Below are 57671 nucleotides of genomic sequence, written 5' to 3'. Positions count from 1 at the left end.
AACTTGGACTGAAGCCTGCTGAGATTTTACTTGTTTCTGCATATAAAGGGACAGGAATGGAAGAGGCGCTCGCTGCCATCGAAGAAATCCGGGGTGGCAAGGATGTTTATGTCGTAGGCTGTACGAATGTCGGAAAATCCACTTTTATTAACAGGATCATCAAAAATGCAACCGGAATGGGTGATGTCATTACGACTTCTCATTTTCCGGGCACTACTTTGGACCTTGTCGAGATACCGTTGGACGACGGCAAAGCAATATACGATACACCGGGCATTATAAATGACCATCAGATGGCGCACTATCTAGGGCCGAATGATTTAAAGGCGATTACCCCGAAAAAGGAATTAAAACCGAAAGTCTTTCAATTAAATGCTGAGCAGACACTATATATTGGAGGATTGGCACGGTTCGATTTCATCCGTGGTGATCGTTCCTCCTTTACGATACACGTATCAAACAGTCTTCCTATTCACAGGACCAAACTTGAAAATGCCGATCAGTTATTTGCGGACCATCTCGGCGGACTGCTCTCACCTCCGACCGAGGAATCGATCGATGCGTTGCCGCCTCTAGTGCGACATGAGTTTTCCGTCAAGAAGCCGAAAACTGACATTGTCATTTCCGGCCTTGGTTGGATTACAGTTCCACATCCTGACGTGAAAATCGCAGTACATGCACCACGTGGTGTAAATGTTGAATTACGGCCTTCGCTCATATAGGAGGATGCTTATGAAAAAGTGGTTTGCGGTTATTGGAGATCCGATTGCCCAGTCCATGTCTCCCGAGATGCATGGACGATGGTTCTCTGACAACGGAATTAATGCAACCTATATTCCGGTCCATGTAACAAGTGAACGTTTAGGGTATGCGGTGGAAGGCTTGAAGGAACTTGGCTGCAGTGGTTGGAATGTAACAGTACCCCATAAGAGTGCAATTATCGAGTACCTAGATGAAATCGATCCTTTTGCCAGACAAATGAATGCTGTTAATACAGTAAGGGTGATGGAAGATGGTTCGCTGTTTGGGATGAACACGGACGGTATCGGTTTTGTCCGTTCCTTAGAGGAACAGTTCGGTGAATCAGGGAAAGAGAAAGAGGTCTTATTGATTGGGGCAGGAGGTGCAGCTAGAGGCATCGGCTATGCACTTGTATCCGAAGGATATGGACCGATTTCTTGTACCAACCGTACGCTTGATAAAGCGGAACGTCTGGCAGAGGAATTGCATGCTGCAGCCATTTCGATAGAAGAAGCAGAAAAGCAGCTGGCTCGGTTCGGTCTTGTTATTCAAACGACTTCCGTTGGAATGAACTTCTCGTCAGGCGGCACCCCGATTAATCCATCACAAATCGGAACTGGCACCATTGTCTGTGATATTATTTATAACCCGTTGGAAACGGAATTTTTGAAACTGGCCCGTGAGGCGGGCGCCCATACAATGAATGGCGTTGGCATGTTCGTTCACCAAGGAGCGCGTTCGTTTCAGTCATGGACTGGAGTTCAGCCTGATACGAAACAAATGATTGATATTATTACGAAAAAGCTCGGAGGAATATGATGTTAACTGGAAAACAAAAAAGCTATCTGCGCAGTGAGGCGCACCACTTACAGCCGATTTTTCAAATTGGAAAAGGTGGATTGACGGATGCAATTATTAAACAGATTGAAGAGGCACTGGAAGCAAGAGAGCTAATAAAAGTGAGTATTCTGCAAAATTGTGAAGAGGATAAGAACGAGGTTGCGGAAAAAATTGAGGCGGCTGGGATCGAGGTAGTACAGATCATCGGTAAAATCTTAGTTCTTTATAAAGAATCGAAAGTAAAGAAACGGATCAACCTTCCGTAAGGAGAAATTGCATGAAACGGATCGGAATTCTTGGAGGGACGTTCAATCCGCCCCATATTGGTCATCTTATCATTGCAAACGAAGTGAAGCATGCATTGGAGTTGGATGAAGTGCGCCTGATGCCTACTTCCATCCCTCCTCACAAGCTTAATCCTTCTGATGCATCACCTGAACAGCGACTGCAAATGGTCGAACTCGCGATTTATGGTGCGGCTGGTTTGACTGCCTCTTCGTTTGAAGTGGATCGTGGCGGGATTTCCTATACGTACGAAACGATAGAAGCTTTGCACAACCAAGAGCCGGAAGCCAAGTTCTATTTCATTATTGGCGGCGATATGATCGATATGCTGCCATCGTGGCATCGAATCGAGGAATTAGTAAAGATTGTAACGTTTGTCGGCGTTGGGAGACCGGGTACTATAGGAAAGACGACGTTCCCTGTCGAAATGGTGGAAATCCCCCAAATCGATCTCTCCTCTACTGTGATCCGTGATCGGATCCGTACGGGTAGAACAGTTGAATTCCTTCTCCAGAAACCTGTAGAAACGTATATCAGACAGGAGGGTTTGTATGTTGATTGAGGAACTGAAACGAGAAGTTGAAAAGAGGCTTCCCTCTATACGCGCCGCGCATGTATTCCGAGTGGCAGAAACTGCAACAGCTCTCGCAAGCCTTTACTCCGTCGATCAGGAAAAAGTGGAAATTGCGGCCCTCTGCCATGATATTGCAAAAGCGATGGAGCGGGACAAGCTACGGTCAATTATTGAAGACAACGGAATTGACAGGCGTTACCTTTCCTATCCACATGAGCTTTGGCACGCTCCGGCTGGAACTGTCATTGCCAAAAAGGAATTCGGAATTGCAGATGAGGATATTTTGAATGCGATCATGTATCATACGACTGGACGGAGAGGGATGTCAGACCTCGAAAAACTGATCTATATTGCAGATTTGATCGAGCCTGGCAGGGATTTTCCTGGTGTGGAGGATTTGCGCCTTATCGCGCAGCTGTCCTTGGATGATGCGATGAAAGCAAGTATTTCTCATTCGCTCCAATATCTTATTGCGCAGCAGGCGACGATTTATCCTGATTCGCTTGAGTGTTATAACGAGCACGTCCAAAAACAGGAGTAAACAACAAGAGCGGATGATCCGCCAAAAATTAGAGATCGTTAAGAAAAGAGGACAAACATTATGCCGACATTACTTGAAATAGCATATAAAGCAGTAGACGATAAGAAAGGCGAAGACATCGTCGTATTAAACATGGAAGGGATTTCTTTGATTGCCGACCAATTTATTATTACCCATGCCAATTCCGAGCGGCAAGTGCAAGCGATTGCCCGTGAAGTTTCGGAGAAAGCATCCGAGAACGGCCATGACGTGAAACGGGTGGAAGGTATGGACAATGGCCGTTGGGTTCTAGTGGATTTAGGTGACGTAGTTGTTCATGTATTCCACAGGGATGAGAGAGGTTATTATAACTTGGAAAAACTATGGGGAGATGCCCCAATGCTCGATATGGCCGATGAGCATGAATGACAGCTACAAACATTTTGCGTCCGTCTATGATGAATTGATGGATGTTATCCCGTATGACCAATATGTCGATTTGGCAGAGGAAGCAATGGGCCCTCTTCAAGGTAAACGGCTTCTTGATATCGGATGCGGCACAGGACTGTTATCGGTTAAATTTGCGAAAAAAGGCGCCGTTGTAACGGGGCTCGATCTTTCGGCCGATATGCTCGCAGTCGCGTCTGAGCGGGCGGGCTCTTTGAATCTTGAAATTTCTTTCTTCGAACAGCCCATGGAGAAAATGGATATACCAGGTACATTTGACGGGGCTGTTATCGCAATAGATTCATTGAATTATGTGAAGGAGCAAGAGGATGTCGCCCAAACTTTTCGCAAGATTTATGATTTGCTTGAAGTAGGCGGCGTCCTGCTATTTGATGTTCATTCGACATATAAGACGGATGACGTTTTCATGGAGGCTCCTTTTGTTTTCGATAACGGCAGAATTGCATACATATGGCAAACCGAAGAAGGGGACGAGGAGCATTCCGTCTATTCGGAGCTGGCATTTTTCGTCCGAAACGACAACGGCATGTATCGCCGATTTGATGAAGCTCATTACCAAAGGACGTTTGACACATACACCTATGTCGAAATGTTGAATGAAGCGGGATTTACAATCGAGCGGATTTTTGCAGATTGGGAAGACGAGCCGCCGCACGAAGAGAGTGAGCGCATCTTTTTTCAAGTAAGGAAATAGGGACTTCCGTTTTAAACAGGAATCCTTTATAGTAAAGATGACTCCATATGGATGCCGTGATGAAAGGGGAAGATTCCGTTTTTATCGATCGTATCCAGCAAATGGCGTAAACTTTTAACCCCCTTACTTGCTGTCGCAATTGTTACCGTTCTATTGTTCTTACCCCGAGGACAGGCTACTGATGATCAGTTGGCCAATGGTACACTCTTAATCTCTCAATTGATTGAAACGTACGAAATAGATGAAGTGAACGAAATGGAAACGATCGATGCTATGCAGCCGTCGCCTGTTATGGTGGATGTAAAAGGAGCGGTCAGATACCCGGGTGTCTACTCCTTGACGGATGAAAGCCGGCTGATTGATGCAATCGAAGCAGCTGGCGGATACTTGCAGGATGCAGATTCCCGGCTATTGAACCATGCGATGAAGCTGAAAGATGAACTGGTCATTTACGTTCCTGCAATAGGAGAAATGGTGGACAGTTTTTCAGCCGAGTTGCTTGTGATGGAAGCTGCAGGTTCTGAAGACTTTGGAACTGTCAATATCAATACAGCCACCGAACAGGAGTTGATGACCATTCCAGGCATCGGCCCATCTAAAGCTGCAGCTATTCTTCAATACCGAGAAGAGCAAGGTTCTTTTCCGACCAAGGATTCCTTAATGAAAGTGTCCGGCATAGGCCTGAAGACATTTGAAAAATTGGAATCGTTCATTTCAGTAAAATAATAATTGAAAAATGATCGGAGGCATACATATGGAGCGTATTACGTGGGATCAATTCTTCATGGCACAATGCCATTTACTTGCCGTTAGAAGCACTTGCACGCGATTAGCAGTTGGCGCAACCATTGTGCGTGACAACCGAATTATTGCAGGAGGCTATAACGGTTCTATTTCCGGAGGCGACCATTGCATTGACCATGGCTGTTATGTCGTAGGCAATCATTGTGTTCGTACAATCCATGCGGAAATGAATGCCCTGCTGCAATGTGCCAAATACGGCAGTCCGGTCGGCGGATCATCACTTTATGTGACGCATTTCCCTTGTTTGCAATGTTCCAAAGCCATTATCCAAGCTGGCATTAAGCATGTGTATTATGCCAAGGATTACAAAAATGATGAATATGCCATTCAGCTATTCAATCAGTCCGGCGTGTCAATCAAGCATATTCCTTTCGATGAACGTTCCATCGACTTCGCTTATGATGAGAAGAGAATGCTAATCGAAGAATTGTTGCAAAAGATGGATTCTTGCGGCATTGACCATGAAGAGCTTGTCCCTTTAAAGAAAAGGGCTGATGACTTATTTGGCGGAAGCTTTTAGAAGTTCGTCTTATTTATCTTGCCATCCCAGTGGCCGTTTCCGCATTTGCGGCATACGGCCAATCTCAACTGCTTTGGCTGAATGCCTGCCTGATACCCGCACTCCTCTTCGGGAAACGGCGCATTCTCACTTTGCTCCTCGCTTTTCTTGCAGCTATTTCCTCCTATTATTTCATTTCCATTTCCATTCCAAAGAAAGCTGAATATCGATCTGATACGATCTCTTTTGTTTGGTCGGATTCCGTTAAAATCGACGGTGGCAAAGTGAAAGGCTTTGCCAAAACAACTGCAGGTCAACGTGTTTATGTAACTTATACTTTTCAGAACGAGCAGGAAAAAGTGCGTTTTCTTCGTGCTCATATTCCCTTATATATCTTTACAGGCAGCGGGAGTTACACCGAACCAGCTCCTGCATCCCATCCCTATTCTTTCGATATGCAGCGGTATTTAAAAATGAACGGAGCTGCCGACATATTTGAAGTGGACCAGCTCATGGAGAGCCGTACGGCGAAAGGTCCACTGGTGAAATTGTCAGAATGGAGATACCTTGCCAAATTGCATATACAGACAGCTTTTCCTGCTTCACTTCAAACTGAGGCAGAAGCACTTCTGATTGGGGATCGCAGCGGTATGGATGACGAGTTATCTGCTGCTTATCGTACTTTGGGCATTACTCATCTATTCGCGATATCCGGCCTGCATGTAGGGTTAATGACTTTCTTGATACGTCATCTGCTGATTCGCCTCTCTGTTCGTGTGGAAACCGTCGATACCCTTTTACTTGTGCTGCTGCCTTGTTATGCTGTGCTGGCCGGAGGAGCCCCTTCTGTGTGGCGAGCTGTTTCTGTTACCGTACTATTGCTACTTACGGCAAACGGAAAACTGAAGATGCGGATGGACGATGCGCTGGCTGCAAGTGCGGCGTTGTTCATTTTGCTTGCTCCCCACGTTATCTTTCAGCCTGGTTTTCAATTAAGCTACGCGGCGGCTATTTCGCTTGTGTATTCATCAGGAATTCTTTTACAAGGGAAATCTGCATGGGTCACTTCCTTTTTAGTCACCTCTATTACACAAATCGCCTTGTATCCTATTTTGCTGTATCATTTCTATGAAATTTCTATTTCCTCCTTTCTTGTTAATCTCTTTTACGTGCCATTGTATTCTGTCGTTATTCTGCCAATGAATTTGCTACTCTTTATAACATCTTTGGCTGTGCCGCCTGTAGCGACATTTTTGTTTGCCTTTTATACACCAATCAGAATCGGTATTGGCTCCATTACGATGTTTGTAGCAGGTTTGCCTTTTCAGCTATGGACACCTGGCAGGCCGGACCCGCTTTTGGCATGCTTTGCAGTCGTTTGTACCTTGCTGTTTTTCATTGCCGCGGAGAAGAAATGGCACTGGAAGAAGAGCATAGTAGTATTCATTTTGCCGGTATTGCTGATTCAATGGAAACCTTATTTGAGTCCTGACAGTAAGATCACCTATCTCGACGTCGGACAAGGTGACAGCATCGTGCTCCAGCTTCCCCACAGAAGGTCGGTGTATGTTATTGACACAGGAGGAATTGTATCCTTTGGTGATCCATCATGGAAAACACCTGATAATTCTTTTGAAGTCGGCAGGAATATTGTAGTTCCTTTTTTGAAAGGGCAGGGGATAACGAAAGTAGATAAACTGATACTTACACATGCAGACAGCGACCATATTGAAGGAGCTGACGAATTGATCGAGGAACTGAAAGTTAAGGAAATCCATATACCTCCAGACAGTGAATGGGAACAGACAATGGCACCCATCCTCGGTATGGCGTTGGAGGGAGGTATTCCGATTGTTTCAGCTTCGGAAGGGACGGGGTGGACAAAGGGAAAGATACATTTTGAATACTTGAGTCCTGAAAAAGGTCGTTACAAGGGCAATGATAGCTCTCTCGTACTACTGTTAAAGATGGAAGAACTCGCTTTTCTCTTTACGGGAGATATGGAAGTAGAAGGGGAGGAGCAATTTATCCGGAAGTTCAGGAAAAGAAATTTTGGACGCGTTCTGCTGAAAGCGGGCCATCATGGGAGCCGGACATCCAGCACAGATGAATTTATCGCATTGCTGTCTCCAGAAGCGGCGATCATTTCAGCCGGCAGGAACAATCGATACGGGCATCCGCATCCAGAAGTGTTGGAGCAATTTCATAAATATGGGGTAGCTGTCCTGTCTACTGCGGAGAAGGGCACCATCACGGTTACTGTCCGGGGCGGCGACTACGTCATTTCAGCGATGCACTAAACAAAACGGACAACCGTGGCCCATTTGGGTCGCAGTTGTCCGTTTCTTTCGCATGTATTAGCGTGCGACGAAGTCGACGATTGTAGCAATAACGAAAATTGCGGAGAATCCTATGAAAGCTACGACGAATCCGACTCCTGAGTCAATTAAATCATTGCGTTTGGACTGAACGTCCTTTTCGAAATCATGCATTGCTACACCTCCTGATTCCTTTCTAGTATAGATGATAAGAATGGAAAAATCCATAACTATCCGTTTTATATGACTTGATTTGAACAAACGACACAAATTGTTCATAGAGGGACAGGTTTGCGTTATAATGAGGTACAGATGGAGGTGGGATCATGGCAAATGCACAATGGAAAAAAATCGAGTCAGGGCAGCTGGCATCTGTTTACTTGTTAACCGGAGTGGAGCAGCATATATTCGACTCGACGATTAAACGGATTGTGAAAGCGATGCCTGATATAGAGGAATCGTCCATTATCCGATACGATTTGGATGAGACCCCTGTGGAAATTGTTCTGGAAGAAGCGGATACGCTCCCTTTCCTGGAAGATCGAAAATTAATTATCGCGAATAACGCTTCCTTTTTGAAAGCGTCTGATAAATCAAAGGAAAAAGTGGTACATAATCTAGAATATCTACAAAGTTGGCTCTCGAATCCCTCGCCAACCGCAATCGTCGTGTTTGTCGCACCTTATGAGAAACTGGATGGGCGTCTGCGGGTGACGAAAACGATATTGCAGAAAGCTGAAGTAATTGAAGCGGCTCGGTTGACAGGACGCGACTTGACTACGTGGATACAGCAGGAAGCAGGAGCTAATGGGGTTCAAATTTCAGCAGAAACATCCCAGCTCTTAGTCGACTGGGCAGGTGATGACATGCTCATGCTGTCAAACGAACTATTAAAAATCGCTTTGTTTATGGGTAACCAAGGGGAAGTTACAGAGGATATTATTGAAAAGCTTGTGCCTCGGACGCCGGAAATGGATGTTTTTCGTTTGACGGATGCGTACCTGGCTGGAAAAGTGAAAGAGGCTATTTCGATCTATCATGATCTGTTGCGAAATGGGGAAGAACCGATTATGCTTACTTCGCTTTTGGCCGGCCAGATCAGATTAATGGTTCATGTTTCTTCTTTGCAGCGTAAAGGATATCATGGACAACAAATTGCGAAGACGTTGAATGTCCATCCGTATCGAGTTAAGCTGATGATGGAAAATCGACAAATGCCGACGATGGACAGGTTGCTGGAACTGTTATCGAAGCTGGCAGAAATTGACTACAAGCTCAAATCTTCAAGCGGCAAGCGTGAACGAATATTGGAATTGTTTTTTATGGAACCGGTGCGATTGTAGAACGGAGCCTGCTCAAAAGATCATAGAAAAAACAAGCTGTCTACAAAGCAATGATTGCGACGTAGACAGCTTGTCTTTCTGTTGTCCGGCACTTCCCCGGACTGGTTATTACAACGCTTTTTTCGTTAGTCGAGCTTTTTGACGAGCTGCAGTGTTCTTGTGGATAAGACCTTTGCGTGCAGCAGAGTCCAATTTTTTAACCGCGTCCTTCAAAAGTTCAGGAGCGTTCTCTTCTTTATTGATAAGCGCAGTATCAGCTTTACGTACTGCTGTACGCATTGCAGCTTTCACTTGAGAGTTTTGCTCATTCGCAGCAGCGCTTTGTTTTACGCGCTTGATAGCACCTTTAATGTTTGGCATTCCATTCACCTCCAATTTCAGGTAAGACAAGAGTGTTTCCAAGATGATCCGGATTCTCTTTACAACATTAACATTTTAGCAAACAGCCTGCAATAACGCAATAAAAATATGCAAAGAATATTTCCTTGACACGTCGTGCAAACTGAATCAGAGGTGATGACAAAATGGGAAAGTATGATTTTTATCGGACAGATTTAGTTGTAGAAGGCGATGAGATGGTTCGCCATCAGTCGAAGGAAGAAAAAGAGACGCTTGAAGAGACAAAAGATGTCTTGTTTGATGAAACGAGACAAGGCAGAATTATTGTAACGAAAGTGAAAATTTTGCCTGAAGCAGAAGAACGGATTGGAAAGAAGGCAGGATCCTACGTTACGCTTACTATGCCCACATTACGTTACGATGACCTTCAGGGCATAGAAGATATGACGAAGCTTTTGATGAAACAATTGGATGATATGCTCGAGGAGGTTCACCTTCCTGCTAATGGGAAAATTCTGTTTATCGGTTTAGGCAATCGGGAAGTGACGCCCGATGCGGTTGGGCCACTTACGATGGATCGGATGAAGGAAATTGTGCCGAAATATTTCTCAAATGATGGGGCGGAAGTGTATGTATACGCTCCTGGCGTCACCATCCAAACCGGCTTGGAGACAGCTGAATTTGTCGGAGCAGTCATTGATAAGATTCAGCCTGATTTGCTTATCGTTATCGATGCATTGGCCGCAAAGGACAGTTCAAGGCTTTGCAGGACCATCCAGATGACGGATACTGGCATCCATCCGGGTTCAGGTGTGGGGAACAGCCGCAAGGAAGTGTCTAAAGAGACGCTGGGGATTCCTGTTGTTGCTATCGGTATTCCCACTGTAGTGGATGGTCCTGTATTAATTGCGGATGCAATCGATACAATGTTCAGTTATATCGCTTCTAAGATTGAAGATGAATCTCGGCCATCTTCAAAATTGACCGTATCGAACTGGTTATACGAAGTGAACAAAGACGCGGACCGTTCCAAGCTCATTCCAATATTCGGTGATTGGTCGTCATGGCCGCATGAGGATCGAATTCATTTATTCGAAGAAGTATTATCGAACCGTGAATTGAATACCTTTATCTCACCGAAAGAAATAGATGCATGGGTTTATCTCTACGCCGATGCTTTATCTGGAGCGCTTTTCAATTGGATCGATAAATTGAAATCTAGTCATTGATAGATTCCCCCGGGCATATAGATGGAGCACGGGGGGATGCCAATTGAAAAAATCGATGCAAATCTGGATTGCCGCTATAGCCATTCTCTTCCTTTTCCCGATCGTCATGCAATTTCTTCCTGAAGGGACGTCCGTGACTTCGACAAAAATTATGAAAGACAATGCGTTCATCGTGTACGCGTCAAATGTCACGGAAGAAGTCGAACCGGAAAAAGAAGAAACAAAAGCAGCGAATGTATTACTATATTTTACACATTCCCATGAAGCATATGAACCGATGACGAAAGCGGCTGATGGGATCGTCTCCACTTCTCATCAGACCGAGAATGTCATGAAGCTGGGCGCAAAGCTGAAGAGCCAGTTAGCCATTAACGGGATCGAAGCAAACACAATTGATATTGATAACAGCAAGGAAATGCGAAAAAAAGGAATTCCTTATAGCAGGTCGTATGCTGAAATCAGACCTCATGTTAAAAAAGCGATAGAACAACAACCATACGATCTTGTTATCGATATTCACCGGGATTCGGTCGGTCAGGAAAAGACGACATTAGAATTTGAGGGGCAGCGATACGCAAAAGTGGCGTTTGTCCTCGGGACAGATCATCCGCAATATAAGCAGAACATGGAAAATGTCCTATTGGTCAAACGTGAAATGGATAAACTGGTGCCAGGAATTACGAAAGATCTTATTCCGAAGGGCGGCCCGGGAGTCGATGGAAAATACAATCAAGATCTAGATCCATCGATCATTCTCGTTGAATTGGGTGGAATCGGCAATACAGAGGATGAATTAAATCGAACCATCGCGGTCCTGGCGGAAGCAATCGGGCACGTCATGGATTCGGCACAGGCCGAATAGCAGGAAAGACGGAGAGGAATGCATCTTCTCCGTCTTTTTTGTCTTTAGGGGTACGCATCGCCACTTACATAGACGAGCTGATTTACTGCTGTCATTCCTGATTAAACCGCTTGGCGTGGAATAATAAATCAACTTCTATTGTGATTTGATAAGAATTTATAACATGTTGCGCAGTTATTTGCTATAATGCAAATAGCTAAAATAGGAGTGAACTGCACAATGAATCATGATGAGAGATTGGCACGTCAAAAGAATATAAGAAACTTTTCCATCATCGCTCACATAGATCACGGGAAATCGACGTTAGCCGATCGGATCTTAGAGAAGACGGAAACGCTTAGCTCCCGTGAATTGAAGTCACAGACGTTGGATTCGATGGATTTAGAGCGGGAACGCGGTATTACTATTAAACTGAATGCGGTTCAATTGACGTACACCGCAAAAAATGGTGAAGATTATACTTTCCATTTGATCGATACACCGGGACATGTGGATTTTACATATGAAGTATCCCGAAGCCTTGCAGCTTGTGAAGGGGCTATCCTAGTCGTTGACGCGGCGCAAGGCATTGAAGCACAGACGTTGGCTAATGTTTACTTAGCCCTGGATAACGATCTTGAAATATTGCCGGTTATCAATAAAATCGATTTGCCGGCAGCAGATCCGGAACGGGTAAAACAAGAAATTGAGGATGTTATCGGACTGGATGCTTCGGAAGCTGTGCTCGCCTCAGCAAAAGCGGGTATCGGAATCGAAGACATTCTAGAACAAATTGTCGAGAAAGTACCAGCGCCGTCCGGCGATCCAGAAGCGCCGCTCAAAGCGTTGATCTTTGATTCCCATTATGACCAGTACAAAGGAGTCATCGTCAATATTCGTATTGTCGAAGGAACTGTACGTCCTGGAGATAAAATCCGAATGATGGCAACGGGCAAAGAATTTGAAGTTATTGAGACAGGTGTTTTTACACCAAATATCTCGCTTCGCGATGAATTGACTGTTGGGGACGTAGGTTTCTTATCCGCATCGATTAAAAATGTCGGCGACACAAGAGTCGGGGATACAGTAACGAATGCCAAGAGACCGGCGAGCGAGCCGCTGCCAGGTTATCGAAAAATGAATCCGATGGTGTTCTGTGGTTTGTATCCAATTGACTCAAACCGTTACGTCGATTTGCGGGAAGCACTTGAAAAATTGGAGTTGAATGATTCCGCCCTCGAATTCGAAGCGGAAACATCGCAAGCGCTCGGTTTCGGCTACCGCTGTGGTTTCCTTGGACTTCTGCATATGGAGATCATCCAAGAGAGGATTGAACGGGAGTTTAAAATTGATTTGATTACCACTGCACCGAGCGTTATTTACAACGTCGTAATGACGGACGGTTCCGAAGTGAAAGTGGATAATCCGTCCATGATGCCGAATGCACAAAAGATTGATTACGTGGAAGAGCCGTATGTAAAAGCTTCCATCATGGTGCCGAATGATTACGTTGGGTCGGTCATGGAGCTTTGCCAAAACAAGCGGGGGAACTTCGTCACGATGAATTATTTGGACGCGTCCCGTGTCAATATCATTTATGAACTGCCGTTGGCTGAGATCGTCTATGACTTCTTCGATCAACTGAAATCAGGTACAAAAGGATACGCCTCCCTTGACTATGAATTAATTGGCTACAAGCAGTCATAGCTAGTAAAGATGGATATTCTGCTCAATGGAGAACAAGTCGATGCACTCAGTTTCATTGTGCATCGTGATTTCAGCTATGAACGAGGCAAAGCAATTGTCGAGAAGCTGAAGTCCCTGATTCCTCGCCAACAGTTTGAAGTGCCGGTGCAAGCCGCAGTCGGCCAAAAGATCGTTGCTCGATCTACCATCAAATCAATCGGGAAAAACGTCTTAGCAAAATGTTATGGCGGAGATATTTCCCGTAAACGAAAATTGTTGGAGAAGCAAAAAGAAGGTAAGAAACGGATGAAGCAAGTTGGTTCCGTGGAAGTTCCTCAAGAGGCATTTATGGCAGTCTTGAAAATGGATGAAGATTAAGGTTAACTGCTGTAGCGGGGTCCTTCGGGGCCTCGTTTTTCATTGTACGGAACAAGAGGAAGGACGGCTTTCCATGCCATTACCAAGTGCGTTTCCCTTTTCTTACATAGGATTTAAGTCTATAATATTGCAAATAAAAATAGACACTTTGTACTAAGGGGTATGACTAATGGACTTTCGGGAATTAATAAGAGTAATTAACGAGGCTACGGATAAACTGGATCTCGTATCAGCAAGAAAATATATTGAGGACAACATAGAGCTTTTGCTTCAGAATAAGCATTTATTACGGGGGAATTCGAGAGCATTGCTTGATATGCTTGCAGATAATGAAACTCAAGTGAAGCCTTTGAATCGGATAGAAATGAACATTATCCAGGCGATTAATGTCTATGCGTCAAAGTTTGATTTGCGTGGACTTCGTATTTCGGCTAAAAATAATACGGATCTTTTGATGAGACCGGACGTCAAATATTATCTCAATGAAGATGCGAAATTCCTATTAGAAGGCATGAAGGCCATTCACTGAGAAAGACAACCAGTACCGAATGCGGGATAGTATCCTTTCAGGGTAAGGTAATGATAAAATGAGGAGCGCAACAGCCGAAAGGCTTGCCATGAAAGGAGGCAGTTCGATGAGGGGGATTTATATTCATATTCCATTTTGTCATCAGATTTGCCATTACTGTGATTTTAATAAAGTCTTTTTTAACAACCAGCCGGTTGATGAATACATAGAATCGATTGGAAACGAGCTGTCGATTTTGAAACGGGAAGGTGCTTCTTTTAATCAGGCAGAAACGGTCTTCCTCGGCGGAGGGACTCCGACCGCATTATCCGAGAGGCAATTGAAACGTTTGCTGGATATTATCCGTATGTATATAGATGTAGAAACCTTAACTGAATTTTCGACTGAAGCAAACCCAGACGAATTGACAGAAGAAAAGTTAAGGGTGTTAAAGGAAGGCGGAGTGACACGTCTCAGCATCGGCGTTCAATCCTTTGATGATGAATTGCTTCGAAAAATAGGCCGGACTCATGGATCACATGATGCAGAGAAGGTGATTGAGAAGGCGAGAGCAGTCGGTTTTGAAAATATCAGCATTGACTTGATCTACGGACTGCCCGGACAAACAATTCAACAATGGGAACATACATTGGATCGCGCCCTTGCGATTGACCTTCCCCATTACTCTGGTTACTCGCTCATCATTGAACCGAAAACAGTATTTTATAATTTGATGAACAAGGGAAAACTGCCATTGCCAGGGGAAGACCTGGAAGCAGAAATGTTCGGCATGTTAATGGAACGCATGAAACAGGCTGGAAGAGAGCAATATGAAATAAGCAATTTTGCAATGCCTGGCCACGAATCCATCCATAATATGATTTATTGGCAAAATGATGAATATGCGGGAGTTGGGGCTGGTGCGCATGGTTTTTTAGCAGGCAGCCGTTATGCCAATCTTGGACCGTTGAAAAAATATATGGAAAAAGTTGATGCCGGACAACGGCCATTATTAGATTCCCATCAAGTAACCGTTCGCGAAGCGATGGAAGAAGAGATGTTTTTAGGTCTTCGGATGATGACCGGAGTTTCGGAAAGTGGTTTTCAGAAAAAATTTGGGGAGCGGCTGGAAGATGTGTACGGCACAGAACTTGGCAAGCTCATCGAGGAAGGTTTACTTACCCGCGAAAACAGTATTTATAAATTGTCACAGCTAGGAATTTATAGAGGTAACGAAGTGTTTCAGCGTTTTTTGAAATGAAGAAGCCAATTCGTTGACACGTTAGAAGAGATTTGTTAAATTATGAGTAGAATTAGCACTCACATTTAAAGAGTGCTAACAGGAGTGATGAACATGTTGACAAACAGGCAATTGCTAATCTTGCAACTGACGGTTAACGATTTCATCGAATCCGCACAACCTGTCGGATCAAGGCAGTTATCAAAAAAACCAGAGGCTCCTTTCAGTCCTGCTACAATACGAAATGATATGGCTGATTTAGAAGAGCTGGGGTATTTAGAAAAGACCCATACTTCATCCGGCCGGGTGCCATCTGAAAAGGGATATCGGTTTTACGTCGATCATCTGTTGCAGCCCGAAAAATTGAATGTGGAAGATAGCATGCAACTTAGATCTATCTTTCAAAATCGTGTGATGGAAACGGAGGAATTGATCCGTAATTCTGCGGTCATCTTATCTGAATTGACCAATTACACGGCTATTTTGCTCGGACCTGATGTGACGGCTCATTCAGTGAAACGGTTCTCTATTGTTCCATTGGATGAAACCAAAGCGGTTGCGATTATCGTCACAGACAGCGGTCATGTGGAAAACCGGGTATTCGACGTGCCGGAGGGATTGTCGGCATCCGACATTGAAAAGATGGTCAATATATTGAACGATCGGTTGACAGGAACTCCACTCATGCATTTACAGATAAAGCTCGCATCAGCGGCGAAATCCGTATTAGAACAGCATGTGAACAAAGCGGGCGAATTGTTTGCTTCTTTTCAGAAAGCAACAGCCATCAAGCCTGAAGAGCGACTGTTCTTTGGCGGTAAAATGAATATGCTGAAACAGCCTGAATTCCATGACATCGACAAGATGAAGATGTTCTTCGAACTGATGGAAAATGGAGCTCCTGCTCTTGCCTTTTTCCAAGACGAGACAAAAGGAATCCATGTCCGCATCGGTTCTGAGAATAATCATGATGCAATGGGCGATTGTAGTGTCATCACTGCCAATTATTCTGCAGGCGATAACATAGAAGGCGCCATTGCGATTGTAGGTCCTAAAAGGATGGATTATAGCAGGGTAATCACGTTGCTTGATATAGTGAGCGGTGATTTGTCTAGAGCGCTTGCAAATCTGATGATTGGCGGCGGAACGGATAGGAGGAATGTATGATGAACGAAGAAAAAAAGGAAGAGGTTCTGGCTGATGAGCAGGCCGCCGCTTCAATTGAAAACGAAATAGCTCAAGAAGCGCAAGTTGACCAAGATTCTGAGTCACCAGAGGTCAGCAAAGCACCAACGGAAGTAAAAGACGAAAAGGAAGCAATCATCGAAGAGTTGAAGTCCAAGCTGGAAGAGGAAGAAAATAAACAGCTTCGCTTGCTTGCAGACTTTGAAAACTTTAAGAGACGGGCTAATCTGGACAAAGAGTCTCTGCAAAAGTACCGGGCTCAAAGTTTGATGACAAATTTGCTGCCTGTTCTAGACAATTTTGAGCGAGCTCTCAATATCGAAGCGAAATCGGAAGAGACACAATCACTTATGACTGGAATGGACATGGTATATCGGAACCTGTTAGATGCTTTGAAGTCAGAAGGGTTGAAGGAAATCGAGGCTGCTGGCCAGGAATTTGATCCCAATTTCCATCAAGCTGTTATGACTGGAAACGATGGGGAGAAAGCTTCCGGAATCGTGCTTCAGGAACTCCAAAAAGGGTATAAGTTGAAAGATCGCGTTCTACGGCCCTCTATGGTCCAAGTGAACGAATAAGATATAAGACGTAGAGTTCATTACACTATTGCAATGTCGGATTATTTTAGGAGGAATTTGATTATGAGCAAAATCATTGGTATTGACTTAGGAACTACAAACTCTGTAGTAGCAGTATATGAGGGTGGAGAAGCAAAAGTTATCCCGAATCCGGAAGGAAACCGTACGACTCCATCGGTTGTTGCGTTCAAAAATGGTGAACGCCAAGTAGGGGAAGTGGCAAAGCGTCAATCGATCACGAACCCAAATACGATCATGTCCGTTAAGCGTCATATGGGAACTGATTATAAAGAGCATGCGGAAGGCAAAGATTATACACCTCAGGAAGTTTCTGCGATGATTCTTCAGTATCTGAAAGGGTATGCAGAAGATTATCTCGGCGAGAAAGTGACGAAGGCAGTTATTACTGTGCCTGCTTACTTCAATGATGCACAACGTCAAGCAACAAAAGACGCGGGTACAATCGCAGGTCTTGAAGTTGAACGAATCATAAACGAACCGACTGCTGCAGCCCTTGCATATGGTCTTGATAAAACTGAAGAAGATCAAACGATCCTCGTATATGACCTTGGCGGCGGTACATTCGACGTTTCTATCCTGGAACTTGGAGACGGTGTATTCCAAGTCCGTTCAACAGCAGGAGATAACAAGCTTGGTGGAGATGACTTCGATGACGTAATCATCGATTATCTTGTACAAGAATTCCGTAAAGACAATGGAATCGATCTATCAAAAGATAAAATGGCTATGCAACGTTTGAAAGATGCGGCTGAAAAAGCGAAAAAAGATCTTTCTGGCGTAACCAATACACAAATCTCATTGCCGTTCATTACAGCAGGAGAAGCTGGCCCGCTTCACTTGGAACTCTCCTTGTCTCGTGCGAAATTCGATGAATTGACAGCGCAACTTGTAGAACGTTCCATGGTGCCGACTCGTCAAGCGATGAAAGATGCCGGCCTATCGCCTTCTGAAATTGACCGCGTCATCCTTGTCGGCGGCTCGACACGTATTCCTGCGGTTCAGGAAGCCATCAAGAAAGAAACAGGCAAAGAGCCATTCAAAGGCGTTAACCCGGACGAAGTGGTTGCAATGGGAGCCGCAGTACAAGGTTCGATCATCAGCGGTGATGTAAAAGATGTCGTTCTATTGGATGTAACTCCATTGTCACTTGGTATCGAAACAATGGGCGGTGTGTTCACGAAATTGATCGACCGCAATACGACAATCCCGACAAGCAAATCACAAGTATTCTCTACTGCTGCTGACAATCAGCCGGCTGTTGACATCCATGTGCTTCAAGGGGAGCGTCCTATGGCTGCGGACAATAAAACACTTGGCCGTTTCCAATTGACGGATATTCCGCCAGCACCACGCGGCATTCCACAAATTGAAGTAACATTTGATATCGATAAGAACGGTATCGTGACTGTCAAAGCTAAAGACCTTGGTACACAAAAAGAGCAAAACATTACAATCCAGTCCAGCTCAGGCCTATCCGACGATGAAATCGAACGGATGGTAAAAGACGCAGAAGCGAATGCGGAAGAAGACAAACGCCGCAAAGAAGAGGTTGATTTGAAGAACGAAGCGGATCAACTTGTATTCATGGCAGAAAAAACACTTAAGGACTTGGAAGGGAAAGTAGCCGAGGACGAAGTGAAGAAAGCCGAAGAAGCGAAGGACGAGTTGAAAAAAGCAGTTGAAAGCGGCAATCTCGATGAAATCCGTGCTAAGAAACAACAGTTGGAAGAATTAGTTCAACAGTTATCCGTCAAGCTTTATGAGCAAGCGGCACAAGCACAGGGCGGTGCAGATGCTACTGGCCAACCGCAAGATGACGGTGTTGTCGATGCGGATTTCGAAGAAGTGGATGACGACAAGAAAAATTGAGATGATAGATGACGGGAAAGTCAAAGTCCGAGCTTCCGGCTTTGACTTTTTCGTTTGTTAGCATACGGAAACCATTCGCTTTAGGGTAACGGATAACATCTTTGCATGGTACAATATAGGGAATTCGTCGGACGATGTACTGTTCAAGAAGCATATTATTACTTCGTATATTCGGCATGACAAAGATATTTGGGAGAGTGGAATGATGAGTAAGCGAGATTATTATGAAGTATTGGGCGTTTCCAAATCGGCAACAAAAGAAGAGATTCGAAAGGCGTATCGAAAACTTTCGAAGCAATTCCATCCCGATTTGAATAAAGAGGCGGGAGCCGAAGAGAAATTCAAAGAAGTGACAGAGGCTTTCGAAACGCTCAGTGATGATACAAAACGTGCGCAATATGACCAATTCGGCCATGCGGATCCAAACCAGGGATTTGGCGGATTTGGCGGATTCGGTGGAGGAGGAGCGGATGGCTTCGGCTTCGAGGACATCTTCAGCACTTTCTTTGGCGGCAGCACAAGACGTCGCGACCCGAACGCTCCACGAAAAGGCGATGATTTGCAATATACGATGACCATCGATTTCATGGAAGCTGTATTCGGAAAAGAGACAGAGGTCGAATTGCCCCGTGAGGAAGAATGTGAAACATGCCACGGTACAGGCGCGAAAAAAGGAACATCAGTAAAAACTTGTACGCACTGTGGAGGATCAGGGCAGATTTCCGTCACCCAAAACACGCCGCTTGGCCAAATGGTGAACAGAAGAACATGTCCACACTGTCAAGGAACAGGGAAAATCATTCCTGAGAAATGTGAAACATGCCATGGCTCTGGCCGTGTAACAAAACGGAAAAAAATTAAGGTGACCATACCTGCTGGCGTAGATGATGGGCAGCGGCTTCGGGTTTCAGGACAAGGCGAAGCAGGTGTGAACGGAGGACCGGCTGGCGATCTATACATCGTTTTCCGCGTGAAACCGCATGATAAATTTGTCCGTGAAGAGGATGACATCTACTTGGAGCTTCCGCTGACATTCCCGCAAGTGGCATTAGGCGATGAAATACAAGTGCCAACCATTCATGGAAATGTGAAATTGAAAATTCCTGCTGGCACACAGACAGGGACCAATTTCCGTCTGCGTGGGAAAGGCGTCAAAAATGTCCATGGACATGGAACGGGAGATCAGCACGTTATCGTGAAAGTCGTGACGCCTAAAAAGATGACAGAGAAACAAAAAGAATTAATGCGAGAATTTGCCTCCATCGACGGCAATTCCCCAGACGAGTATTCTAGCTCACTTTTTGATAAAATCAAGCGGACAATAAAAGGCGATTGAAAGGGTTGAACGAAGTTGAAATGGTCAGAGATTTCCATCCATACGACACATGAGGCGACTGAAGCGGTTGCTAATATTCTGCACGAAGCCGGGGCAAGCGGTGTAGTCATCGAGGATTCAAATGAACCAGATCGAGTACACGAAAACCGTTTTGGCGAAATCTATGACTTGAATCGAGAGGATTTTCCAGCGGAAGGCGTTATTGTGAAAGCCTATTTGCCTGTAAATAGTTTCTTGATTGAAACAGTTGGAGAAATAAAAGAATCCATCGAGAATCTAAGGCAGTTTGGCATCGACATTGGCGATAATACCATTCAAACAAACGAAGTGGATGAAGAGGACTGGGCTACTGCATGGAAAAAGTATTATCATCCAGTAAAAATCTCAAATCGATTCACAATTGTCCCGACGTGGGAAGAATATGAACCTGTTGTAACGGATGAACTGATCATAGAGTTGGACCCAGGTATGGCATTCGGAACAGGGACTCATCCGACAACAGTCCTTTGCCTGCAAGCACTAGAGAAATATGTAACCAAAGGCTGCAGAGTAGTTGATGTCGGAACCGGTTCCGGCGTGTTAGCGATTGGAGCTGCGATGCTAGGCGCTTCGCACGTACACGCCCTTGATTTGGATGAAGTGGCGGTTCAGGCCGCCAAAGAAAACATCGAATTGAATCATGCGTCTGATGTTGTGGAAGTTGCTCACGGCAATCTGCTGGATACTGTAAAAGAGCCTGCAGATATTATCGTTGCTAACATTCTGGCGGAGGTCATCCTGACATTTACAGGAGATGCTTATTCTTTATTGCCAAATGACGGCCTTTTCATTGTTTCCGGCATAATTGCCCAAAAGAGAGATCTGGTACGGGATGATCTCGTCGACAAGGGATTTGAAATCGTGGAAACCGTCCTGATGGAAGATTGGGTTGCCATCATTGCCCGGAAGAAAGGCGAGTGACAGAGTGCAGCGGTATTTTTTAACTACTCCATTTGATGACCAGAACGACGAGTCATGGATTGAAGGGGAAGACGCGAAACATATTAGCCGCGTCATGCGTATGTCTGCTGGAGATTCGATCATAGCTGTTTCTGAAAACGAAGCTTATGTTTCGAGCATACTGGAAGTAACAACGGAAGGTGTCCGGGTGAAACGGAACCCCGATAGCCTTCTCCCAAACCGGGAAATGCCGGTTTCCGTTTCAATCGCTTGCGGATTGCCTAAAGGCGACAAGCTTGATTATATCGTCCAAAAAGGAACGGAGCTCGGGATGACAGCTCTTCTGCCATTTGAAGCCGAACGGTCCATCGTCAAATGGGATGCAAAAAAAGGCGGCAAAAAAGTGGAGCGGCTTCAGAAAATCGCAAAAGAAGCCGCTGAGCAATGCCACCGGACGGTCATCCCGGAAGTGAAAGAACCTGTCTCCATTACAAATCTGCTTGCTGAGGCGTCCCACTACGATGTGTTACTTGTAGCCGATGAGGAAGATGCTAAAAGCAATGAGCCCAATAGGATTGCAGACCGCTTGAAAAACGTGTATCATAAACAATCGGTACTTGTTGTTTTTGGTCCGGAAGGCGGAATATCAAGAAAAGAAGCGGAATTGCTGAAGAGTGCGGGTTTCCTATCCGTTTCACTCGGACCGCGCATTTTGCGTACGGAGACAGCGCCGCTATATGTATTGTCCGCCATGTCTTACGAATTTGAATGAAAGAGGTGAGCAGCTGATGTCTTCAGTCGCTTTCCATACATTAGGCTGCAAAGTCAATCATTACGAAACGGAAGCAATCTGGCAACTGTTCAAAGAAGCTGGATACGAACGAACCGATTTCGAAAAGAATGCTGATGTATATGTCATTAATACTTGTACAGTAACAAATACAGGAGATAAAAAGAGCCGGCAAGTCATCCGGCGCGCCATCCGGAAAAATCCGGATGCAGTCATTTGTGTAACAGGCTGCTATGCGCAAACATCTCCGGCTGAAATTATGGCCATCCCTGGCGTCGATATTGTTGTCGGTACGCAAGACCGCACAAAGCTCTTGGGATTAATTGAAGAATACCGTGTTGAACGCCAACCGATCAATGCAGTTCGCAATATTATGAAAAACCGGGTATACGAAGAACTCGATGTACCGGCTTTCACAGATCGGACCCGCGCATCATTGAAAATCCAAGAAGGCTGCAATAACTTCTGTACATTCTGTATTATTCCTTGGGCTCGTGGTCTTATGAGATCCAGAGAGCCGGAAGAAGTTATCCGCCAGGCGCAACAATTGGTGGATGCAGGGTATTTGGAAATTGTTTTGACAGGCATCCACACAGGCGGTTACGGGGAGGATCTGAAGGATTACAATCTGGCCCGGCTTCTGCGTGATTTGGAGACGCAAGTAAAAGGTTTGAAACGTCTTCGGATCAGCTCAATCGAAGCGAGCCAGCTGACGGATGAAGTTATTCAAGTCCTCAAGGAATCTTCTATCGTTGTCCGTCATCTTCATATTCCTATTCAATCCGGTTCTAACACGGTATTGAAGCGGATGAGACGGAAATATACGATGGAATTCTTTGCAGAACGGCTAGATCGTCTGCGCGAGGCTTTGCCGCATCTGGCAATCACGTCCGACGTCATCGTCGGCTTCCCTGGCGAAACGGAAGAAGAATTCATGGAGACATACAATTTTATTCGGGAACATCGATTCTCTGAACTGCATGTCTTCCCATATTCCAAACGGACAGGCACTCCAGCTGCACGGATGGAGGACCAAATTGATGAAGAGGTAAAGAATGAGCGCGTTCACCGCCTCATCGAACTGAACGATCAATTGGCGAAGGAATATGCCTCGGAATTCGAAGGCGAAGTATTGGAAGTCATTCCGGAAGAGATTTATAAACTTGACCCGGCCAGCGGTTTATACGAAGGATATACGGACAACTACTTGAAGGTTGTTTTCCAGGCTGATGAATCGATGGTTGGCAAAATCGTCAAAGTGAAAATTGCGAAAGCAGGCTATCCATACAATGAAGGGCAATTCATCCGGGTCATCGACACCGAAGAAGCTCTTGTTTGATAGCTGAATACACAGTCATGCTGTAGACGAACACCAAGAACTGCGGTGTTTGCCTAACGGGTTTGGTTGATGTGAAGAAAATGCACCTATACGCACCTAAATTAGCATCTGATTCTAACAACAATCAACAACAGATAAAACAAACGCACAGTTCAACTGTGCGTTTCTGACTGTAGACAAACTCGAGAAATAATGGAGTTTGCCTACAGTCTTTTCTTTTATATAGAGGTAAAGCTACAATGTTGATTTGCGCTGCGCGCGGACGCTTTCCGCGGGCACGGCTTCAGCCGCTTCCCTCGCTGTGCTCAGTCCAGGGTCTTCAGCTCGTGCTGTTCCCGCAGGAGTCGCCGCTCTCCGCTCCAATCAACGGTGTTTCCTATTAAGTGAATGAGGTGATGGGTATGATGACGAAGAATCCCTCGATACCATCCATTTGTGCATCTTGCCCTTTGATCAGTCAATGTACACAGAGTAAGATTCAGCAGAAAAATATTCAAAGGCATGTCTGGCACGATTACCTGTATGTAGCCGAATACTTGAGACATCACGATGAGACAAAAGAGATATGCTGTAAGCGCAAAAAGACGATTTAACGTGTCTTTGATGTTGCCAAAGATAAGCATGGCATTCGATGGACAACCTTACGGGGGATAAAAAAATTGTAAATGCAGTGGCGATGCTGATTTTTGCTGCCTGAGATCTTAAGAAGTTGGCCAGCTGGACATGTAGCGCCAGCCATGGAGTAATTATAAGGAATATAGAACTGTAGTAGGGCTCGTTCTTTCAAGAAACACTAAAAAAACAGGAAAAGGGTTGGAAATCAATTTGATTTCCTGCCCTTTTATCTACAGTCTGAAATGCACAGTACATCTGTGCATTTTTACTTGCCATAATTCATGTTAGTACTCGAATATCTCTCACTCTTTAATCAGCATTGTTAGTCGAGTGTACTGATATAATAAACTAGTAAAACACCCATGGATATGCTCCAGATTCCAAAATCTAAAAGAGTAATAATATATTCTTTTTCTTCTCGTTCGTATTTATATTCTACAAAAGCACGGAATAAAGATACAACAGTAAAAATAGCAATTGCTATATAGAACAATACCGGAACCTCAATAAACCAAAAAAGAAAAATGAAAATGACCCCTAACACTACTAATGGTATTTCTACCCACTGATGTGTATTGCTCACATATCTAATCCTTTGCGGGTCAATAATGTTGTATTTGTTTCTTAGAAATTTTGTTAACATGGAACTAATAATGAGTGTCAAAATAAACAAAATATTTATTTTAAGCATTCAAAGCCCCTTTCCACCGATAGTAGAAGCCATACTCTACGTTTTTGAATAATTTACCAACCTAGTCGCTATTTAAACACGTAACCTTATCTAACCTTCATACTTTGTTGTTTGACATAAGATTTTTTTAGCTTAAGCCGTGCCTGCGGAAAGCGTCCGTTTGGAATGGAAATCCACTCATCATAAATCACTAAGTTGTAATATCAACAATTTGTTTCCATTCATTAACACGAATTAATATACCGTTATGTATGCTCTCGTTTACCCACCGTGGGATTAACAGTTTTTCACGTGCAAGCGGATGCGTTGTTTGCTATAGTGAAAGGGCTATGCATTACTTAAGGGAGGTATTCAATTTGAATACGACAAATTATGCTGCCTATATAGATCACACCTTATTGAAGGCTGACGCAACGAAGGATCAAGTTGTTACGCTATGTGAAGAAGCAAAGCAATACTCCTTCGCTTCGGTATGTGTTAATCCGACTTGGGTCGAAACAGCAGCCGAAATATTAAAGGGCTCGGATGTCAAAGTCTGTACGGTCATCGGTTTCCCGCTTGGCGCGAGCACTTCTGAAGTAAAAGCGTTTGAAACGACAGATGCTATTCAAAAAGGCGCTCAGGAGATCGACATGGTTATCAATATCGGCGCTTTAAAAAGCGGTGATGACGGACAGGTCCGCCAAGATATCGAGGCTGTCGTGGAAGCGGCGAAGGGGAAAGCGATCGTGAAAGTCATTATTGAGACTTCTCTTCTGACAGACAATGAAAAACGGAAAGCATGCGAGCTATCCGTCGCAGCAGGTGCCGACTTTGTTAAAACATCGACTGGCTTCTCGACAGGCGGGGCAACAGCTGAGGATGTCAAGCTGATGCGAGGCGTCGTGGGTCCTGAGATGGGTGTGAAGGCTTCTGGAGGAGTCCGCAGCTTTGAAGATATGAAACAGATGATCGATGCAGGGGCTACAAGGATCGGTGCGAGCTCAGGCGTGCAAATTATGAATGGCTTGAAATCTGACAGCGATTACTGAGCAGGCTCAATTTTATGAATTCTGTCGCCTTCAACTGACCAATTTATGAGTGAAAATAAGGTACGTAGATAAGCCCTCAAGCTTTCCGCGTTTTCTTACTTAAAATCTTTTAAATTTTGCCGAAGGAAATGGAAAGTTTTTTATTGACCATATACTAATTGTGCGATATACTTTTTTAGTACAAGGACAACTGCCTTGTGTCGAAGTGTGCTCGGAGGGAGGGACAAGAGATATGACGAAAACTGTCGTTCGTAAAAATGAATCGCTTGAAGATGCTCTTCGCCGCTTCAAACGTACGGTATCCAAAAGTGGAACTATACAAGAGGTAAGAAAGCGTGAATATTACGAGAAACCAAGCGTAAAGCGGAAGAAAAAGTCCGAAGCTGCTCGTAAGCGTAAATACTAATACTACCTTGACTTACTATTGAAACTTTGAATCTATACGTAAACCGGAATGTCCTTTTGGATATTCCGGTTTATTTGTGTCTTTTCTCATAATTTATTTTATTGAAATGAAACTTCCGGTCATGTTGTGACGTAGAAGAGGTATAATGGAAGTAGTGAAAGGAGTGAGGAGAGTTGAGGAAAAGTGTAAGGGCTCTACTTCTGCTCGTTTTATTTCTTTCGGCCATTTCCATCCCGCTTGGTCAATCGGATGCAAATGCCGTGAAAGTATACAAAGTGCCGATAACGAATGATGTGGAGAAAGGCTTGCACGCATTTCTGAAACGTTCGTTCAAAGAAGCGAATGAAGCGGGTGCCGGGACGGTTATTCTGGAAATCAATACACTTGGCGGCTTCATTGATGCGGCTGGTCAAATCGGCAAACTCATTGATGACCAGCGTAAAGATATGGAAGTCATTGCGTATATTAATGACAGAGCCATCTCGGCAGGTGCGTATATTGCCTTGCATGCAGACCAAATCTATATGTCGCCTACAGGGAAAATCGGCGCTGCCCAAGCAGTTGAGGGCACAGCTGGTAATGCGGCAGACGTGAAAACCCAAAGTTTTTGGGTGGCTGAGATGATTAGCGCCGCTGAATCTTCCGGGCGTCATGATACTCAAATTGCACAAGCGATGGCAGATCCGGACATCGATCTTCCTGAGTATAATGCGGCAAAAGGCAAGCTTCTTACTTTGACCGCTTCCCAAGCAAAGGAAGTCGGCTATAGTGAAGGGACAGTAAGTTCGTTTGATGCGCTTTTAAATGAATTAGGCCTAGAAAATGCTGAAGTCGTTTCAACGAATGTCACATTCGCCGAATCGGTTGCCCGCATTATTACCAATCCGATTGTCGTGCCAATCCTTTTGTCAATCGCAGGACTCGGTCTTGTGCTGGAACTGTACTCACCCGGATTTGGAGTGCCGGGCACAATGGCTCTTGTTTCACTTGGCTTGTTCTTCTTTGGCCATCTTGTAGCGGGCCTTGCCGGTTATGAAGCGCTCATTCTGTTTATCATCGGGGTTGGGCTCATCATAGCGGAGTTCTTCTTGGCCGGTGGCATCGCGGGTGTCCTCGGGGCGGTAGCAGTAGTCGTAAGTATCATTTTGGCGGGTGGCAATCCGATGTATATGGCGATCTCCGTGTTGATCGCGATTGCTATTGCAGTCATAGGGATGGTGATCATTATGAAGTTTTTTGGCAGGAAGCTCCATCTTCTTAATAAGATGGTCTTGATGGATGCGACCGATACGGAGAGCGGCTATGTCTCCAACGTCAATCGCACCGAACTGATGGGCAAGGTAGCTGTGGCAATTACTCCGCTCCGTCCTTCAGGCACGGTCAACCTGGATGGTGAACGGATTGATGTCGTGTCGGAAGGAAGCTACATCGAGAAAGGGAAAGATGTTATGATAGTAAAGGTGGAAGGTTCCCGCATCGTTGTCAGGGAATACCAATAAAAGGGGGAAAATTTATTATGGCAGGTTTATTAGCTGGCGGAGGTATGTTTGTTACCATCGCTATCGTTGTAGTAGCTATCATCGTACTCTCCATATTCTTTACGATGGTTCCTGTCGCATTGTGGATTTCCGCAATGGCGGCTGGTGTACGGGTAAGTATTTTCACATTAATTGGGATGCGTCTACGCCGGGTTATTCCGAGCCGTGTCGTCAACCCGTTGATCAAAGCGCATAAAGCAGGCTTGAATGTCAGCATTAACCAGCTGGAAAGCCATTACTTGGCGGGCGGTAACGTGGACCGTGTCGTGAACGCGTTAATTGCCGCACACCGTGCGAACATTGAATTGACGTTCGAGCGCGCAGCAGCGATCGATTTGGCGGGCCGTGATGTATTGGAAGCGGTTCAAATGTCAGTTAACCCTAAAGTTATTGAAACACCATTTATCGCTGGTGTTGCGATGAACGGTATTGAAGTAAAAGCGAAAGCCCGTATTACGGTCCGTGCGAATATCGACCGACTCGTCGGGGGTGCTGGAGAAGATACGGTCGTTGCCCGTGTTGGTGAAGGGATCGTTTCGACAATCGGTTCGTCAATCGATCATGCGAAAGTGTTGGAGAACCCGGATTTGATTTCCCAAACCGTATTGGCAAAAGGTCTCGACTCAGGTACAGCATTTGAAATTCTCTCGATCGATATCGCGGACGTTGATATTGGCAAGAATATCGGTGCTGAGCTTCAAACAGAACAAGCGATGGCAGATAAGAATATCGCACAAGCGAAAGCGGAAGAAAGACGTGCGATGGCTGTTGCGAACGAACAAGAAATGAAAGCGAAAGTCCAAGAGATGCGTGCGAAAGTGGTCGGCGCCGAAGCGGAAGTACCGCTTGCCATGGCCGAAGCACTTCGCACAGGGAATATCGGAATTATGGACTATATGAACTATAAGAACATCCAAGCGGATACAGGCATGCGCGATTCCATCAGCAAAATTGGCGGAGACCAGCAAAACCCGAATGCGCCGAAAGAGTAATGGATGACATGTCATCTCGCAGAAAGGGGATGTACAGACGTTGGAAAGTCTAATTCCTTTAATTATATTTGGTTTAATCAGCCTTTTTTTGAAGGGAAAGAAGCCAGAAGGCGCAGATGCAAAGCCGGAAAAACAGGAGTCGAATAAAGTTAAACCTTTTACTGCCCAGAAGCAGGGTTCCGATCCTTTTAAGAAATTGAAGGAAATGTCCCAGGAGATGTATCAAGAGCTCCAACGGGAATTCCAAAATCCACCGGACGAGCCGCCTAGCCGACAGACGACAGTGGAGTCCCCACAGACTCGTATGGAGACTAGGAGGCCAGCCGCACAGCCTGCAGCAGTCCAACCAAAACCGACGGCCAAGCCGGCTCAGCCAGCAGCGTTTTCAGCACGGAAAGAAACGCCGAAACGCGAGGAGCGGACTGGCCGGTTGTCGGCACACGGCGGCCGCAAGGCACAGGAATTGACTGTAATGGAACCTGAGCATATGATTCCAAAGAATGAACAGGATCTGTTAAAAGGAATCATATTTTCTGAAATATTAGGACCGCCCAAAGCAAAACGGTAATCATCAGCCCTCTATCCTGAACATACGATTAGGATAGGGGGTTTTGTGTATGCGAAAACTATTCAAGATGGATACATCTGTCCTGATCGATAATTACTCTTCCATCCGCATTACCGGACCGTATGATCTGGTGAAATTAAGCGGAACCGCATGTACGATACGAAGCGAAAACTTTGTCATCGACATGACAGGACAAGAAATTGTTATTGAAACACTGGCCGAAGAAGTGGCTGTGATCACATTTGAAACACTGGAAAAAATGATGATACAGCCGGGGAAAGGCAAGGATGACGCGTATGATTCGTAAACGGTATGCGGTCACGCTGAATGGGAAAACGGATTATTCCAAATTTCTTGGAAAATTGGCTGCTTCGGGAATTAAGATCCTGTCTATTTCCCATGAGGGGGCAGCCGTTCACTTCATTACGGATTCGAAAGGGATAAGCTTCATACGTAAAAATCGCCGCCGGTTCGGGGTGAAAGCGAAATTTACTCCAATCGGCAATGAAACCGTGGAGAGCAGATTGTTTACTTCGTATCGCTTTCTTGTCGCATGCGTCATTCCCCTGGTCGCTTCTTTGTTTTTATGGAGCATTGACGTGGAATCAGATCGGCCGGAAGTGGCAGAACGGATTGAATCGAAACTCCTCGCATCGTCGATCGTCACGATGAAGCCACTCTCCCGCTTGCCGGATGAAGGGGAAATCAGACAGCTGCTTATGGCGGACGATCCTGAGCTCTCCTGGGTCCGTTTTAGCCGGTCTGGAACGAAGCTGACTATTATCCCTATGCTATCCCCAACAACGGATGAGAGAGCAGTGGAGGAAGGTCCTCCTGCCAATCTTGTTGCTCGTACGGGCGGTGTTATCACTAATTTTCAATTAAGCCGCGGTGAGAGAGCTGCCCATATTCATCAAACGGTGAAAAAGGGTGACATTTTGGCAACCGGGATACTGGAACAGGGGGATAAAAGATCGCTTGTCGGGGCAGACGGCTTCGTTTTTGCAGACTACTGGTCGGAATACACGTTCACTATTCCACGTCAGATTAACCTTCAAATGCTCGGAGAGGAAACAGTGGAATTTAAATGGCGGTGGCCGGTCATTATTAAGGACAACAAGTACTCCTTTCAAACCGTTTTGAAAACCAACAGGCAGCGCGAAGATATGGCGTATCAGCTTGAACTTGAAGAAGGAATGGAAGAAACCATCCTTTTGCCATTGTTGAAACATAAAATACTGTCAGAATCATCTCCCAGTCTGACAATAAAAGATGAAAATATTTTACATGTATCATTCCAAGATGATAAAGTTAGTGGGACTATATTGTTTTTAGTAAACGACAATATCGCTGTAAAAAGACCGATATCCCAAGGAGACTGAAAAATTGAGCGAACAACTGATTCAACTTCATGTCGAAGAACCGAACGATGTCATAATGCTGCTCGGTATTTCTGACCAGAATATGAAACTGATTGAAGAAAATATGGATGTTTCCATTATGACGAGAGGAGATACTATCTCCCTTTCAGGTGATGAAGAAAAAATCCTACAGGGCAAATATTTGCTTGAACAGCTTTTGAAAGTGATCCGAAAAGGTATCAATATAAACTTACGTGACGTTTCTTCCGCCATCGAGATGGCGAAAAACGGGACGATTGAATATTTTGCAGAGTTATATGATGAAGAAATTTCCCGCACGGCAAAAGGGAAAGCGATACGAGCCAAAACGATTGGCCAGCGTGAATATGTACAGGCAATCCGCAAGAGGGACCTTGTCTTCTGTATCGGGCCGGCCGGCACAGGTAAAACCTATTTGGCGGTGGTCCTTGCAGTGCAGGCATTAAAGAATGGTTCTGTAAAAAGGATCATCTTAACCCGTCCTGCTGTCGAGGCGGGCGAGAGCCTCGGGTTCCTGCCGGGTGATTTAAAGGAAAAAGTAGATCCTTATCTCCGCCCTCTATACGATGCCCTGCACGATGTATTAGGTGCGGAGCAGACGGAACGGTTCATTGAACGTGGCGTTATCGAAGTCGCGCCATTGGCCTATATGAGGGGCCGGACGTTAGACGACGCGTTTGTCATTTTAGACGAAGCTCAAAATACGACAAAAGCTCAAATGAAAATGTTTTTGACTCGGCTTGGATTTGGGTCTAAAATGGTAATTACAGGCGACAAAACGCAGATCGATTTGCCTAGAGGCGCTGAATCGGGCTTGATCGCTGCGGAGACCATTTTGAAAAAGGTACCTGAAATACACTTTCAATTCCTAGAACAAGGCGACATTGTGCGGCATCCGATTGTCGCAAAGATTATCGAAGCGTACGAAAACGAATAATCAGCACAGTCTGGATTGGCGGCCTGTACTTGCCTAAACAACAGTTTTTTTAAACTTTGGTCAGGTACCGGCCGCTTGCCGGCTACGCTGTGAGTGAAAAAATTTATCTCCGTTATGAGAGCAGTCATTCAGATGACTGCTTTTTATCTAACCAAATCAATTGATAGATAGAGAGAAGGGAGGAGAGGATTCTGTGTTCCGGTCCATCGGGAAAGTGTTCAACTCTCTGAAATTTAAATATTTTTCTATTCTTGTCGTATCCTTATCAGCGCTACTTCTTTTCGCTTTCATGTTTGGGGAAGTGAAGCAGGAGACGTACGAGTTATCCGCCTTCCAGGTTTCTCCGCAGACATTTCGATCTTTGAAAACAGTGGAGGACGCGGAAAAGACGGAGCAGGAGAGACAACGGATTGCCAAGGAAGTGACGCCCGTCTATCAATTTTCTGATGAAGTGGCAAAAACAAGGCAGGCGATCGCCGGTCAACTGTTTGATTTTCTCATCCAAGTGAAAGAAGCCGAAAATTTGTCGGTTGATCATGAGGACAAGCCGATCATCAGCCAAAAGGACAGGCTAAAAGAAATCCGCAGCAAATTGCAGAAGCTGGAGGAAGAAGAACCGAGCTTGCGTTTAACGGATGATGCGCTGCTCAGTCTGCTGAAGCAGGACGTCAGTACTCTTCGAAGCATACAGAAGGCAATCGTTGGCATTATCGGTGGGGAATTGGAGAAACCGATCCGCACGACCGACCTCGCCTCAGTCAGATATGAAGTGGAGAGAAAAATCAGGCTATCAGACGCCATTCCGCCTGGAGAGCTGCAAACGATGATTACGTTAGCTCGTGCTCTCGTGACAGAGACAGAGAAAGTAAATGAAGAGCTAACTGAAAAACGGCGGGAGCAGGAAATGAGTGCAGTCGAGCCGACCCGGATTCTGCAAGGACAAGTTATCGTTAGGGAAGGCCAATTCATCGATCAGGAAATTTATCGACAGCTGGAATTGACAGGTCTATTGACCAATCAATCCTCAACTAAGCCATTAATCGGCTTAGCTTTATTTGTCATCTTTGTTTCCTCGATCATTTATTTGCATTTTTATACGTGGAATGGGAAAAACAATGTAAAGAAGAAGTCGCTTTTGATCATTTACTCCATCTATCTCTTTCTCGTGCTCTTGATGAAGTTAATCGGGATGATCGACAAGGAGTTTGATGTGCAAATCGCCTTTCTGTTTCCAACAGCGCTTGCTCCAATGCTTGTTAAGCTGCTGACCAACGAGCGGCTTGCTTTAATGGTCACGGTTGTTACAGCAGCGACAGCAGGGATCATGCTCCAAGAGGGATTCGCTGCGATCATGCAGATGGAAATAGCGCTCTACATACTTCTGAGCGGCTTGATCAGTCTTTATTTCCTTGGCAAAGACGGAAGAAGGTCTAACATCTTACGGACAAGTCTAGGGGTTTCTATAACCAATATGGCCTTCATCGGCTTTTATCTGATGATGACCCAGTCCACCTATAATTTATCCGAGTGGCTTTTCTATTTCATTGCAGCAGTGGCTTCGGGAATTCTTTCCGGTGCTTTGACAATCGGGTTAATGCCGTTCTTTGAAACTGCGTTCGGCCTGCTGTCTGATATGCGGTTGATTGAACTTTCCAATCCGAACCACCCGCTGCTTAAAAAGGTGCTGACTGAAACGCCGGGAACGTACCATCACAGTGTCATGGTCGCTAATCTTGCAGATGCCGCCTGTGAGTCAGTAGGGGCTCATGGATTGCTTGCCAGGGTTGGGAGCTACTATCACGATATTGGGAAAACGGTTCGACCAGGTTTTTTCATTGAAAATCAGCATGGTGGCCAAAATCCGCATGATTCATTGCCCCCTGAAAAAAGTCGTGATATCATTATTTCCCATGCAGTTGACGGTGCGAAGATCTTAGAGAAGAATAAAATGCCGCAGGAAATAGTGGATATTGCCCGACAGCACCATGGGACGAGCTTCTTAAAATATTTTTATGTCAAAGCTAAAGAGATGGACGAGACTGCTTCGGAAGATGAATACAGGTACCCTGGACCGAAACCGCAGACGAAGGAAATTGCAATTATTTCGATTGCTGACAGTGTGGAAGCGGCCGTACGGTCTATGAAGGAGCCTACACCGCAAAAGATAGCGGCCCTCGTAAAAGCAATAATTAATGACAAATTGAATGATGGCCAATTCGATGAATGTGACTTATCCGTGAAGGAACTGAAGAAAGTGGAAACGGTTATTTGTGAAACGTTGAATGGCATTTTTCATAGCCGGATCGAATATCCGGAATGATTACAAAGGAAGGCGAAAATATGCTTGAATTTTATTTTGAAGATGAAACGGGAACTGTTGGTCAAGATATTGAGGACTTAATCCGAAATTTATTGAATCATGCAGCGGAAATGGAACAGCTAACAGGGCATCCTGAGGTATCTGTCACATTCATGGATGATGAGAGCATTCGTGAAGTGAATGCAGAATACCGGGGGAAAGATACGCCGACAGATGTGATTTCGTTCGCTTTGGAGGAAATGGGCGAAGGAGAAGTGGCCATTGTTGCCCAAGATGATATGCCAGTTGTTTTAGGCGACATTGTCATTTCTGTGGAAACGGCCAAAAGGCAGGCGGCCGAGTACGGGCATGACGAAACACGTGAAATTGGATTTCTAGCGCTTCATGGATTCTTGCATCTGCTTGGGTATGATCATCTGAACGAGGAAGAGGAAAAAGTAATGTTCGGCCGGCAAAAAGAGATTTTATCATCTTTCGGCTTAGAGCGGTGAGCAGGCATGCTCGGAACTATCATTAAGTCGTTCCAATATGCGTGGACAGGCGTTATAACAGGTATTGGGAAAGAACGCAACCTGAAGTTCCATGTAGCTGCCGGTTTGGCTGTCGTCATTTGCGGTCTCTTAACTGGATTATCACGTACAGAATGGATCCTCGTCGTTATGTTGATTGGTGGAATGCTTGCGCTTGAATTGATGAATACTGCCATCGAGCGCACCGTCGATCTCGTAACGAAAGAGTACCATCCCCTGGCGAAACAAGCGAAGGACTTGGCGGCTGGCGCGGTATTAATTTATGCCGTGGCCAGTGCTATTATAGGTTGCATTCTTTTTATCCCAAAATGGTTTTCATAATTAGGACAGAGGTGTTGAAGTATGGACAAGGAACAATTAATGGCAGAATCGAAAAAAGCGAGGGACAAAGCATATGTGCCTTATTCGAAATTTCCGGTTGGGGCTGCTTTGCTGGCGGAGGACGGCACGGTATATCACGGGTGCAATATTGAGAACTCCGCATACAGCATGACCAATTGTGCAGAACGGACCGCATTTTTTAAGGCTGTATCAGAAGGAGTCACATCGTTTAAGGCGTTAGCTGTTGTGGGAGATACGGAAGGCCCAGTTTCGCCCTGCGGTGCTTGCCGCCAAGTAATTGCGGAGTTTTGCGGTCCACATATGCCGGTCTATTTGACAAATATGAACGGTGCAGTTCTTGAAACAACAGTGGCCGAGCTATTGCCTGGTGCTTTTTCGAAAGGGGATCTTGAATATGCCACAAGCCGATAAATCGTTTAAGTCCGGTTTCATTTCTATCATCGGCCGTCCAAATGTCGGGAAATCCACTTTTCTAAATCGTGTAGTCGGACAGAAGATTGCCATTATGAGCGATAAACCGCAGACGACCCGAAACAAAGTGCAAGGGGTCGTCACGATGGATACGTCTCAAATGATTTTCATCGATACACCGGGAATCCACAAACCGAAGCACAAGTTAGGCGATTTCATGGTGAAATCTGCTCGCAATACATTGAAAGAAGTGGACATAATCATGTTCATGGTGAATGCCAATGAGCCGATCGGTTCAGGAGACCGTTTTATCATAGAACTGCTCCGCACTACGAAAACACCGGTTTTCCTCGTCATTAATAAGATTGATTTAGTTCATCCCGATGAATTGCTAACAATTATTACAACGTACACATCGGAATACGAATTTGCAGAGATTGTTCCTTTATCCGCTTTAAACGGAAACAATGTGGAGCGGCTTATGGAGACACTTGAAAAATATCTACCAGAGGGCCCTAAATATTATCCGGATGATCAAGTGACGGATCACCCTGAGCGCTTCATTATCTCCGAATTGATTCGTGAGAAAGTGCTTCATTTGACACGTGAGGAAGTGCCACATTCCGTGGCGGTTGCTATTGAAAAGATTGAACGGGACGAAGCCAAGGGAATGGTCAATGTGATGGCGACCATTGTCGTCGATCGTGATTCTCAAAAAGGGATCGTGATTGGCAAAAAAGGAGCTTTGCTAAAGGAAATTGGGACAAAAGCGCGGCATGACATCGAAATGCTGCTCGGCTCGAAAGTCTTTTTAGAACTTTGGGTCAAAGTGCAGAAGGATTGGCGGAATAAGCCAGGACAATTGCGTGAATTCGGTTTCAGGGAAGATGAGTATTAAACCATAAAGGAGTGATGGCCTTGCTGAACAAGTGGGAAGGAATCATTCTGAAAAGCATTCCATATGGCGAGGCCAATAAAATCGTGACGATTTTTACGAGGGAAGCGGGGAAATTGACTGCCATGGCCCGCGGAGCGAAAAAGCCTGCCAGCCGTTTGTCCGCCATTACCCAAAATTTCACGCATGGCTCTTTTCTACTTAAGACCGGAAAAGGGATGGGTTCGCTGGAGCAAGGGGAAACGATCGATTCGATGCGCTTCATCCGGGAGGACCTGGAGGCGACTGCGTACGCCAGCTACATCGTGGAGCTTATCGATAAATTGACAGAGGATCGCGAGGCCACGCGCAATGTTTACGGCCTGCTGTATGAAGCCCTGCATGCGATCAATGAAGAATATGACCCGGAAGCGATTTCTCTTTTTGTGGAGTGGAAAATGTTGCCCATAGCAGGGGTCTATCCAACCGTCCATCAATGCGCTAATTGCGGGGCGACGGAAGGGGAGTTTGCTTTTTCCTTTCAGGAAATTGGGTTTCTCTGCCACCGCTGTTTTCATATCGATCCGTATATTGTTCGGCTTTCTCCGACGCAACTTCGTCTGATCCGTACATTTTACACGGTACCGATCGAGCAGGTCGGATCGCTGAAGTTGAAAAAGACGACAAAGCAGTTTATGAAAAAGATTGTGAGAACGATCTATGACGAGCAGGTCGGTATCCGGTTAAAGTCGAGAAATTTTTTGGACCAGCTGGAGCGGATGCCGGGCGTCCTGCCTGAAAAAAAAGAACAACCGGAGACGGAGGGTGAGTAACCTTCCGTTTCCGGTTGTTTTTGTTAAGAGACTCAATTAACGATCGAAATTATTAGAATACTGATCATTGCATGGCTGAATGTATTCGATTAGAATTTCAAGCGTTCCTCGATATAACCCTTCACTTCGCTGATCGGCATACGCACTTGTTCCATAGAATCACGATGGCGTACTGTTACTTGGCGATCTTCTTCTGAATCAAAATCGTATGTTATGCAGAAAGGTGTTCCAATTTCATCTTGGCGGCGGTACCGTCTTCCGATGGATTGGGAGTCATCATATTGGACTGCAAAATGTTTGCTAAGCTCCGCATAGACTTCTTCCGCACTTTCCGCGAGTTTTTTGGATAGTGGGAGAATTGCCGCTTTGACAGGTGCGATAGCAGGATGAAAGCGCAGTACTGTCCGCACATCGTCGCCCTCAAGCTGTTCTTCATCATATGCGTTGCAAAGGAATGCAAGTGTCACACGATCTGCACCCACGGAAGGTTCGATGCAATATGGCACGTATTTTTCGTTTGTGACCGGATCCTGATAATGGAAATCCTCGCCTGAATGCTCCATATGGCGCTTTAAATCGAAGTCTGTCCGGTTTGCGATACCCCATAGTTCACCCCAGCCGAATGGGAACTTGAATTCAATGTCTACCGTTCCTTTAGAGTAGTGAGAGAGTTCATCTTCGCTATGCTCGCGCAGTCTGACGTTTTCGTCGCTTAGCCCAAGGTCAAGCAACCATTTCTTACAGAATTCACGCCAGTATTCATACCAATTCATATCTTCGCCAGGCTTGCAGAAGAATTCCAGTTCCATTTGTTCGAACTCGCGCGTCCGGAACGTGAAGTTGCCCGGTGTGATTTCATTACGGAAACTTTTACCGATCTGGGCGATACCAAACGGCATTTTCTTTCGCATGGACCGCTGTACATTTTTGAAGTTAACGAAAATCCCTTGTGCTGTTTCCGGGCGGAGGAAGATTTCATTAGCAGACGAATCCGTCACGCCTTGAGATGTTTTGAACATTAAGTTGAATTGGCGGATGCCTGTATAGTCCATCTCACCACATGTTGGGCAGACAATATGATGTTCCGCAATCAACTCTTCCATCTTTTCAAAAGGAAGGCCATCGACCACCATCTCAATGCCCTTTGCTTCAAGTGCGTCTTCAATTAACTTATCCGCACGGTGGCGTGTTTTACATTTTTTGCAGTCAATCATCGGGTCATTGAAATTTCCAATATGGCCAGAAGCTTCCCACACTTTAGGATTCATCAGGATGGCTGCGTCCAATCCAACATTATATTTGGATTCTTGGACAAACTTTTGCCACCATGCCTTCTTGACATTGTTTTTCAGTTCAATCCCAAGTGGGCCGTAATCCCATGTATTTGCGAGACCGCCATAAATTTCAGACCCCGGGAAGACGAATCCTCTCTGTTTTGCTAAGTTGACAATTTGATCCATTGATAGCATTGCAAATCCCTCCAATTCTTATTTTGCCTTTCAACCTCCTGCGGAACATCTTAAACTGTCCCGCTTTAATCCATTCAGCGATATGAATGGGAAGGCTGGCTGGCAGGAGCCTGTGAACAAAAAGGTATTCATGCCAGTGGGATGTTTGGTAAAACGCAAAAAACGCACCCATCCCCGGACAGTAATTGTCCGGGGACGAGTGCGTAGACCCGCGGTTCCACCCCGATTGGCTCAAAAAAGCCCTCTTTCGTTCACGTTCTTGGCTCCAGGCTGCCGTTTCATGCCGATTACGGGCTTTCACCATCCCCGTTCGCTTCGTGCGGCACTACTTATTGACCTTTCTTCACCTATGGATTATGAGTACAAGTGTAGCATGGTTTGTGCAGACAGGCAATCGTTTCATCGTTTTTCTTTCATATACTCCGTTTTCACGCGGAGTGATAGGAATTCTATTGGGGAAATGCTATACTAGTCAGGTATATACAAATGAACGCGTAGGGCGGTGATTCATATTGGAACTGAATAAGCGCCAAAACGAGATACTCGCGATCGTCCAGTTGGATGGACCGATCACCGGGGAGCAGATTGCTGAAAGGCTGAACTTGGCGAGGGCAACCATCCGTCCAGATCTGGCCATTTTGACGATGGCAGGATACTTGGACGCAAGGCCGAGAGTCGGTTATTTCTATTCAGGCAAAAAGCCTGCCCAATCTGTCGGTGATGGGATGATTGGCATGAAAGTAGGCGATTTCCAATCAATGCCTGTCGTTGTCGCCGAAAACATTTCCGTATACGATGCTATCTGCCAAATGTTCTTAGAGGATGTCGGGACGCTCTTCGTAATTGATAAGGATTCCCATTTATCAGGTGTTTTATCGCGGAAAGATTTGCTGCGCACAAGTTTAGGAAATAAAGAATTAGATAAGATTCCGGTGCATGTCATCATGACAAGAATGCCGAACATTACATACTGCAAAAAGCAGGACACACTGCTCTATGCGGCGAAAAAGATGATTGAACAACAAATAGATTCATTGCCTGTCATCGTGGAGAAAGAGCGGGGCCTTGAAGTGGTGGGAAGAATCACGAAGACAAATATTACTGCTGCCTTTTTGTCCTTGGCCGACGACCATGATTTATAATGATGGGGAACTAGGAGTGATCCAATGAGTAAACTAACTTTGTTCATCGTTTCCGATTCGGTCGGCGAGACGGCAGATCTTGTCGCCAAGGCGGCAGCAAGCCAGTTTAGGCATGATCTTGAAACGGTATCGATGAAACGGTTTTCACACGTGGAAGATGAATCGCAGTTACGCGAAATCGCCTATTTGGCCAAGAAACAAAATGCCATTATCATTTATACATTGGTGAAAAGCTGCATGAGGCAGCGTCTTAAACAGGAGTGCATGGAAAATGGCTTGAAGTGCATTGACTTACTCGGTCCAATCGTTGACAAGATCGAGGAGGAACTTAGTGAAAGCCCATTTGAAGAACCTGGGCTCGTCCGTCAATTGGATGAAGACTACTTCAAAAAGATAGAAGCGATTGAATTTGCGGTGAAATATGACGATGGAAGAGATCCCAGGGGCGTCTTGAAAGCGGATATCGTTCTCGTTGGCGTATCACGCACATCTAAAACGCCTCTTTCTCAATATTTGGCTCACAGGACGTTCAAAGTGGCTAATGTCCCTTTGGTGCCTGAAGTGGATCCTCCCGAAGAATTATTCCGGATTGACCCATCCAAATGCTACGGACTCGTCATTTCACCAGAAAAACTCAATTCAATCCGGAAAGAGCGCCTGATTACCCTTGGTTTAAAGGACGATGCTAATTACGCCCAAATCGAACGGATTAAACGGGAAATCGATCATTTCAATAAAGTTGTAGCCAAAATTGGCTGTAAGGTCATTGATGTTACGAATCGGGCAGTGGAAGAAACAGCGAATGTGATTTTGCATGATTGTGCGAATAAAGGCGAGTAAATTGAATGAATACTAAGAAGAAGGACCGCCTAGGCAAAATGGTTGGTTCTTCTTTTGTGGATTGTGTACAATATTGTTTTGCGGCTGTCTTATAAAAATGATATAGTTATCCATCTGAAGGCCGGTTTTCCCCGGTCTCCTTTAACATGGCGGTAAATTAGCCGTTTATTTTGGATTTAATTTTAAAGACTAAGCCAACCCTATGGAAAACATAATATTTTTTTGTCGAATAAGCAGGATTTTTGAAATCTATCTCGAAATCAAGTAGATAGAGGGAAACGGTGATGGAAATGACTAAAATACCAGAGGAAACGATCGAGGATGTACGTTCAAAGACTGATATCGTTGATTTGATCGGCGAGTACGTCCAACTGACGAAGAGAGGGAGAAATTGGTTTGGGCTTTGTCCATTCCATGGTGAAAGCACCCCTTCATTCTCAGTTTCCGAAGATAAGAATCTGTTTCATTGTTTCGGCTGCGGAGCGAGCGGAAATGCAATCACATTCGTCATGGACATTGAAAACACTTCTTTCACCGAAGCAGTATCCAAGCTGGCTGACCGGGCAGGCATTGAAGTAGACGTCCAGTCAGTACATGCTGCAAGCTCTTCAAAAAATGAGCATCATTCGATGAAGGAAGCCCTCGCACTTGCAGCAAACTTCTATAGTCATATACTACTTAATACTGTAGAGGGGGAAAAAGCATTACAATATTTGCAGGAAAGAGGATTTTCCCGGGAGCATATCGAACAGTATGGAATCGGGTGGTCACTGGAAGACAGGGAGACTTTGACGAATCTCCTCATCCGTAAGAAATTTGATATGAAGGAAATGGAACAAGCCGGCCTTTGTATTATGAAAAATGATGGGACAGGCTATTTTGACAGGTTTCGAGGACGTATTATGTTCCCATTACATGACGATAATGGGAATGTTGTCGGTTTTTCCGGCAGGATCCTCTCCAATTCAAAAGACGAGGCCAAATACTTGAACAGTCCGGAAACTCCTATCTTTGAAAAGAGCAAATTACTATATAATTTTCATCGAGCTCGTCTTAATGTTCGGAAAACGGGTAAAGTAATACTATTTGAAGGTTTCATGGATACAATAGCTGCAGAACGGGCCGGTGTGATGAACAGTGTAGCGGTCATGGGTACGTCTCTTTCGGAAATGCATCTACTGAAATTAAAACGCATTGCCAACCAGCTGATGATTTGCTGCGATGGAGACAATGCGGGATGGGAGGCGGCCAAGCGGTTTGCCAACCTGGCTGCGCAGAAGGGACTTTCCGTACAAATAGCTCTGCTTCCTGGGAAGATGGATCCTGATGAATATATTTCAACACACGGTGGCGAAGCGTTCCGTGAAAAGATTCTAGGAAATCCCCATACGTATATGTCGTTTATTTTAGCGTATGCCAAACGTGGAAAGAACCTGACACATGAAAATGACGTCTTGCAATATATCCACGAAGTTTTAGACGAGCTGGCTGCCAAGGTATCACCGATCGAGAGAGATCTCCTCGTCCGGCAAATGGCAACTGAAACTGGTGTTTCCGAGCAGGCATTAAACGAGCAGCTGATGAAAAAAGTCGGCAAAATGGCGAAGGAAGAAAAACAGGAGCAATCTACCGGCGGTATGCAGGAGATGCCGATGCCAAAGGTCAAGAAAGTGTCTGGCGCTGATCGGGCAGAACGGATTTTGCTAGCACACCTGCTGAACGATGGAGTCATATTTGATCGGCTGCGAGCGGAAGGCAGCGAGCTTTTCATCCGTGATGAATACAACGCCGTATTCGTGAGGTTGGCCGGTTTTTATGAACAATATAGCACGCCGGATTTTAATCGGTTCGCTGAATCATTGGAAGACAGGGAAATGCGTAAAATTGTGATGGAAGCAGCAATGATGGAACGCGATCCCGACCATGCAGATCAGGAAGTCACAGATTGTATTCAACATCTGGAAAAACAACGGGTAATCCGAAAAATAGATGAAATGCTGCACCAATCAAAAGAAGCGGAAAAAATGAATGATCATACCCGGGCGCTGGAGCTGGCCAGGGATATTATACAGCTCCGGAAATCATTATCGGCATTGTAGGCCAGATTCCGGTGTATTAAGGAGGAACGGGTATTATGGAAAAAAAAGAGCGAGCTGGAGAGATGGAAAACGATATGACGTTGGATGAAGTGAAAGCAAGTTTATTGGAAACAGGTAAGAAGAATGGTGAATTGACGTTGGAGGAAGTGACGGATAAACTATCCGTCTTTGAAATGGAGCCAGATCAGTTCGAAGAATTTCTTGATCAAATCGAAGCGCAAGGCATCGAGATGGATCGTAAAGACGATGAGGAAGAAGAAGTGGAAAAAGTCGCGGACGACGAACAATTTGATTTGAACGATCTAAGTGTGCCGCCTGGCGTAAAAATTAATGACCCGGTCCGCATGTATTTAAAAGAAATCGGACGTGTGGATCTATTAACTGGTAACGAAGAGGTCAAATTAGCCGTTGCCATTCAAGAAGGTGTGGAAGCGGAAGAAAAGCTTGCTTCAATGGACCAGCCGGATGCAGAACTTCTCGAAATCGTTGAAAAGGGTGAGAACGCCAAAAAGAAACTGGCGGAAGCCAACTTGCGGCTCGTCGTTAGTATCGCAAAACGGTATGTAGGACGCGGCATGCTGTTCCTTGATTTGATTCAGGAAGGAAATATGGGTCTTATTAAAGCTGTTGAGAAATTTGACCATACAAAAGGTTTCAAATTCAGTACGTATGCGACATGGTGGATTCGTCAGGCGATCACTCGGGCAATTGCCGATCAGGCGCGAACGATTCGTATTCCTGTTCACATGGTGGAAACGATCAACAAATTGATCCGTGTCCAACGTCAACTGCTACAAGATTTAGGGCGGGAGCCATCTCCAGAGGAAATCGGCGAAGAGATGGATCTATCTGCTGACAAAGTTCGTGAAATCTTGAAAATCGCTCAAGAACCTGTATCGCTTGAAACGCCAATTGGTGAAGAGGATGATTCCCACCTCGGTGACTTCATTGAAGATTCGGAAGCACAATCTCCATCTGATCACGCTGCCTATGAGCTGTTAAAGGAACAGTTGGAAGATGTCCTGGATACTTTGACAGACAGAGAGGAAAACGTACTTCGTCTGCGTTTTGGATTAGATGACGGACGCACCCGTACTTTAGAAGAGGTAGGTAAAGTGTTTGGCGTCACACGTGAACGGATTCGTCAAATTGAGGCGAAAGCGTTGCGCAAGCTTCGCCATCCTTCCAGAAGCAAACGCCTAAAAGACTTCCTCGAATAATGTCGACTTGATCGGACATTGTTCCTTGTCGGAAGGATTTGCGCTAAAGGTTCTCCATAACCCGGATTTATGATAATCGCTAGAACAGGCGATATGCTTGCAGGGGCAGCTTTAGCCGGCACCATGAGAAGGAAAGGAGGGGCTGATCCCTCCTGCCGGTCAAATGCTCAGGAAACGACTGCTGCATTTGCCTTTCTGGCGATTTTTGTCTTTTAGTGTAAAGTAGAGAGATAGAAAGCAAGTTCCTGTTTGAAAGTGCGATAAAAGGGGGATTTGGAAATGAACGCTCAACGGAAGCGTATAATCATAACAGAAATTCAATATTGGAAGCAGAACAAATTGCTGCCAGAACATTATTGTGATTTTCTCATCACGTTATACGCGCGCGGGGAAGGCGACGAAGAGGAAGACACAAAGAGCTCCAAAGGGATTTTGGAACGTGAAAAGAACACAAAATGGGTTAAATTAGCGGGGCTGTGCTTCTTGGCGCTTTTAGCTTTCGGTGGAATGTTTGTACTTCGGGATTTCCCTATTGCCTCCATCTCTGCTGCGGCGATATTGGCATCCATTTTTTTAATCCTTTCAATTGGTAAGGCAGGCGCCAAGGCCGGGTTGTCTTCGCTCTTATACATACTTTCTGCATTTTTGCTGCTTGGCTTGTCATTAAAAGTTTGGCTGCTGTTTTTCGAAAATGAAACATTATTATTGCTTGGTTTGCTTGTTTTGAATTGCGTGCTATGGCTATTTGCCGGCAGATTGTTAAAATTACTATATTTCACGATTTCCGGTTCAGTCGGGCTGCTGCTTATTATCGGCTTCCTGTTCCTTTCCATGTAGTTTTCTGTGGGAAGCCGATTTTTTCTTATGTCAGTGGATTTTCCTCATGCCGGCATGCCTTGGTTACATAAGGTTTGCTAATAATACCTCAAATGTCTCCTGCAAGATATCTATTTTTAAAAGAGCCACTCCCTGCATGGCTACTGCACTATTCAACTCTTCTGCTAATGATTTATACTAAATATTTTCCTCTGCTCTTCCCATATATTACGTTGATTTCAAGGTTAATTTTTTCACTAAACTCCTCGACATATGATGTCGGGGTAGACAAAGTTACCCCAGGATGAATAGAAATCAATAATCAAGTCTGCCAGGAGAGCAACTTCGCTTTCCAAAGGCTTGGATGAAGCCAATCAAACAGCGAGGGGTTCGATTAATATTATTCCTGAGCTTATACATCCGTTGCTCTCTACGCAATTGTTTTAGCTAGCTAAGCCGTACTACGCTTCGACTTTTCTTGCTGTGTCTTCAGTTAAAGCTATTCCCAAAGAGGTCTACGTTGCGCTACCTACATTAGATACATTTTTTTATGGATGAGTAACTACATGTAGTCACTTGTACACTCTGCATGAGGGTATTGAACATTTTAATTTTCTTGACGTAAGTTGCTTGTTAGCAGAACATCCGTTGATTGGAGCGAAAGCCGCCACGAAGAACGGCTTTTGAGACAAAAAGCATAGCGTTTAGAGCATAAGTGCTGCCTTAATTTCAGTAAAACCCAGAAATACGGTAAATCGAACCCTTCGCTGTTCGATTAGCTATGAAATAATACCAGATTGGTTGTGAAGTTGTTATTCTATTCGTTATACTATGAATGTAAGCGTTCACAACAAGGGGGATGGAACAGATGAATTTTGATTTGACTGATGAGCAATTGATGATTCGTCGGACGATGAAGGAATTCGCAGACGAAGTGGTCGCACCTGGTGCAATCGAAAGAGATCGTACGAAGGCGTTTCCTTTATCAATTTTTAAGCAGCTGGGGGAAATGGGAATGATGGGCTTGCCGTTTCCTGAAGACTATGGGGGTGCGGGAGCAGATACAATCAGTTTTGCTATCGTGACAGAGGAACTAAGCCGGGCGTGTGCGTCCACAGGGATTACATACTCGGCCCATATTTCACTTGGAGGGACTCCGCTTCATTTATTCGGGACGGAAGAACAAAAAGAGAAATACTTGACGCCGATCTGTACTGGGGAGTCATTCGGCGCATTCGGATTAACCGAACCCAATGCAGGCTCGGATGCTGGGGGAACGCAAACGGCTGCAGTGGAAGATGGGGACGATTTCATTATTAATGGATCAAAAGTGTATATTACAAACGCAAGTCATGCGAAGCATTTGGCGCTGACGGCAGTTACCGGAATGGAAAATGGAAAGAAAGAGATCAGCGCCATTATCGTCCCGACTGACGCAGAAGGATTTAAAGTGATTGATAACTATGAAAAGATGGGACTTCATGCCTCAAATACTACGGAACTTGTACTCGAAAACGTTCGGGTACCGAAGGAGAATCTTCTAGGCAAGAGAGGCGAGGGATTCCGACAATTTTTAGTGACATTGGATGGAGGCCGGATTGGCATCGGTGCGATGGCAGTAGGGATTGCGCAAGCTGCTTATGACAAAGCATTGAAATACGCGAAAGAGCGTAAGCAATTTGGCAAAGCGTTGGCGGAATTCCAAGTGACACAATTCAAGCTCGCCGATATGGCGCTTAAAATTGAACTTGCCCGTAATATGGTGTATAAAGCGGCTTGGTTGAAAGATCAAGGAAGGCCGTTCACGAAGGAAGCGGCCATGTGCAAGTTGTATGCTTCGGAGATTGCAATGGAAGTTGCTGACGAAGCAATCCAGATTCATGGCGGCTATGGCTATATGAAGGAGTATGAGGTGGAGCGTTATATGAGAGATGCAAAGCTTCTGGAAATCGGTGAAGGTACTTCAGAAATTCAACGGATGGTTATAGCCCGCCAAATCGGTGTCATTTCCTGAAGGGAAAGAAAACAGTCGAAAGTTTGTCGAAATTGTCACAAAGAGCGAATTCTGCATGGATAACTCTTTCAGTTTTTCACCGGATACAGTACAATAATAGTTGTGCACTGTATAATTTTACAGAATAGATCCTGGTGAAGGAGGGTAATTCATTGAAAAACAATCCTGTTGTACCATTTATCCTGATATTCGCGCTTGGATTAGGACTCATTTTCTTCATGTCTCTTTACGGGGTCGATCAGAAGAAAGAAATTGCTGGGGCGGATGAAGAAGGAAAAACGGAAGAAACGGCGTCTAATGCTGAAGAGTTTGATCCAGAAGGATTCACTCAACAAAAATGTATCGCTTGCCACGGTGGAGACTTGACTGGTGGAGCGGGACCAAACCTTCATGGTCTATCCGAATCAAAGGAAAAGATTCACGAAATCATTAAGAATGGTCAAGGCGGCATGCCTGCTTTCGGTGGTCAAATTTCCGATGAGCAAATTGATCAGTTGGCAGACTACATCTTAACGCTTAAATGAGAAAAGGAGTCACCCGATGTGCAGCAGCATATCCGGTGGCTCTTTTTAATGTCGGGAGATGCAACGGAAAACGACATAATATACAATGGAAAAGGAAAGGTGGAGGTTTTTTGAATCCATTAAAATTATCGGAACGACTAGCGACAGTCGCTTCATTTATTGAAAAAGGAAGCGTATTAGCTGACATTGGCAGCGATCACGCCTATTTACCGTGCCACCTTGTTAAGACTGGTGCCATTGATCGCGCTGTTGCAGGAGAAGTGGCCAAAGGGCCGTATGAATCGGCGGTGGCGAATGTAGCAAAGGAAGGGCTTTCGAATGCCATTACGGTTCGGCTTGCAAATGGTTTGGCTGCATTGCAGGCGGAAGATAACGTTGAGACAATTACTATAGCCGGAATGGGCGGAACTTTGATTGCCGGAATACTGGAGGACGGAAAGGCAAGGCTGGAAGGCGTCAAACGTATCATTGCACAGCCGAATATCCATGCGATCGCAATCCGTTCTTGGTGCATGGACAACGGCTGGACACTTGTGGATGAGCGTATTTTGAAAGAAGACGATAAGATTTATGAAATCCTCGTGCTAGAACAGGGGCAGGGGACGTTTTCTGAGCTGGAACTGCTTGTCGGTCCTTTTTTGCTGGCTGAAAAATCGCCAGTATTTATTGAAAAGTGGACGCGGGAGCTGGAGGAATGGAAACGGGTTCTCCGTGCTATCGAAAATGCAGGACATTCGGACGAAGCTTTCGCAAAGAAGTCTCAATTGCAATCGAAAATTGAAATGGTAGGGAAGGTGCTGTCAAATTGAAGAAAGTGAACGGTCATGAGATCATCACCCTTTTTGAGCAATGGGCGCCAAAACGGTATGCGGAAGATTGGGATCCTGTCGGCCTGCATATCGGGCAGTTGAATCGGCCAGTCAAAAAAGTATTGGTGACGCTGGATGTTAATGAAGCTGTCGTATCAGAGGCGATTGAGAAGGGGGCAAATTTAATCATCGCCCACCATCCGCCCATTTTCAAACCAATGAAGTTTTTGTGGACGGATACGCCACAGGGACGTTTGATAGAAAAATGCATAAAGAACGACATTGCTGTGTATGCGGCGCACACTAATTTGGACGTAGCACCCGGTGGAGTAAATGATTTGCTGGCGGCTCGCTTAGAATTGGAAAACACGATTGTTATGGAGCCAACAATTCACGACCCTTTGTACAAGCTGGCTGTTTTTTGTCCGGTTGATCATGCGGATCGACTCCGGGATGCATTGGCGAAGGCTGGCGCAGGGGCGATTGGTGATTATGCCGGTTGCAGCTTCACAACGACAGGAACTGGACGATTTGTTCCTGCCGAAGGAGCAAATCCGTTTATCGGGGAAATCGGGAAATTGGAGGAAGTGGCCGAAGAACGGATCGAAGTTGTGATGCCTGGAACTCTGCGTACAAAAGTGTTGAAGGCAATGCTGGCCGTCCATCCTTATGAAGAGCCCGCATATGACTTTTTTGTGCTCGATCAAAGGACAAATGAACTGGGATTAGGAAGAGTCGGCGAACTACAGGAGAGCATGTCACTTGCTCAATTTGCAGAGCATGTTAAGCGGACGCTCGATGTCCCGTCTGTCCGAATTGTCGGGGATATGGAGAAGCCGATCCGGAAAGTCGCAGTTCTTGGCGGCAGCGGGCCCAAATATATCAATTCTGCGAAACGGAGAGGCGCAGATGTTTTCGTAACTGGAGATATGGATTTCCATACTGCCCAAGATGCAGAAAATATAGATTTGGCAATTGTCGATCCAGGTCATCACGTAGAAAAAGTCATGATAACCGGGGTAGCGGACTATATGCAAAAGCTCTGTGCGGATAAAAAGTTCGATGTCACGTTCATTCCTTCCGACATTCAAACGGAACCTTTTCGTTTCGTATAAAAGATAGTCTGGAAATGCACTCATTCGAGTAAATTAAAAAGCTGCCTCCTCTTTGAGAAAAGGCAGCTTTCATCTTCTCCAGATGATTGTACGGCATTATAATTTTGCGTAAGGCTCGATTCGATTAACAGGAGTCGGATTTTTGATTTTTGGAAGTATCTTTTCCAGTTTGAATTTGCGTTCCGGATTGTGTGTAGAAGGATCTTCTGGATTGAATTGCTCCAGAAACGCGATCACTTCCCGGACTACAATGGTCGGGGTGGAAGCTCCGGCAGTAACGGCGACAGTTTCGACCCCGTGTAACCAGTCAATTTCAATTTCTGCTACATCGGAAACACGATAAGCTGGTGTACCGGCGATTTCCACAGACACCTGTGTCAAGCGGTTTGAGTTATTGCTTTTAGGATCACCCACCACAATTAGAAGATCAGCTTCTCCTGCTTGCTCAGCGACAGCTTCCTGTCTTACTTGGGTCGCAAGGCAAATTTCCTTATGAACTTCAATGTGTGGATACTTTTCCTTCAAAGCATCCATAATATGGGCAACGTCCCACTGACTCATAGTCGTTTGATTTGTCACGAGCAGCTTCTTGTTGTCAATCGTCGTCTTCTCAACATCTTCTACCGTTTCAATTAAATGAACGGCATTCGGTGCAATGCCGATTGCGCCTTCTGGTTCCGGATGATATTTTTTCCCGATATATATAATCTCGTATCCTTCTGCCACTTTTTCTTCTATCAAATGATGGGTGACAGAGACATCCGGACAAGTTGCATCAATCGAGACAAGTCCTTTCCTGCGGGCCAGTTCACGAACTTCAGGAGAGACGCCGTGTGCTGTGAAAATAACGGTGCCCGTTTCCACTTTGTTCAGGATATCAAGGCGGTCTTTGCCGTCGAGTGTGATAATTCCATCCTCTTCGAAGGCATCAGTAACGTGTTTATTATGAACAATCATGCCCAAGATATAAATGGGCCTTGGTAATGTTTTGTCGAGCGCTGCATTTCTTGCAATTACCATTGCATCGACAACCCCGTAGCAATAGCCCCTCGGGGAAATCTTTAATACTTTCATCGAAACTCACTCCTCTAATGGGCTCTATGTCCATTATAGTTGGAGTTGAACGGAGTTTCAAACTTATATCGTTGGAGGCTGGAAAATGCGTGGTGTGGAAACCCCTGCAGCAGCGCGGGCCGCTGCCCTTGGCGCTGCCGCCGCTGCTGCGTTTGCTGCGCCTTGCGCGGCAGTGCCGGCTGATGGAATCGATTGGAACCCTTTATATAATTTCCACATCGCCGGCAAGTTTTGAATCATGGGAGCAAATTGCTGGATCAGCGGAGCGTATTGTTGCGCCGTATTCATGAAACGATTTGCAGTCTGCATGTACATCTCCATTTTGGATGTGTTTTGACCAGGTGCTCCTTGGCCTGCGGCGCCAAATTGATTTCCCATGCCTGGGCCTGGGAAAGGCTGTCGAGGCATTGGCTGGTTTCCGGGCTGGAATTGTGGGCCAAACCCGGATGGTCTCATGGCAATTGGGGATGACTGCTGTTGCCGCATGAATGGATAGAAGGATTGATATCTCATTATGAACCCCTTTCTTTTCATTGGTTTTGACCTTCACGCTATATAGTATGCGAAATTCACTTACGGCGGAACGGAATCATGCTACAATAAGAGTATGTTAGGAGGCATACAATGTCTAAATATACAGATTATCAATTTAAACCATTTTTACGGGATGCCATTTCCCGTCTCGGTTTTATCGAACCGACACCAATACAAAAAGAGATGATACCACTCATTCTCAAAGGGTCGAAGGCAATTGGCCAAGCACATACCGGAACAGGAAAGTCGCATAGCTTCCTTATTCCGATTGTCGAGAGAATGGAGATAGATACTGAGCAGCTCCAAGCTGTCATTACGGCTCCTACACGTGAGCTGGCGACGCAGTTGTTCACAGAGCTGAACAAACTGACAGAAGGAACGGAAATACGGAGCGCTTTGCTGATCGGTGGAACTGACAAGCAGAGAACAATCGGTAAACTGAAGTCGGCTCCACATGTTGTCGTCGGAACGCCAGGTCGGATTCGAGATATGGCGGATAATGGAGCACTAGGAGTCCACACAGCTTCCATTCTCGTAATTGATGAAGCCGACTTGGCATTTGACATGGGCTTCATTGAAGATATCGATCAGTTTGCAGCACGGATGCCAGCTAATCTGGAAATGTACGTTTTTTCAGCTACTATTCCTGAAAAGCTGAAGCCCTTCCTTGCGAAATATATGGATTCTCCGGTCCATATCCAAATTGGCAAACGGAAACCTTTAACAGAAGGCATGCATTATTCGCTCGTTCCGGTTCGTTCGATGGACCGGAAGAAGAAGCTGCTGCAGGTTTTGAACGGGATTAATCCGTATTTAGCTATTGTTTTCACGAATACAAAGCAACATGCGGATGAAATAGCTGATTACCTCTCGGGACATGGCATCAAAGCTGGCCGTATCCATGGAGATCTCACGCCGCGTGAAAGAACGCGCATGATGAAGCAAGTGCGCGATTTGGAATTCCAATATATTGTTGCGACCGACTTGGCGGCCAGAGGTATAGATATTCCAGGCGTCAGCCATGTCATTAACTATGAATTGCCGGAGGATCTGGAGTTTTTCATTCACCGGGTAGGCCGGACGGCGCGTGCTGGATTAGAAGGAATCGCCATTACGTTATACGAGCCTTCTGAAGATGATAAAATTGTGCAAATTGAAAAATTAGGCATTCCATTTATCCATGAAGATATAAAGAACGGCGAATGGCAAGAAGTGAAGGAGCGCCATGCACGAAAAAGAAGAGTCAAAGAAACGGACGATCTTGATCGGAAAGCGGCTTCCTATGTCAGAAAGCCGGATAAAGTGAAACCGGGCTATAAAAAGAAAATGGCCAGAGAGATGGAAAGCTTCAAAAAGAGGGAAAGGAGATTGAAACGTAAAAAATGACACAGCAACCAATCCTGTTAGGATCCCACGTATCGATGAGCGGCAAAGAGATGTTGCTCGGTTCAAGCAAGGAAGCTGCAAGTTATGGGGCAAGCACGTTTATGATATATACAGGTGCTCCTCAAAATACGCGAAGAAAACCGATAGAGGAATTGAATATTGAGACCGGACAGCTCCATATGCAAGAAAATGGAATGTCAAATATTGTGGTACATGCACCGTATATAATCAATATCGGCAATACGACCAAGCCGGAAACTTTTCGCCTGGGAGTGGATTTCTTGCAGAAGGAAATCGAGCGGACAGCGGCCCTTGGAGTCAATCAGATTGTACTTCATCCAGGTGCCCATGTAGGGGCAGGTGCAGAAGCTGGAATTGCCAAGATCATTGAGGGATTAAATGAAGTCTTGTCCGATGATTCAACTGTGCGGATCGCCTTGGAAACGATGGCCGGAAAAGGAAGCGAGTGCGGCAGGAATTTTGAGGAGCTCGCGCGGATAATCGACGGCGTCTCAAACAATGAGCGCTTGTCTGTCTGCTTCGATACGTGCCATGTGCACGACGCGGGATACGATATCGTAAACGATTTTGATGGAGTTCTGGATGAATTTGACCGGATTGTTGGCAAAGACCGAATTTCCGTTATCCATGTCAATGACAGCAAAAACGAATGCGGCGCTATGAAGGATCGCCACGAGAACATTGGCTTCGGCCATATCGGGTTTGAGCCTTTATGCTATATCGTCCATCATCCAGAGTTTCAATCGGTTCCAAAAATATTGGAAACTCCATTCATTGGGACAGATGCCAAAAATAAAAAGGCTCCATATGAAAAAGAGATTGAAATGCTCCGGACAAAAACATTCCAAAGTGAATTGCAAACTGTTTGAAGCAACTCTAGAACAACTAAATGACCGGTTATTATTCATTAGAAAGCAGTAGAGGAGAATCCGTAAAAAGATTCTGCTCTACTCCTCTAATCCGGTTACATCAAATCCAAATAACTTCTAAATAATTCTTCTCCTTTTTTCTCCCCGACTGCTTGCTTCACTTTGGTGATAAAGCTTTCCGGTACGCCGGAAAACAGCCAGTGAAACGAAATCTCATCTAACAAGGGCCGTAACGCTTGGATTTCCTCTGCATTTAGTGAAATGCCATGCGTACTGGCTAGCTGTTGCGCTTCTTCAACGCTGCACGTTTTCAATTGATTGATAAACTGAAGTAATTCCAAATTACACCATTCCTTCTCAATATGTTGTCAGAAGACCGAAATTCCGCTATACTACATAGGCAACAAATCGTAACGGTTACTATTCATTTGTGGATAGTTTATGGCTGGTTTACGCGATACCGCCTGTTTTGATAGAGAGGGATTTGTCTATGAAGAATACAATTATTGAATGCAAGGATGTCAGTTTTACGTATGACCATACGGATGTCCTTGAACATATATCATTAGAAGTCAAGGAAGGGGAATTTTGGGCCTTAATTGGACCGAATGGTTCGGGTAAGTCTACGCTGATCAAGCTTATTTTGGGTTTGATAAAACCAAGCAGCGGTTCGATCAAACTGTTTGGCGAAGAGATGTCATCCTTTCGTCAGCGTGAGCGGATCGGATATGTTTCCCAAAAGTCGAATGCGTTTAATTCGGGTTTTCCGGCCACTGTCTTAGAAGTAGTCCGAAGTGGTTTGACCCGTAAGACCGGCTTATTCAAGCGCTTTACAAAAAGGGACGATCAGCAGGCAATGGAAGCTTTAAAAATTGTCAAGATGGATCCATATCATTCCCGCCCGATCGGTGAACTTTCCGGTGGCCAACAGCAACGGGTCTTCATTGCCAGAGCGCTCGTCGGAAAACCAGATCTCCTTATTATGGATGAACCGACAGTAGGGATCGACCAGCAAAATATCGCGTCTTTCTATTCTATGCTTCAAACGCTCAACCGTGAACATGGAATTGCCATTCTCCTCGTGACTCATGAGATTGATATTGTCACCGATCTAGCCTCGCATGTCGCATGCCTGAATCGGACGATTCATTTCCATGGAGTACAGTCTGATTATAAGAAGATGGACGATATCGACATCTCCAACTGGTATGGACATCCAGTGCGCAGAGTCCATCAAAGTGATCGGGAGGCGGAAAGATGATCGAAGCCATTTTTAATTATGAATTTCTTCAAAATGCATTTTTATCGGGTATTATCATTGGTATCATCGCTCCATTGCTTGGCTTGTTTATTGTTGTCAGGCGTCTGGCGCTTATTGCGGACGCATTGAGCCATGTGGCCCTGGCCGGGATAGCGGGAAGTCTGTATTTGAGCCAGCAGGTGTTGTTCTTGTCGGCGCTGAATCCTATATATCTAGGAATGGCCGCGGCGGTGGGCGGCTCCTTATTAATCGAGCGGCTACGGGGGGCTTATCGTCATTTCGAGGAACTGGCCATCCCGATCATCCTGTCAGCAGGCATCGGAGTTGGTGCAATCTTTATTTCCCTCGCCAAGGGGTTTGGGACGGATCTTGTCGGATATTTGTTCGGCTCAGTCTCTGCGGTAAGCCGGCAAGACTTAGGGATTGTCGCTTTTATTGCGCTTTGTGTCATCGGATTCGTCTATTTCTTTTATAAGGAATTGTTTGCCCTTTCGTTCGACCGGGAGTATGCAAAAGTTTCTGGCGTGCAGGGGAAATTGATCCAAACAATCTTTATGATTATCGTAGCACTTGTCATTGGGGCTTCCATGAGGATTGTCGGGATCTTGCTTGTTTCCTCTTTGATGACATTGCCGGTTGCTGCTGCAATCCAATTGGCAAAGAGTTTTAAAGGGGCTATGCTCTATTCGATCGCCATAGGTGAATTGTCTGTCCTGATTGGTTTGGTTTCCGCATATTATTTGGATATCGCGCCTGGTGGTACAATCGTTATTACATCAGTCATCATTTTATTGCTTGTATTACTCTTTAAAAAGACGTGGCAGAAAATGGTCAGAACAAAAGGGGAGGCGGATGTGGTATGACACTTGATGAAGCATGGAGAATCTTATCCGAACATCAATTTAAACGGACAAAAAACAGAGAGACGCTGCTTGAATATTTTGCAGCGCATGACAAATATATGTCGGCCATGGAAGTCCGTAATTTTATGGCTCAGGACAATCCCGGAATCAGTTATGACACAATCTATCGTAATTTGGCGACGTTTTCCGAACTTAAGATTTTGGAAGAGACCGAATTGAATGGCGAACGGCATTTTAGAATGCAATGTGATGCAAAGAATCATCATCACCACTTTATTTGCACGGAATGCGGCAAAACGAGAAGCATTTCCCATTGTCCCATGGAAATCGTAACCGATGAGCTGTCAGGCTATGAAGTGGAAGGCCATAAATTTGAGATATACGGCAAATGTCCAATTTGTATAACTTAAAGAAAAAAGGGCATGTGCTCTCCTTTATTTGGAGAGCACATGCCCAATTAGATTGTAGAGAACCTAGTAACTTCGGAGTTTGCCTGTAATCTTTTTTTTCTATGAAAGAAGGGTGAACATGCTGTTGCTTTCTGTTTGTCACTCTGTAAATAAAATACGAAAAAAGGGCTGAGCCAGAAAGACTTTTCTGGTCCAACCCTTTTTCTTATATTGTTTGTTTAATCGGGAAGAGGCGTTTCAACCATTGATCTGCTTCGTTCCAGTCTGTGACCCGAATGACTCCCTCGGGTATAGCGGAACGATTATAGGGTGTGTCAAATAAAAACACAGGGATGTTCAGCTCTTCATGAAGAGCGACCGCGTTATCATGCTTATCTTCAAAAAAACAATGGACACCAAATTGTTTGGCGGCCTCAATCTTATGGTGGCTGCCAATCAGCTCGATATGGTCATACGGAATTTCTTCTCGCTGAAACCAATCCACTGTACAATCCATGACATTTTCACCGCGAGCGGAAATATAGAACAGTTCAAATGTCTCTTGCCATTTGGATAAGATGTCTTTCGCAAATTCTTGGGCAGGGGAGGTTCTGTAAATATGCTCCTCCGCCTGCCGGTACCACTCGTAGAACTCGGCTTCTTCGACATCAAACGCTTTTGTCAGGTCGTACTCTTTAATTTGATCGAGCACCAGATTGCACCCAAACCGTTCATTAATATGTGGCAGCAGCGATGTCGGGCAGGTAACCGTTCCATCGATGTCGATGCCTAGACGGAATCGCCTCATTCAACTGATCCACCTGAAAGCTGTAATTCCTCTTGACGTTTCTTTTCGAAGTATTCCGCTGCGATTTTATCAATTTCCATTTTCAATTCTTCGACCATTGTCTCTTCCGGTACTTTACGGACTGTTTTCCCTTTCATGAACAAAAGTCCTTCGCCGCGTGCGCCTGCAATACCGATGTCTGCCTCACGTGCTTCACCAGGTCCGTTGACGGCACAGCCAAGCACTGCCACTTTAATAGGGGCTTTAATAGTGGAAATGTACTCTTCCACTTCATTGGCGATGGAAATCAAGTCGATTTCAATCCGGCCGCATGTCGGGCAAGAAATTAATGTTGCCGCGTTGGATGAAAGGCCGAACACTTTCAGCAATTCCCGCGCCACTTTTACTTCCTGCACTGGGTCAGCACTGAGCGATACGCGCAGTGTATTCCCGATGCCGGCTGAAAGCAATGTTCCAAGTCCAGCAGCACTTTTAATGGAACCAGCAAACAAAGTTCCGGATTCCGTGATGCCTAAATGCAATGGATAATCAAAAGCAGCAGCGGCTTTTTTATATGCTTCCACCGCCAAATTGACATCCGATGCTTTCAGGGAAACGATAATGTCGTGGAAATCAAGGTCTTCTAAAATCTTGATATGGTGCAGGGCACTCTCTACCATGCCGTCCGCAGTGGGATAGCCGTACTTTTTCAAAATGTGTTTTTCCAAGGAGCCCGCATTAACTCCAATACGGATCGGAATCCCTTTCGCTTTGGCTGCCTTAACGACCGCCTCCACTTTTTCCTGGCGTCCGATATTTCCTGGATTGATCCGGATTTTATCCGCTCCTTGCTCGATGGCGATTAATGCTAATTTATAATCAAAATGGATATCTACAACTAAAGGGATGTTGATACGTTTCTTAATCTCTCCGATTGCATAAGCTGCCCGTTCATCAGGGCAAGCGACCCGCACAACTTGGCATCCGGCTTCCTCGAGGCGCAGGATTTCCGCGACTGTTGCATCCACATCATGTGTTTTTGTTGTCGCCATACTTTGAATGAATAGCTCGTTGCTTCCGCCGATTGTCAGATTGCCGACTTTGACGGGACGTGTTTTCGATCTGTGTATCATTTCACTCATTTATGTTCTCTCCTTAAAAACTCGTATCTACCTACTCATTTTATCAATCAACCTGATAAAAAGAAAGGAACAGTACTTGGAATTGCTTTATTCACATAGATTGACGGAATTTGTCGACACTGGCAACTTGACTGACAGTCCGCCAATCAATTCCTGGTTTTGTAAGTAAGGATTGAGGGAATAGAAAGTGGATAAACGCTCTACAAACGAAAGGTTTGGATCCGGATATAAAGCGAACAGTGATTCAATTGTATCCCCATCAATCGTCTTGACCTGGATGACAGCCTGCTTGTCCTCTTCGCAAGGTATTTCCTCTGCAAAGAAAGAAGCGAGTGGAATCGTGCCGTCTGTCAGATCCTCTTTAAGAATGTGAAAAATAAGAAACAGGATAATGGCCGCAAGTAAAGTTCTCATCATATATCCCCCCTGCGGGAAATATATGCGC

Annotated in this window: 60 protein-coding genes and 2 pseudogenes (1 of these 62 cut by a window edge); 52 read left to right on the top strand and 10 right to left on the bottom strand. The window is 45.2% G+C overall.

The features are described from left to right. The 10 genes from yqeH to NCCP2222_RS01520 all read left to right on the top strand — a co-directional run. Positions 1–722 carry the 3' portion of a ribosome biogenesis GTPase YqeH gene (gene yqeH, locus NCCP2222_RS01565; RefSeq protein ID WP_248509765.1) on the top strand. Its footprint begins 385 nt before the window's first position, so the window shows 722 of its 1107 coding nt (coding positions 386–1107); its start codon lies off the left edge, out of view; its stop codon occupies positions 720–722. Positions 723–732: 10 nt separating this feature from the next. Then, the gene (aroE, locus tag NCCP2222_RS01560) at positions 733–1560 is read left to right on the top strand and encodes a shikimate dehydrogenase (protein ID WP_248508982.1); all 828 of its coding nucleotides are present in this window, start codon (positions 733–735) and stop codon (positions 1558–1560) included. Then, positions 1560–1847: a ribosome assembly RNA-binding protein YhbY gene (yhbY, locus tag NCCP2222_RS01555; protein ID WP_248508981.1), complete on the top strand. Its 288-nt coding sequence runs from the start codon at positions 1560–1562 to the stop codon at positions 1845–1847. Before aroE ends, yhbY begins: the two co-directional genes overlap by 1 nt. An 11-nt stretch (positions 1848–1858) precedes the next feature. Further along, a complete protein-coding gene (locus tag NCCP2222_RS01550; protein ID WP_248508979.1) occupies positions 1859–2428 on the top strand; it encodes a nicotinate-nucleotide adenylyltransferase in 570 nt (189 codons plus the stop codon). After that, the gene (yqeK, locus tag NCCP2222_RS01545; protein WP_248508978.1) at positions 2418–2981 is read left to right on the top strand and encodes a bis(5'-nucleosyl)-tetraphosphatase (symmetrical) YqeK; all 564 of its coding nucleotides are present in this window, start codon (positions 2418–2420) and stop codon (positions 2979–2981) included. The genes NCCP2222_RS01550 and yqeK overlap by 11 nt, the downstream gene beginning before the upstream one ends. Positions 2982–3041: 60 nt before the next feature. Beyond that, positions 3042–3389: a ribosome silencing factor gene (gene rsfS / locus NCCP2222_RS01540; protein ID WP_248508974.1), complete on the top strand. Its 348-nt coding sequence runs from the start codon at positions 3042–3044 to the stop codon at positions 3387–3389. Next, positions 3382–4122, top strand: coding sequence for a class I SAM-dependent DNA methyltransferase (locus NCCP2222_RS01535; protein WP_248508972.1), 741 nt, complete (start codon positions 3382–3384; stop codon positions 4120–4122). Before rsfS ends, NCCP2222_RS01535 begins: the two co-directional genes overlap by 8 nt. A gap of 189 nt (positions 4123–4311) precedes the next feature. Then, complete coding sequence (locus tag NCCP2222_RS01530) at positions 4312–4848, top strand: helix-hairpin-helix domain-containing protein (RefSeq protein ID WP_248508970.1); 537 nt, start codon at positions 4312–4314, stop codon at positions 4846–4848. 28 nt (positions 4849–4876) lie between these two features. After that, entirely contained in the window at positions 4877–5446 is a 570-nt protein-coding gene (locus tag NCCP2222_RS01525; protein ID WP_248508969.1) for a ComE operon protein 2, read from the top strand. A 29-nt stretch (positions 5447–5475) separates the two neighbouring features. After that, complete coding sequence (locus tag NCCP2222_RS01520; RefSeq protein WP_248508968.1) at positions 5476–7725, top strand: DNA internalization-related competence protein ComEC/Rec2; 2250 nt, start codon at positions 5476–5478, stop codon at positions 7723–7725. A gap of 57 nt (positions 7726–7782) precedes the next feature. Here NCCP2222_RS01520 and NCCP2222_RS01515 read toward each other — a convergent pair whose 3' ends face one another. Continuing rightward, entirely contained in the window at positions 7783–7917 is a 135-nt protein-coding gene (locus NCCP2222_RS01515) for a YqzM family protein (RefSeq protein WP_238082176.1), read from the bottom strand. 152 nt (positions 7918–8069) lie between these two features. On the opposite strand from NCCP2222_RS01515, the gene holA reads away from it, so the two are divergent. Beyond that, positions 8070–9086, top strand: coding sequence for a DNA polymerase III subunit delta (gene holA / locus NCCP2222_RS01510; protein WP_248508966.1), 1017 nt, complete (start codon positions 8070–8072; stop codon positions 9084–9086). A gap of 108 nt (positions 9087–9194) precedes the next feature. Here the strand turns inward: holA and rpsT are convergent, their stop codons facing one another. Next, a complete protein-coding gene (gene rpsT, locus NCCP2222_RS01505; RefSeq protein WP_184210284.1) occupies positions 9195–9446 on the bottom strand; it encodes a 30S ribosomal protein S20 in 252 nt (83 codons plus the stop codon). A gap of 164 nt (positions 9447–9610) precedes the next feature. Between rpsT and gpr the strand changes: the two genes are divergently transcribed. From gpr to NCCP2222_RS01440, 13 genes and pseudogenes are all read left to right on the top strand, one after another. Next, the gene (gene gpr / locus NCCP2222_RS01500) at positions 9611–10654 is read left to right on the top strand and encodes a GPR endopeptidase (RefSeq protein ID WP_248508965.1); all 1044 of its coding nucleotides are present in this window, start codon (positions 9611–9613) and stop codon (positions 10652–10654) included. A gap of 43 nt (positions 10655–10697) precedes the next feature. Next, positions 10698–11516, top strand: coding sequence for a stage II sporulation protein P (gene spoIIP, locus NCCP2222_RS01495; protein ID WP_248508964.1), 819 nt, complete (start codon positions 10698–10700; stop codon positions 11514–11516). Between the two features lie 219 nt (positions 11517–11735). Beyond that, a pseudogene (lepA, locus tag NCCP2222_RS01490) lies at positions 11736–13559 on the top strand (translation elongation factor 4). A gap of 169 nt (positions 13560–13728) precedes the next feature. Continuing rightward, the gene (locus NCCP2222_RS01485) at positions 13729–14088 is read left to right on the top strand and encodes a hypothetical protein (RefSeq protein WP_248508963.1); all 360 of its coding nucleotides are present in this window, start codon (positions 13729–13731) and stop codon (positions 14086–14088) included. A gap of 106 nt (positions 14089–14194) precedes the next feature. Further along, entirely contained in the window at positions 14195–15328 is a 1134-nt protein-coding gene (gene hemW, locus NCCP2222_RS01480; protein ID WP_248508962.1) for a radical SAM family heme chaperone HemW, read from the top strand. A 93-nt stretch (positions 15329–15421) separates the two neighbouring features. Next, the gene (gene hrcA, locus NCCP2222_RS01475; protein ID WP_248508961.1) at positions 15422–16474 is read left to right on the top strand and encodes a heat-inducible transcriptional repressor HrcA; all 1053 of its coding nucleotides are present in this window, start codon (positions 15422–15424) and stop codon (positions 16472–16474) included. Continuing rightward, positions 16474–17070 carry a nucleotide exchange factor GrpE gene (grpE, locus tag NCCP2222_RS01470; RefSeq protein WP_375709145.1) on the top strand — a complete coding sequence of 199 codons (597 nt, stop codon included), beginning with the start codon at positions 16474–16476 and terminating at the stop codon, positions 17068–17070. Before hrcA ends, grpE begins: the two co-directional genes overlap by 1 nt. A 63-nt stretch (positions 17071–17133) precedes the next feature. After that, the gene (gene dnaK / locus NCCP2222_RS01465; protein WP_248508958.1) at positions 17134–18960 is read left to right on the top strand and encodes a molecular chaperone DnaK; all 1827 of its coding nucleotides are present in this window, start codon (positions 17134–17136) and stop codon (positions 18958–18960) included. 205 nt (positions 18961–19165) lie between these two features. After that, positions 19166–20296, top strand: a complete 1131-nt coding sequence (dnaJ, locus tag NCCP2222_RS01460) for a molecular chaperone DnaJ (RefSeq protein ID WP_248508949.1) — start codon at positions 19166–19168, stop codon at positions 20294–20296. 15 nt (positions 20297–20311) lie between these two features. Then, positions 20312–21256 carry a 50S ribosomal protein L11 methyltransferase gene (gene prmA / locus NCCP2222_RS01455; RefSeq protein WP_248508947.1) on the top strand — a complete coding sequence of 315 codons (945 nt, stop codon included), beginning with the start codon at positions 20312–20314 and terminating at the stop codon, positions 21254–21256. 4 nt (positions 21257–21260) lie between these two features. Further along, a complete protein-coding gene (locus NCCP2222_RS01450; RefSeq protein WP_248508940.1) occupies positions 21261–22007 on the top strand; it encodes a 16S rRNA (uracil(1498)-N(3))-methyltransferase in 747 nt (248 codons plus the stop codon). Positions 22008–22023: 16 nt separating this feature from the next. Continuing rightward, on the top strand, positions 22024–23364 hold the full coding sequence (gene mtaB, locus NCCP2222_RS01445) for a tRNA (N(6)-L-threonylcarbamoyladenosine(37)-C(2))-methylthiotransferase MtaB (RefSeq protein WP_248508938.1): 1341 nt from the start codon (positions 22024–22026) through the stop codon (positions 23362–23364). A gap of 419 nt (positions 23365–23783) precedes the next feature. Then, positions 23784–24061 (top strand): annotated as a pseudogene (locus NCCP2222_RS01440) (transposase); the annotation flags it as partial. 240 nt (positions 24062–24301) lie between these two features. Here the strand turns inward: NCCP2222_RS01440 and NCCP2222_RS01435 are convergent. Then, complete coding sequence (locus NCCP2222_RS01435; protein WP_248508936.1) at positions 24302–24670, bottom strand: DUF4181 domain-containing protein; 369 nt, start codon at positions 24668–24670, stop codon at positions 24302–24304. 356 nt (positions 24671–25026) lie between these two features. On the opposite strand from NCCP2222_RS01435, the gene deoC reads away from it, so the two are divergent. The 14 genes from deoC to recO all read left to right on the top strand — a co-directional run bounded on the left by deoC (position 25027) and on the right by recO (position 36852). Then, the gene (deoC, locus tag NCCP2222_RS01430) at positions 25027–25701 is read left to right on the top strand and encodes a deoxyribose-phosphate aldolase (RefSeq protein ID WP_248508934.1); all 675 of its coding nucleotides are present in this window, start codon (positions 25027–25029) and stop codon (positions 25699–25701) included. A 232-nt stretch (positions 25702–25933) separates the two neighbouring features. Further along, positions 25934–26107 (top strand): 30S ribosomal protein S21, encoded by a 174-nt coding sequence (gene rpsU / locus NCCP2222_RS01425; RefSeq protein ID WP_076757758.1) that lies wholly within the window; start codon positions 25934–25936, stop codon positions 26105–26107. A gap of 173 nt (positions 26108–26280) precedes the next feature. After that, positions 26281–27606 (top strand): NfeD family protein, encoded by a 1326-nt coding sequence (locus NCCP2222_RS01420; protein WP_248508926.1) that lies wholly within the window; start codon positions 26281–26283, stop codon positions 27604–27606. A 44-nt stretch (positions 27607–27650) separates the two neighbouring features. Next, positions 27651–28637: a flotillin-like protein FloA gene (floA, locus tag NCCP2222_RS01415; protein ID WP_238082785.1), complete on the top strand. Its 987-nt coding sequence runs from the start codon at positions 27651–27653 to the stop codon at positions 28635–28637. A 40-nt stretch (positions 28638–28677) separates the two neighbouring features. Then, positions 28678–29205, top strand: coding sequence for a hypothetical protein (locus NCCP2222_RS01410; RefSeq protein ID WP_248508924.1), 528 nt, complete (start codon positions 28678–28680; stop codon positions 29203–29205). 49 nt (positions 29206–29254) lie between these two features. Beyond that, positions 29255–29512, top strand: a complete 258-nt coding sequence (locus tag NCCP2222_RS01405; protein ID WP_238082038.1) for a hypothetical protein — start codon at positions 29255–29257, stop codon at positions 29510–29512. Beyond that, positions 29502–30587, top strand: a complete 1086-nt coding sequence (locus NCCP2222_RS01400) for a sporulation protein YqfD (RefSeq protein ID WP_248508922.1) — start codon at positions 29502–29504, stop codon at positions 30585–30587. The genes NCCP2222_RS01405 and NCCP2222_RS01400 overlap by 11 nt, the downstream gene beginning before the upstream one ends. Positions 30588–30591: 4 nt before the next feature. Continuing rightward, entirely contained in the window at positions 30592–31542 is a 951-nt protein-coding gene (locus NCCP2222_RS01395) for a PhoH family protein (protein ID WP_248508920.1), read from the top strand. A gap of 193 nt (positions 31543–31735) precedes the next feature. Continuing rightward, positions 31736–33862 (top strand): HD family phosphohydrolase, encoded by a 2127-nt coding sequence (locus NCCP2222_RS01390; protein WP_248508919.1) that lies wholly within the window; start codon positions 31736–31738, stop codon positions 33860–33862. A gap of 20 nt (positions 33863–33882) precedes the next feature. Then, positions 33883–34353: an rRNA maturation RNase YbeY gene (gene ybeY, locus NCCP2222_RS01385; RefSeq protein ID WP_248508917.1), complete on the top strand. Its 471-nt coding sequence runs from the start codon at positions 33883–33885 to the stop codon at positions 34351–34353. 6 nt (positions 34354–34359) lie between these two features. Then, positions 34360–34713: a diacylglycerol kinase family protein gene (locus NCCP2222_RS01380; RefSeq protein WP_248508913.1), complete on the top strand. Its 354-nt coding sequence runs from the start codon at positions 34360–34362 to the stop codon at positions 34711–34713. A 21-nt stretch (positions 34714–34734) separates the two neighbouring features. Further along, a complete protein-coding gene (locus tag NCCP2222_RS01375) occupies positions 34735–35145 on the top strand; it encodes a cytidine deaminase (protein WP_248508911.1) in 411 nt (136 codons plus the stop codon). Beyond that, entirely contained in the window at positions 35129–36043 is a 915-nt protein-coding gene (gene era / locus NCCP2222_RS01370; RefSeq protein WP_248508909.1) for a GTPase Era, read from the top strand. The genes NCCP2222_RS01375 and era overlap by 17 nt, the downstream gene beginning before the upstream one ends. Before the next feature lie 20 nt (positions 36044–36063). Continuing rightward, positions 36064–36852: a DNA repair protein RecO gene (recO, locus tag NCCP2222_RS01365; protein WP_248508908.1), complete on the top strand. Its 789-nt coding sequence runs from the start codon at positions 36064–36066 to the stop codon at positions 36850–36852. Positions 36853–36941: 89 nt separating this feature from the next. On the opposite strand, the gene NCCP2222_RS01360 is transcribed toward recO, so the two are convergent. Next, positions 36942–38321, bottom strand: coding sequence for a glycine--tRNA ligase (locus NCCP2222_RS01360; RefSeq protein WP_248508907.1), 1380 nt, complete (start codon positions 38319–38321; stop codon positions 36942–36944). Between the two features lie 512 nt (positions 38322–38833). Here NCCP2222_RS01360 and ccpN point away from each other — a divergent pair. The 9 genes from ccpN to NCCP2222_RS01315 all read left to right on the top strand — a co-directional run bounded on the left by ccpN (position 38834) and on the right by NCCP2222_RS01315 (position 48900). Further along, positions 38834–39463, top strand: a complete 630-nt coding sequence (ccpN, locus tag NCCP2222_RS01355) for a transcriptional regulator CcpN (protein WP_248508905.1) — start codon at positions 38834–38836, stop codon at positions 39461–39463. Positions 39464–39487: 24 nt separating this feature from the next. After that, positions 39488–40303 carry a pyruvate, water dikinase regulatory protein gene (locus NCCP2222_RS01350; RefSeq protein ID WP_248508904.1) on the top strand — a complete coding sequence of 272 codons (816 nt, stop codon included), beginning with the start codon at positions 39488–39490 and terminating at the stop codon, positions 40301–40303. Between the two features lie 290 nt (positions 40304–40593). Then, on the top strand, positions 40594–42402 hold the full coding sequence (dnaG, locus tag NCCP2222_RS01345) for a DNA primase (RefSeq protein ID WP_248509763.1): 1809 nt from the start codon (positions 40594–40596) through the stop codon (positions 42400–42402). Positions 42403–42437: 35 nt separating this feature from the next. Beyond that, positions 42438–43622: an RNA polymerase sigma factor RpoD gene (gene rpoD, locus NCCP2222_RS01340; RefSeq protein ID WP_375709144.1), complete on the top strand. Its 1185-nt coding sequence runs from the start codon at positions 42438–42440 to the stop codon at positions 43620–43622. A 279-nt stretch (positions 43623–43901) separates the two neighbouring features. After that, positions 43902–44459: a hypothetical protein gene (locus tag NCCP2222_RS01335; RefSeq protein ID WP_248508903.1), complete on the top strand. Its 558-nt coding sequence runs from the start codon at positions 43902–43904 to the stop codon at positions 44457–44459. An 847-nt stretch (positions 44460–45306) separates the two neighbouring features. Then, a complete protein-coding gene (locus tag NCCP2222_RS01330) occupies positions 45307–46452 on the top strand; it encodes an acyl-CoA dehydrogenase family protein (protein WP_248508899.1) in 1146 nt (381 codons plus the stop codon). A 152-nt stretch (positions 46453–46604) separates the two neighbouring features. Continuing rightward, positions 46605–46976, top strand: coding sequence for a cytochrome c550 (cccA, locus tag NCCP2222_RS01325; RefSeq protein ID WP_248508897.1), 372 nt, complete (start codon positions 46605–46607; stop codon positions 46974–46976). A gap of 110 nt (positions 46977–47086) precedes the next feature. After that, on the top strand, positions 47087–47785 hold the full coding sequence (locus NCCP2222_RS01320) for a tRNA (adenine(22)-N(1))-methyltransferase (protein WP_248508895.1): 699 nt from the start codon (positions 47087–47089) through the stop codon (positions 47783–47785). Beyond that, positions 47782–48900, top strand: coding sequence for a Nif3-like dinuclear metal center hexameric protein (locus NCCP2222_RS01315; protein ID WP_248508893.1), 1119 nt, complete (start codon positions 47782–47784; stop codon positions 48898–48900). Before NCCP2222_RS01320 ends, NCCP2222_RS01315 begins: the two co-directional genes overlap by 4 nt. A 96-nt stretch (positions 48901–48996) precedes the next feature. On the opposite strand, the gene NCCP2222_RS01310 is transcribed toward NCCP2222_RS01315, so the two are convergent. Beyond that, positions 48997–49974 (bottom strand): 4-hydroxy-3-methylbut-2-enyl diphosphate reductase, encoded by a 978-nt coding sequence (locus NCCP2222_RS01310; protein ID WP_248508890.1) that lies wholly within the window; start codon positions 49972–49974, stop codon positions 48997–48999. A gap of 63 nt (positions 49975–50037) precedes the next feature. Further along, on the bottom strand, positions 50038–50487 hold the full coding sequence (gene vrrA / locus NCCP2222_RS01305) for a VrrA/YqfQ family protein (protein ID WP_248508889.1): 450 nt from the start codon (positions 50485–50487) through the stop codon (positions 50038–50040). Positions 50488–50598: 111 nt separating this feature from the next. Here vrrA and NCCP2222_RS01300 point away from each other — a divergent pair, with 111 nt between their 5' ends. Both NCCP2222_RS01300 and NCCP2222_RS01295 read left to right on the top strand, forming a co-directional pair. Further along, entirely contained in the window at positions 50599–51894 is a 1296-nt protein-coding gene (locus tag NCCP2222_RS01300) for a DEAD/DEAH box helicase (protein ID WP_248508888.1), read from the top strand. 11 nt (positions 51895–51905) lie between these two features. Next, positions 51906–52784: a deoxyribonuclease IV gene (locus NCCP2222_RS01295; RefSeq protein WP_248509760.1), complete on the top strand. Its 879-nt coding sequence runs from the start codon at positions 51906–51908 to the stop codon at positions 52782–52784. A 95-nt stretch (positions 52785–52879) separates the two neighbouring features. Here NCCP2222_RS01295 and NCCP2222_RS01290 read toward each other — a convergent pair whose 3' ends face one another. Next, on the bottom strand, positions 52880–53125 hold the full coding sequence (locus tag NCCP2222_RS01290; RefSeq protein ID WP_248508886.1) for a hypothetical protein: 246 nt from the start codon (positions 53123–53125) through the stop codon (positions 52880–52882). 149 nt (positions 53126–53274) lie between these two features. On the opposite strand from NCCP2222_RS01290, the gene NCCP2222_RS01285 reads away from it, so the two are divergent. The 3 genes from NCCP2222_RS01285 to NCCP2222_RS01275 are packed head-to-tail and all read left to right on the top strand — an operon-like array spanning position 53275 to position 55318. Next, positions 53275–54045, top strand: a complete 771-nt coding sequence (locus NCCP2222_RS01285) for a metal ABC transporter ATP-binding protein (protein WP_248508884.1) — start codon at positions 53275–53277, stop codon at positions 54043–54045. Continuing rightward, positions 54042–54908, top strand: coding sequence for a metal ABC transporter permease (locus tag NCCP2222_RS01280; protein ID WP_248508882.1), 867 nt, complete (start codon positions 54042–54044; stop codon positions 54906–54908). The genes NCCP2222_RS01285 and NCCP2222_RS01280 overlap by 4 nt, the downstream gene beginning before the upstream one ends. Continuing rightward, a complete protein-coding gene (locus NCCP2222_RS01275) occupies positions 54905–55318 on the top strand; it encodes a Fur family transcriptional regulator (RefSeq protein WP_248508874.1) in 414 nt (137 codons plus the stop codon). The genes NCCP2222_RS01280 and NCCP2222_RS01275 overlap by 4 nt, the downstream gene beginning before the upstream one ends. A 205-nt stretch (positions 55319–55523) precedes the next feature. On the opposite strand, the gene NCCP2222_RS01270 is transcribed toward NCCP2222_RS01275, so the two are convergent. From NCCP2222_RS01270 to NCCP2222_RS01260, 3 genes are all read right to left on the bottom strand, one after another. Next, positions 55524–56105 (bottom strand): hypothetical protein, encoded by a 582-nt coding sequence (locus tag NCCP2222_RS01270; protein WP_248508872.1) that lies wholly within the window; start codon positions 56103–56105, stop codon positions 55524–55526. Next, positions 56102–57217, bottom strand: a complete 1116-nt coding sequence (gene ispG / locus NCCP2222_RS01265; protein WP_248509759.1) for a flavodoxin-dependent (E)-4-hydroxy-3-methylbut-2-enyl-diphosphate synthase — start codon at positions 57215–57217, stop codon at positions 56102–56104. Before ispG ends, NCCP2222_RS01270 begins: the two co-directional genes overlap by 4 nt. Before the next feature lie 96 nt (positions 57218–57313). Further along, positions 57314–57640, bottom strand: a complete 327-nt coding sequence (locus NCCP2222_RS01260; protein ID WP_248508870.1) for a hypothetical protein — start codon at positions 57638–57640, stop codon at positions 57314–57316. Positions 57641–57671 lie beyond the last annotated feature (31 nt).

It is taken from the genome of Sporosarcina sp. NCCP-2222 (assembly GCF_023168145.1).
Lineage (GTDB): Bacteria > Bacillota > Bacilli > Bacillales_A > Planococcaceae > Sporosarcina.
The sequence above is the reverse complement of the archived record's forward strand: the minus strand, read 5'-3'. Positions and strand labels throughout refer to the sequence as shown.

Bases quoted from the DNA above. Each gene is read 5' to 3' on its own strand.
- dnaG (WP_248509763.1), top strand. From the start codon at position 40,594: ATGACTAAAATACCAGAGGAAACGATCGAGGATGTACGTTCAAAGACT.
- NCCP2222_RS01525 (WP_248508969.1), top strand. From the start codon at position 4,877: ATGGAGCGTATTACGTGGGATCAATTCTTCATGGCACAATGCCATTTA.
- NCCP2222_RS01485 (WP_248508963.1), top strand. From the start codon at position 13,729: ATGGACTTTCGGGAATTAATAAGAGTAATTAACGAGGCTACGGATAAA.
- NCCP2222_RS01550 (WP_248508979.1), top strand. From the start codon at position 1,859: ATGAAACGGATCGGAATTCTTGGAGGGACGTTCAATCCGCCCCATATT.
- grpE (WP_375709145.1), top strand. From the start codon at position 16,474: ATGAACGAAGAAAAAAAGGAAGAGGTTCTGGCTGATGAGCAGGCCGCC.
- NCCP2222_RS01535 (WP_248508972.1), top strand. From the start codon at position 3,382: ATGAATGACAGCTACAAACATTTTGCGTCCGTCTATGATGAATTGATG.
- aroE (WP_248508982.1), top strand. From the start codon at position 733: ATGAAAAAGTGGTTTGCGGTTATTGGAGATCCGATTGCCCAGTCCATG.
- rpoD (WP_375709144.1), top strand. From the start codon at position 42,438: ATGGAAAAAAAAGAGCGAGCTGGAGAGATGGAAAACGATATGACGTTG.
- vrrA (WP_248508889.1), bottom strand. From the start codon at position 50,487: ATGAGATATCAATCCTTCTATCCATTCATGCGGCAACAGCAGTCATCC.
- gpr (WP_248508965.1), top strand. From the start codon at position 9,611: ATGGGAAAGTATGATTTTTATCGGACAGATTTAGTTGTAGAAGGCGAT.
- NCCP2222_RS01400 (WP_248508922.1), top strand. From the start codon at position 29,502: ATGATTCGTAAACGGTATGCGGTCACGCTGAATGGGAAAACGGATTAT.
- NCCP2222_RS01300 (WP_248508888.1), top strand. From the start codon at position 50,599: ATGTCTAAATATACAGATTATCAATTTAAACCATTTTTACGGGATGCC.
- hrcA (WP_248508961.1), top strand. From the start codon at position 15,422: ATGTTGACAAACAGGCAATTGCTAATCTTGCAACTGACGGTTAACGAT.
- NCCP2222_RS01375 (WP_248508911.1), top strand. From the start codon at position 34,735: ATGGACAAGGAACAATTAATGGCAGAATCGAAAAAAGCGAGGGACAAA.
- NCCP2222_RS01275 (WP_248508874.1), top strand. From the start codon at position 54,905: ATGACACTTGATGAAGCATGGAGAATCTTATCCGAACATCAATTTAAA.
- NCCP2222_RS01350 (WP_248508904.1), top strand. From the start codon at position 39,488: ATGAGTAAACTAACTTTGTTCATCGTTTCCGATTCGGTCGGCGAGACG.
- NCCP2222_RS01380 (WP_248508913.1), top strand. From the start codon at position 34,360: ATGCTCGGAACTATCATTAAGTCGTTCCAATATGCGTGGACAGGCGTT.
- NCCP2222_RS01405 (WP_238082038.1), top strand. From the start codon at position 29,255: ATGCGAAAACTATTCAAGATGGATACATCTGTCCTGATCGATAATTAC.
- NCCP2222_RS01270 (WP_248508872.1), bottom strand. From the start codon at position 56,105: ATGAGGCGATTCCGTCTAGGCATCGACATCGATGGAACGGTTACCTGC.
- NCCP2222_RS01515 (WP_238082176.1), bottom strand. From the start codon at position 7,917: ATGCATGATTTCGAAAAGGACGTTCAGTCCAAACGCAATGATTTAATT.
- ispG (WP_248509759.1), bottom strand. From the start codon at position 57,217: ATGATACACAGATCGAAAACACGTCCCGTCAAAGTCGGCAATCTGACA.
- mtaB (WP_248508938.1), top strand. From the start codon at position 22,024: ATGTCTTCAGTCGCTTTCCATACATTAGGCTGCAAAGTCAATCATTAC.
- dnaK (WP_248508958.1), top strand. From the start codon at position 17,134: ATGAGCAAAATCATTGGTATTGACTTAGGAACTACAAACTCTGTAGTA.
- rpsU (WP_076757758.1), top strand. From the start codon at position 25,934: ATGACGAAAACTGTCGTTCGTAAAAATGAATCGCTTGAAGATGCTCTT.
- yqeK (WP_248508978.1), top strand. From the start codon at position 2,418: ATGTTGATTGAGGAACTGAAACGAGAAGTTGAAAAGAGGCTTCCCTCT.
- dnaJ (WP_248508949.1), top strand. From the start codon at position 19,166: ATGAGTAAGCGAGATTATTATGAAGTATTGGGCGTTTCCAAATCGGCA.
- era (WP_248508909.1), top strand. From the start codon at position 35,129: ATGCCACAAGCCGATAAATCGTTTAAGTCCGGTTTCATTTCTATCATC.
- NCCP2222_RS01285 (WP_248508884.1), top strand. From the start codon at position 53,275: ATGAAGAATACAATTATTGAATGCAAGGATGTCAGTTTTACGTATGAC.
- NCCP2222_RS01335 (WP_248508903.1), top strand. From the start codon at position 43,902: ATGAACGCTCAACGGAAGCGTATAATCATAACAGAAATTCAATATTGG.
- hemW (WP_248508962.1), top strand. From the start codon at position 14,195: ATGAGGGGGATTTATATTCATATTCCATTTTGTCATCAGATTTGCCAT.
- holA (WP_248508966.1), top strand. From the start codon at position 8,070: ATGGCAAATGCACAATGGAAAAAAATCGAGTCAGGGCAGCTGGCATCT.
- NCCP2222_RS01260 (WP_248508870.1), bottom strand. From the start codon at position 57,640: ATGAGAACTTTACTTGCGGCCATTATCCTGTTTCTTATTTTTCACATT.
- ybeY (WP_248508917.1), top strand. From the start codon at position 33,883: ATGCTTGAATTTTATTTTGAAGATGAAACGGGAACTGTTGGTCAAGAT.
- NCCP2222_RS01280 (WP_248508882.1), top strand. From the start codon at position 54,042: ATGATCGAAGCCATTTTTAATTATGAATTTCTTCAAAATGCATTTTTA.
- NCCP2222_RS01435 (WP_248508936.1), bottom strand. From the start codon at position 24,670: ATGCTTAAAATAAATATTTTGTTTATTTTGACACTCATTATTAGTTCC.
- yhbY (WP_248508981.1), top strand. From the start codon at position 1,560: ATGTTAACTGGAAAACAAAAAAGCTATCTGCGCAGTGAGGCGCACCAC.
- floA (WP_238082785.1), top strand. From the start codon at position 27,651: ATGTTTGTTACCATCGCTATCGTTGTAGTAGCTATCATCGTACTCTCC.
- rpsT (WP_184210284.1), bottom strand. From the start codon at position 9,446: ATGCCAAACATTAAAGGTGCTATCAAGCGCGTAAAACAAAGCGCTGCT.
- rsfS (WP_248508974.1), top strand. From the start codon at position 3,042: ATGCCGACATTACTTGAAATAGCATATAAAGCAGTAGACGATAAGAAA.
- NCCP2222_RS01360 (WP_248508907.1), bottom strand. From the start codon at position 38,321: ATGCTATCAATGGATCAAATTGTCAACTTAGCAAAACAGAGAGGATTC.
- NCCP2222_RS01310 (WP_248508890.1), bottom strand. From the start codon at position 49,974: ATGAAAGTATTAAAGATTTCCCCGAGGGGCTATTGCTACGGGGTTGTC.
- NCCP2222_RS01330 (WP_248508899.1), top strand. From the start codon at position 45,307: ATGAATTTTGATTTGACTGATGAGCAATTGATGATTCGTCGGACGATG.